Below are 56236 nucleotides of genomic sequence, written 5' to 3'. Positions count from 1 at the left end.
CGAGCAGGTCGCGGCGCCACAGCAACGTATCGGCATGCATGTCCGCGATGGCGAGCGTACGGTGCAGCGCGCGGGCCTGCGGTGTGACGCGGATCGGCACGGGTATGACGCGGTTCATCGATCGGTCGATCAATACCGGCGCGATGCCGAAAAAGCCGGCGAGTGCCAGTGCGAGGATCACACCGCCGCCGATCAGCCATTTGCGCATGCCGCCGTCTCCCGCGGGGATCGTCCGCCCCCTGGAGCCGATTATGGGCAATCGCCGGAGCATGAGCCACCCGAAATCGCACCGCGCCGATGGCGTCCCCATCCTCCAAACCGTCAGCCAATCGTAAGCCGGAGTGGCTACGGCTTGGGCGCCGTCGGCGGTACGCGTGCGTCCCCATCCGCCGCACCAGACGAGGATCGACCATGCGTTACCGGATAGTGCCTGCCGCCCTGATCGCCGTCGCCTGCGCCCAACCGGCCCTTGCCCGCCACCACGCCCGCCCACCACAGCCGGCAGAAGACCCGGCATCGTGGGTTGGCGCCATGGACTATCCCCCCGCCGCGATGCGCATGGGCGAGCAAGGCGATGTCGCCGTAACACTCGCCGTCGACGCGCAGGGCCGCGTCACCGGCTGCCGAATCGACCAGAGCAGCGGCTTCCCCGACCTCGACACCGGCACCTGCCAGCGCCTGTCCCGCCGCGCACACTTCCAGCCCGCAACGGACGCGCAGGGCCAGCCGACGGCCGGCGTTTACGCCCGCTCCGTCCACTGGCGCTTGCCGGGCTGACCGTCCGTCATACCGTTAGTGCCGAAGCAACGTCCCGGACCACAGCAGCACACCCACCGGAAACGTCAGACAGGCGACGGCGGATGCGGTTCGCCGCCAGTCCGGGGCGACCACGCTCGACAACGCGAGGACGCCGCCCGTCGCGACGAGCAGCGGTGCCGAGAAATACAGCACGGCCATCGCATAGGGAAAGCTGTGGGTCGTCGCGTCGGGTGCATCGAAGGCGAACAGGCCGACGAACGCGATCATCAGCGACGGCACAGCCGCCAAGCCCGCAGGATCACCAGCGCGGCTGCGACGCCGCGCTCGATCCAAGGCCGGAATGCCCTCCCCCGGCCATCCTCACGGCGTATCGAAGAGCGCCGCAAGCTGTTCGATGATCGTGCCGCCCAGCTGTTCGGCATCCATGATCGTGACGGCGCGTGCGTAATAGCGCGTGACGTCGTGCCCGATGCCGATGGCGACGAGTTCGACCGGACTCTTGCCCTCGATCCAGCCGATGACCTGGCGGAGGTGCCGTTCGAGGTAGCTGCCCGAATTGACCGAGAGCGTCGAATCATCGACCGGCGCGCCGTCGCTGATGACCATCAGAATGCGGCGATCCTCGGGCCGCGCGATCAGGCGGTTGTGCGCCCACAGCAGCGCCTCGCCGTCGATATTTTCCTTGAGCAGCCCCTCGCGCATCATCAGGCCGAGGTTGTTGCGCGCGCGCCGCCACGGCTCGTCGGCCTTTTTGTAGACGATGTGGCGGATGTCGTTGAGGCGGCCCGGCTGCGGCGGGCGCCCGGCGGCAAGCCACGTCTCGCGGCTCTGCCCGCCCTTCCAGGCGCGGGTGGTGAAGCCCAAGATCTCGGTCTTCACGCCGCAGCGCTCCAGCGTGCGGGCGAGGATGTCCGCACTGATCGCAGCGATGCCGATCGGGCGGCCGCGCATCGAGCCCGAATTGTCGATAAGCAGGGTGACGACGGTGTCGCGGAAGTCGGTCTCGCGCTCGATCTTGTAGCTCAGCGATTGCGTCGGGTTCACGACGACGCGGGCGAGCCGCGCGGCATCGAGCATCCCTTCGTCCTGGTCGAAGTCCCAGCTGCGCGATTGCTGCGCCATCAGCCGGCGCTGCAACCGGTTGGCGAGCTTCGACACCGCCGATTGCAGATGCGCCAGTTGCTGGTCGAGATAACCGCGCAGCCGCGCCAGTTCGTCCGCGTCGCACAGATCGGTTGCCGCGATGACTTCGTCGAACTGCGTCGTCCACGGCTTGTAATCGAACTGCGGCATATAGTCGCCGCTAGGCCGGTTGGGGCGGACGGGCTGCGTGCCGTCGTCACCATCCTCGCCCGCCTCGCCGTCGAGGTCGTCCATCGAGTCCTCGCCGAACTCTTCGCCCTCGCTATCGTCGCTGTCCGACTGCTGCTGTTCGCCGCGCGCGTCGACCTGGCCTTCGCCCTGGCCGGCGTCTTCGTCCTCGCTGTCCTCACCCTCGTCCTGCTGCTGGTCGTCGGTGCCCTCGTCCTCCGACCCGCCGTCGTCCGCTTCCTCGGGTTTCACCTCGCCCTCGATCAGCTCCAGCTCGGCGAGCATCTTCATCGCGAGGGACTGGAAGGCGCGCTGGTCATCAAGCGCGAGCGCGAGGCCGGACAGATCGGTGCGCTGCTCGATCCAGTCGCGCACCAGCGCCAGGCCGGGCGCGGCGGCGGCGGGTGCCTGCTGGCCGGTCAGCGCCTCGCGCACCATCAGCGACAGCGCGGTCGACAGCGGCACCTCTTCGCGCGTGCGGGCGCGGGTAATGGGATCGGCGCGCAGCCGCACGTCGAGCGCATGGCCCAGATTGTCGGCGATGCCCGCATAGCCGCGGCTGCCCAGCGCCTCGACGCGCGCACCCTCGACCGCGTCGAACACCGCCCGCGCCACCGCCTCGGCGGGGGCATGGCGCAGGTGCATCGCGCTGTCGTGGTGCTTCAGCCGCAGCGCGAACCCGTCGGCGAAGCCACGCGCCTCCGCCACCTGCTCCGCCGGCAGCGCGCGCGCGGGCATCGGAATCTTGATATGTTTGCCCGATTGTGACGGCGCATCCGCGGTAAAAGCGAGTTCTACCTCCGGCTCCTCCGCGATCGCCCGCGCCGTGCCGGACAGGACCGCCTTGAACTGGTCGAGAGGGGTTTCGTTCGACACGCCGGCCGTCAAGCCTTCCCCACCACGCTCTCCGGCAGGTCCTTGCCGAAGACGCGCTGGTAATATTCCGCCACCAGCGGCCGTTCGTTCTCGTCGCACTTGTTGAGGAACGACAGGCGGAACGCGAAGCCGACGTCGCCGAAGATCAGCGTGTTCTGCGCCCAGGTGATGACGGTGCGCGGGCTCATGACGGTCGAGATGTCGCCGTTGATGAAGCCCTTGCGCGTCATGTCGGCGACGCGGACCATGTTATCCACCTGCTTCTTGCCTTCGGGCTTGTCGTATTCGCCCGACTTGGCGAGCACGATCTGCGCCTCGGTCGCGGCAGGCAGATAGTTGAGCGTGACGACGATGTTCCAGCGGTCCATCTGGCCCTGGTTGATCTGCTGCGTGCCATGATACAGGCCGCTCGTGTCGCCGAGGCCGACCGTATTGGCGGTCGCGAACAGGCGGAACCATTTGTTCGGGCGGATGACGCGATTCTGGTCGAGCAGCGTCAGCTTGCCTTCGGTTTCCAGCACGCGCTGGATGACGAACATCACGTCGGGGCGGCCGGCGTCATATTCGTCGAACACCAATGCGGTCGGCGTCTGCAGCGCCCAAGGGAGCAGGCCTTCGCGGAATTCGGTGATCTGCTGGCCGTCCTTCAGCACGATCGCGTCGCGACCGATCAGGTCGATGCGGCTGATATGCGCGTCGAGGTTGATGCGGATGCACGGCCAGTTGAGGCGCGCCGCGACCTGTTCGATGTGGCTCGATTTGCCGGTACCGTGATAGCCCTGCACCATCACGCGGCGGTTGTGGGCGAAGCCCGCCAGCACCGCCAGCGTCGTGTCGGGATCGAAGACATAGGCGGGGTCGAGATCGGGGACGCGCTCGTCCGCCTCGCTGAACGCCGGCACTTCCATGTCGCTGTCGATGCCGAACAGGTCGCGGACGCCGACCATCTTGTCGGGGGCGTCGAGGATCGTGGTTTCGCGGCTGTCAGGCTGGGTGTTGGGAATGTCGGTCATCGGGTCGGGGCACCGTTTTCGAAGCGAGGCAAGAGGCAGCCACTCCCAACGCACGAAGCGCGTGAATGACCCACCGGCTACCAGTGGAAACGGATCGCCGCCGCGTCAAGCGATGGCGGTGCCTTCAGTGCGCCGCGTCGGGGCGGACGAGCGTCACGAAGCTGTACGCGGGGCGGTCGCCCTCGGCGGGGTGATCCTCGCGGACCACCTCTCGCCAGCCGACGAACGGGGGGACGGTGGCGTCGCCGGTGTAGTCGCCGTGGACTTCGGTGAGTTCGATGCGGTCGGCCTGGGGGAGAAACAGCGCGAAGACCTCTGCGCCGCCGATCATCGCGACGTCCTCGCCCGCCAGTGCCAGTGCGGCGGCGGGGGTGTGCGCCACTTCGGCGCCCTCGGCGGTCCAGGCGGGGTCGCGGGTCAGGACGATGTGGCGGCGGCCCGGCAAGGGCGACGGGAAGCTTTCGAACGTCTTGCGCCCCATCACCATCGCGCGGCCCATCGTCTGCGCCTTGAAGCGCTTCAGATCGGCGGGCAGCCGCCAGGGAAGCTGCCCGTCGCGGCCGATGACGCCGTTGTCGGCGCGCGCGAGGTGGAAGGTGATCATACGGAGACGGCCGCCTTGATATGCGGTTGCGCCGCGTAATCGTGCAGCACGAAGTCTTCGTATAAATATTGGTCGATCGCGGGGGGCGTGCGGCGGATTTCGAGGCGGGGCAGCGGGCCGGGCTGGCGGGTCAGCTGCAGGCGCGCCTGGTCGAGGTGGTTGGTGTAGAGGTGGCAATCGCCGCCGGTCCAGATGAACTCGCCGACCTCCAGCCCGCATTGCTGCGCGAGCATGTGGGTGAGCAGCGCATAGCTGGCGATGTTGAACGGCACGCCGAGGAAGATGTCGGCGGAGCGCTGATAGAGTTGCAGCGACAGCCGGCCGTTGGCGACATGCGTCTGGAACAGGCAATGGCACGGCGCGAGCGCCATGGCGTGCAGCTCGCCCGGATTCCACGCCGAGACGATCTGGCGGCGCGAGGCAGGCTGCGTCTTGATCTGCTGGATCAGCTCGGCGATCTGATCGATGTGGCGACCGTCGCCCGCTTCCCAATCGCGCCACTGCTTGCCGTAGACGGGGCCGAGCTCGCCCGCCTCGTCCGCCCATTCGTCCCAGATGCTCACCCGCTGGTCCTGCAACCAGCGCACGTTGGTGTCGCCGCGCAGGAACCACAGCAGTTCGATGATGATCGAGCGCAGGTGCAGCTTCTTGGTGGTGAGCACGGGGAAGCCCTGGCGCAGATCGAAGCGCATCTGCGCGCCGAAGACGGAGAGCGTGCCGGTGCCGGTCCGGTCCATCTGCTCGGCACCGCTGGTGAGCACGCGGTCCATGAGGTCGAGATATTGGCGCATCCCCGCTGGGTAGCGGAGGCGGGTGCGAGTCGCCACCCCGGCGGGACTTGCTCCGAAACGGATGCGCGGGACGCTGCACGGCATGGCGCGGCGTGACAGGACATAAGCGTGACGACGACGCCCCCCTTCCCGGTCATGGCCCCCGTGCCCGCCGCGGCCCGCGCCCCGGTGGTGACCGGCGTCGCGGCGGCGGCGCGGCTGTTCGCCGGGCTGGCGGAGGGCGCGGTGGAGGGCGCGGCGGTGCTGTATCTCGATCCGAAACGGAGGCTTCTGGGCCGCATCGATGTCGGCGGCGGGCGGGCGTCGGTCGCGCTGTCGCTGCGCATGGTGATCGCGGGCGCGCTGACGCATGACGCCGCCGCGCTGATCCTGGGCCACGGCCACCCGAGCGGCGACGCCACCCCCAGCCCCGCCGACCTCGCCTACACCCGCGCCCTTGCCCGTGTGTGCGCGGCGGTGGAGGTGGAGTTGCTCGACCATCTGATCCTGGCGGGCGACCGCATCACCAGCCTGCGCGCGCTCGGGATGGTGTGAGTCGGCCGCGGATTCGGACGCGGCGGGCCCGTACCGCGGGTTCCAAAGTGGACGATGTGGACGATACGTAACGTGCGGGATCGGGGACCCGCATTTTCGAACCGGAAACTGGAAGGGGGCGGCGGGGCAAAGCGCTCGCGGCATAAGGCGTATGTGGGGTGGGTGGGGTGGAATTGGAAGGGGCGGGATCGCTCTACTGCGCTCCCGCCCCAGACCTTTATCTCATGGCAGCCGTAGAATGAACAAAGGGCTATCCGGCTGCATATCGAGAAAATAGGTTTGGAAATTCTGCAGCTTGAACCTCATGCAATTGGGCACCACGCCGCTCGTAATAAGTGTTCCCATAAAGGCTTGGATTCTCTTGGCCACAGACCTCAAAAACGTAAACCGTTTTGTCATAGTAACGCACAGGTTTTATGTGAGACGTGATATAAGACCGCAGGGGTTCCGATATTGAGCTTGCGGTGACACGATCGACAATCATCTGAAAAAACTGATCTTGATTCTTTTTAAGGGCCAATGCCTCATGCTCGACTCCAACAACGTAAAAGTTGTCAAACGGACGGGCTTTAGCCCCGAATATGGCCTCGACCCTAGCCGCAGTTCCTGCGCCCTCGGCTACGCCGACTAAAACATAACCCTTATGCCCGCGGCCAATGTTCGATATTGCTACGCATGTCTTCATAATCTTCTCAAAAGAAGAAACGTCAAATGTGGGCGTAGCATCCAGAGCCATTAAACCTTACTTGAAATCATATGCGGCCTGCTCAGTGTACGACTGCCGCAATAGATTTTGAAACTGGTTTATCCAATGTATTTGCGCAGGATCGGTGGTATTTGATGGCGCAAAGGCTTTTTGGATCATACCAACTACCGAAGAAATTGCTTTCTCACGATTGTCGGCACCCCACCTACCGCCCTCCTGAACAACTACTTGTTCGCCACATCCGACCAGAGCTTTAACCAACATATCTCGGTCGCTGACATCAAGATTTTTCTCAATGATGAGATGATGGAAAGCTAGAAACACCAATTGAAAATACCGTGGAGATGCAGATTGCGGTTTATCAAAAATTAGCTGGGTAAACGTTTTTTGCGCGTACTCCAAAGTAATATTAATCTGATCAAGAACACGCTGGAAATCGATAACAACAAGGCTTTGACTGCGAGCACTTACCGCATTTTCTATAGCTGCATACCTCTCAGCCCCTGCACCCTCCAAATCCATTCCAAAGTAATCGTCTAGATGCTCCATCCTCGAAGCGACAGGCTCCGGACTTACCATGTAAGCTATCAGATCGGCGACAAGTTCCTCATCTCGGCTTTGACGCACCATATCTCGCGAAAGTATTCCTTGAGACACCCAAAAAACGGACTCAATATCAATTCCGTATTCGAGATCTTTGTTAGTTATACTTATCGCCTGCATATCGTTTAGTTTTAAAACGTCGGACGCTGAGTCATCGCCGCGAACTTTCGCTGATACCCTGCGAACAGCGGTGGCAAATTCACCGGCGGAGCCAGCAGAACGCAGCTCCTGACGAGACAGTTGCCGTCCGCCCGAATTAATCCGACGAAAGACGGTATCGACAGCGCCCTCATCGGTAAATTCATAAATCGAAAGCGGCAGAGGATATGATGCAATTCGAACGCAATCCGACCGCTTCATCACGGGCTGACGTTGAATTAAATCACCCCTGTCGAGCAAATCCTTAGTTACTGCTATAGTGTTCAAATCAAAAAACATGCCGTTCACTGGGTACTTATTTCCAATGAAAGACACGATCGCATCGAGGCGTTGCATACCGTCAATAATTTCTAAGGAGCCTCCTTCCTTCTGAGTACTTTCAGCAAGAAGAATGATCGGGACTGGATAACCCCTTACAACGGAATCTATGAATTTCTGCTTCTCGTCTAACGTCAAAATCAGTTTACGCTGATAACGCCTATTCACGACATAACGGCGGGCGGCATAATTTCCGTAGACCCGCTCTACTGGTTCGCCCTTTACATTAACCTCTGGCGCCGCGCTGGCCATACTCTCGCCTTTCAAATCAATTTTGAGGGAGTATAGAGCGCGCAACGCTTGGATCAATTAGTTTAGATCCAACGACAACCATCTTCACGAGTTCTTAGTGATCGAGGTGATTGGTCAGGAACGGCCGTCCATATCAATCCCGCATCACGCACGGCTTGATCGCTTCCGGCTCCGGCCGGGGGCCGACCGCCTTGAACGTCGCCATATAGCCGCCGGCGGACGGCATGTCGGTCATCGCGACCTGGCGGTAGCCGACCGCCTCGAACTCGCATTTCAGCAGCGCGGGCGGCGTGCCGTGGTTCTTGGTCTGGCGGTTGGCGTCGACGACGACGACCAGGCCTTCGGGCTTCAATGATGGCCGCAGGCGCCAGAGGAATTCGTAGGGTTGTTCGATCTCGTGGTACATGTGGACCATGAGGACGCGGTCGAAGCTGGCCGGGGGCAGCTTGGGGTCGGCGGGGGTGCCGAGGCGGACGGCGACGTTTTCGAGGTCTTCGCGGGCGACGCGTTCCGCCAGCGCATCGCGGACGCTGGCGACGATATCCTCGGCCAGCACGCGGCCGTGTTCGCCGACGCGCTGCGCGAGGCGGATGGTGTAATAGCCCTCCCCTGCGCCGATGTCGGCGACGGTCATGCCCTTGGCGATGCCGGCCTTGTCCATCACCTCCGACGCTTCGTTGAGGCGATCGCGCGCCTCTTCGTTCGACCAGCGGGCCGAGACGATATGCGCGACGGGGCGGTCGGCGACCGGGAACTGGCTGGGCGCGTCGTCGCGCTTCAGCAGCGGCTTGGACCCGTCGCACGCGGACGCGACGAGGCACAGCCCCGTGGCGGCGGCGATGGCGCGGGCCCGAGGCCGGATCAATCCACGTCCTCCACGTCGACCTTCTCACCCGTCACGCGCTGCGACAGCGCGGCGGCCATGAACGGATCGAGCGCGCCGTCGAGCACGTCGCCGGGCGCGGTGGAGGTGGTGCCGGTGCGCAGGTCCTTCACCAGCTGATACGGCTGGAGCACGTAGCTGCGAATCTGATGGCCCCAGCCGATGTCGGTCTTGGTGGCGTTTTCGGCATTGGCAGCCTGTTCGCGCTTTTGGAGTTCCAGTTCGTACAGGCGCGCGCGCAGCTGGTTATACGCCTCTGCCTTGTTCTTGTGCTGCGAGCGCTGGTTCTGGCACTGCACGACGATGCCGGTCGGGATGTGCGTGATGCGCACCGCCGAATCGGTGGTGTTGATGTGCTGGCCACCGGCGCCCGACGCGCGATAGGTGTCGATGCGCAGGTCGCTTTCGTTGTAGTCGACGACGATATTGTCGTCGATCACCGGATAAACCCAGACGCTGGAGAAGCTGGTGTGGCGGCGTGCGGCGCTGTCGTACGGGCTGATGCGGACGAGGCGGTGGACGCCGCTTTCGGTCTTGGCATAGCCATAAGCGTTCTCGCCCTTCACCAGCAGCGTCGCGGACTTGATGCCCGCCGCCTCGCCGGCGTGATAGTCGATCAGCTCGACCTTCATACCGCGGCGTTCGGCCCAGCGCGTGTACATGCGCTGGAGCATGCCCGCCCAGTCCTGGCTCTCGGTGCCGCCGGCGCCCGAGTTGATCTCGATATAGGTGTCGTTGGCGTCGGCCTCGCCCGCCAGCAGCGCCTGGATCTTGTCGTGGTCGGCGCGTTCCGCCAGCGCAGCGAGCGCCTCGACGCCCTCCTGCTCCATCGCGGTGTCGCCCTCGGCCTCGGCCATTTCGATCAGTTCGACGGTGTCGTCCATCTCGGACTGGATGGCGCGGGTGGCGGTGATCGCCTCGTCCAGGCGGCGGCGTTCGCGCATCACCTCCTGCGCGGCCTTGGGGTCGTTCCACAGCGCCTGGTCCTCGACGCGCGCGTTCAGCTCGTCGAGGCGGCGCAGCGCGCGGTCCCAATCGAGGAACCGGCGCAGCAGCGCCAGCGCGTCATTGATACGGTCGACGTGGGACTGCGCTTCGGCGCGCATGAAACTTCTCCAAAACCAAACGTCATGCCAGCGAAGGCTGACATCTCATGCGGCAAAGATGGTGCCCCACGAGGAAGATCCCAGCCTGCGCCGGGGTGACGAACAGAATGTTCGCTAGTAGATTCCGCCTTCCCTTTGCAAGAAATCGCTGTCGCGCTGCGTGTTGGTGGCGCGTTGCGGGGCGGCGGCGGTGGCGGTCGCGGCGGGGGTGGGCCCGCGATGGATCGCGCGGCGCGGCTCGCTCTGCGGCTTGAACGCTTCCCAGATCACCGCCGCCTTGGGATCGGTGTCGGTCGGGAAGGTGCCGTAGACCGGGCGGCCGGTGGCGCGATCGATGCGGACCATGCGGATGCCGGCGGGGGCGCGGAAGGGGATCTTGTCGAGCCCCTCATAGGCCTTGACCGCGAATTCCTTGAAGATCGGCGCGGCGAAGGTGCCGCCCTGCGCATAGCCGCCGAGGTTCGAGGGCGTGTCGTAGCCGACGTAGAGGCCGCCGATGAACTGCGGCGTGCCGCCGACGAACCAGACGTCGGTCGGCCCGGTCGTCGTGCCGGTCTTGCCCATCATCGGCCGGTCGAGGTCGCGCAGCACGACGGCGGTGCCGCGCTGGATGACGCCTTCGGTGATGTGGACCATCTGATAGGCGGTGAGCGGATCGATCGCCTGGCGCGTGCGGTCGCCGGGGCGCGGCATCGGCTTGCCATTATAGTCGGGCGCGTTGCAGCCGTCGCACCCGCGCCAGTTTTCCGGCCAGATGACCTTGCCGTGGCGGTCCTGCACGAAGTCGATCAGCGTGGGTGCATGCGCGCGGCCCTGGTTGATGAGCGTCGCATAGGCATTGACCATGCGGCTGACGGTGGTGACACCCGCGCCCAGCGCATTGGCGAGATAGGGCTGGTAATCACCGACGCCCATCCGCTTCATCACGTCGACGACGCGCGGCATGCCGGTGGTCGCGGCGGCGCGGACGGTCATCAGGTTGCGCGACTGTTCGATGCCCCAGCGCATCGTGTGCGGCCCCGCCCCGCGCGAATTGCCGAAGTTGCGGAAGCACTTCTGGCCCAGCCGCGCGCCCTGGTAGACGCAGAACGGGCCGTCGACGATGATGCTGGCGGGCGTCATGCCGTTTTCCAGCGCGGCGGAATAGACGATCGGCTTGATGGTCGATCCGGGCTGGCGCATCGCCTGCGTCGCGCGGTTGAACGCCTGCAAGCGGCTGTCGAACCCGCCCTGCATCGCGAGCACGCGGCCGGTCTGCGGCTCTTCGACGACGAAGCCGCCGCTGATCTTCGGCACCGAGCGGATGGCGTAGCTGCCGCCCTGCGGCGCGACGGCGATGATGTCGCCGGCCTTCAGCGCGGCGAAGGCGGTGCCGCCCTTGCCCCGGACGGGCATCTGCGCCGCGCCGCGCGGCAGCGTGCCGGTCTTCCCGTCCGCGAAGCCGATCTGCCACGCATCGCCCTCGCGCGCGATCACGATGGCCGCGCGCCAGTCCTTATAGTCGAGGCCGATGTTGGTGTTGAGCAACGGCTGCAACCAGCCGTCCGCATCGTCGAGGTCGACGTGGCGCAACGGGCCGGACCAGCCGCGCCCCGAATCGTAGCGCAGCAGGCCGTCGCGCAGCGCCTGCGCGGCGAGGTCCTGTAGCCGCGTGTCGAGGCTGGTGCGCACCCACAGGCCGCCGGCGTAGACGCTGAACGGGCCGTCGCGCTCGGTCTCGCCGAACTTGTCGATCAGCTGGCGGCGGACCTCCTCGACGAAATAGCCGCCGACGCGTTCGTATTTCGGCGTGCGGCGCAGGATGGTGCCGAGCGGTTCGGACACCGCCTGATCGTGCTGGGCCTGCGTGATGAAGCCGTTCTTCAGCATCTCGCCCAGCACGTAATTGCGGCGGGCGAGCGCGCGATCGGCGTGGCGGACGGGATCGTAGTTCGACGGCCCCTTGGGCAGGATCGCGAGATAGGCGAGCTGCGCGAGATCAAGCTCGTTCAGCTCCTTGTCGAAATAGGCATGGCTCGCCGCCTCGACGCCAAAGGCGTTTCGGCCAAGCGCGATCTGGTTGAGGTACAGCTCCAGGATCTGCGGCTTGGTGAGCGTGTCCTCGATCTTATAGGCGAGGATCGCTTCCTTGAACTTGCGCGTCGGCGAATATTCGTTGCCGATCAGCAGGTTCTTGGCGACCTGTTGCGTGATGGTCGATCCGCCCTTGGCACGGCGGCCGGTGCCGAACTTGCGCACGTAATCGATCACCGCGCCGCCGAGGCCCGGATAGTCGACGCCGTGATGTTCGAAGAAGGTCTTGTCCTCCGCCGCCAGGAAGGCGCGGACGAGCAGCGGCGGATATTCGGCGTAGCTCAACTCGACGCGGCGTTCGCGGGCGTAGGACTGGATCGGCGCGCCGTCGGCGCCGCGCACGTTGGTGGGCAATGGCGGTTCGTAGCTGCGCAGCTGGTCGACCGAGGGCAATTGCCGCAGCACCGTCACCCACAGCACACCGTATCCGGCGACCGCCAGCACGGCGAGGATGGCAAGCCCCTTCACCCAACAGCGCCCCCAGGAGCGGCTGACGAGGCCACGCACGCCGCCGGCGTCGCGGAAGGCGGTGAATCGGCTGGTGCGGGGGGGATCGGACGCCATAGACTGGAGCGCGCATCTACACGGCTTTGGCCGCGCTTGCCAGCCTGTGGGCGGGTGGACTGGTGCGAAGAAGCACGAACCGATAGGCGGCGGCGATGCTGGTCGCGATCCTCCTCGTCCTGACCTTGGGTTATCAGGCGCTAATCCTGTGGCGCGGGCAGCTGATGGCGGGGTGGCGGATCGGCTTTGCCGCGCGGCACCTGCGCTGGGCGTCGGGGCTGTGGCTGGGATATGGCCTGCCGGCGCTGGCGGGGCTGGCGGCGATCGGGGGTCTGGGGGCGATCGGCGGCATGCCGCTTGCCTTCCTGCCGCTGGCGCAGACGCTCGGCCTGCCGCCGGGCGCGATTGCGCCGACGACGATCGCGCTGGGGCTGGCAGGCGGCAGCGCGCTGGGGCTGGCGCTGACCTGGTGGCGGGCGCGGCGCGGGCGCGGGCCGTGGACGATCGGCGATGCCAGCTCGCTGCTGCCGCGGCGCGACGGCGATCTGTGGCCGGCGGCGGTGCTGGCGGTGTCGGCGGGGGTGACGGAGGAGCTGTTCTTCCGGCTGTGGCTGCCGCTGATCGTGACGCTGGCCTGCGGGTCGGGCGCGGTCGGGATGGGCGTGGGCACCGCCGCCTTTGCCGCGATGCACCGCTATCAGGGCTGGGCGGGGATGGCAGCGAACCTGATTGGCGGCGCCCTGCTCGCGGCGCTGTACATGGGAACCGGCAGCCTGTGGGTGGCGATCGCGGTGCATGCGCTGGTCGATCTCAACGCGCTGGTGCTGCGGCCGTGGGTGGCGTCGCGGGTGCGGGCGGCGGATTGAGGCCGAGCGGCGAGTCCCGAAATTAGATACATCCTCCCCCGCCAAGGGGAGGTGGCATGCCGCAGGCATCACGGAGGTGGAGGTAAGGGTAGCGCTTCGTCTCCGGAGACGTCCCTGTCCGCCCCTTCCGTCACCGCCTTCGGCGGCGCCACCTCCCCCTGGCGGGGGAGGACTGACCATGGGGCTTGGCAGGCATCGACGGGGTCAGTTCTTCAGGCGCCAGCCGCTTTTGAAGATCCAGGCGATAATCGCGAGGCAGACGATCAGGAAGCCCAAGGTGACGCCGAGGCTTACGGCGATGTCGACGTCGCCCTTGCCGAAGAAGCTCCAGCGGAAGCCGCTGACCAGATAGACGACCGGGTTGAACAGGCTGACCGTCCGCCACGGCTGGGGCAGCATGTCGATCGAATAGAAGCTGCCGCCCAGGAACGTCAGCGGGGTGATCAGCAGCATCGGCACGAAGTTCAATTGTTCGAAGCTCTTCGCCCAGATGCCGAGGATGAAGCCGAACAGGCTGAACGCGATCGCGGTGAGCAGCAGGAACGCGACCATCGCGGCGGGATGATCGACGCGGATCGGCACGAAGAAGGCCGACGTCGCGAGGATGATGATCCCCAGCACGACCGACTTGGTCGCCGCCGCGCCGACATAGCCCAAGACCATCTCCATCGCCGAGACGGGGGCGGAGAGCAGTTCGAAGATCGTGCCGGTGAATTTGGGGAAATAGATGCCGATCGAGGCATTGCCGACGCTCTGCGTGAGCAGGCTCAGCATGATGAGGCCCGGCACGATGAAGCTGCCGTAGCCGACGCCGTCCACCGTCTGCATCCGGCTGCCGATCGCGCCGCCGAAGACGATGAAATAGAGGCTGGTGGTGAGCACCGGCGCGACGAGGCTCTGCCAGAGCGTGCGCAATGCGCGGGCCATTTCGAAACGATAGATCGCCCAGACGCCGTGGAGATTCATGCGCGGCCCGCCTTTCGGAAAGTCACAAAAGTCGCGCCGACGACGGTGTTTTGCGCGCTCATGCCCGCTCGCCCACCAGGTCGACGAAGATGTCCTCGAGGCTCGATTTCGAGGTTTCGAGGTCCTTGAACGCGATGTCGCGTGCGGAGAGTTCGCGAAGCAGCGAGGGGATGCCGGTGTGTTCCTCGGTCGCGTCGAAGACGTAGCGCAGCGTCTTGCCGTCGTTTTCGAGGCTGAGGTGCCAGCGGTCGAGGCCGTCGGGCACCGCCGACAGCGGTTCGACCAGAGCGAGGTCGAGTTCGCGCTTGCCGAGCTTCTTCATCAGCGCCGATTTCTCGTCGACCAGCAGCAGCTGCCCCTTGTTGATGACGCCGACGCGGTCGGCCATTTCCTCGGCCTCTTCGATGTAATGCGTCGTCAGGATGATGGTGACGCCGCGTTCCCGCAGGCCGTGAACCAGCTTCCACATGTCGCGGCGCAGCGCGACGTCGACGCCGGCGGTGGGTTCGTCGAGGAACAGGATTTCGGGTTCGTGCGCCAGCGCCTTGGCGATCAGCACGCGGCGCTTCATGCCGCCCGATAGCTCCATGATCTTGGCATCGCGCTTGTCCCACAGCGACAGGTCGCGGAGAATCTGTTCGATATAAGCGCTGTGGCCCGACCGGCCGAACAGCCGCCGCGAGAAGGTGACGGTGGCGAGCACGGTTTCGAACATGTCGACCGACAGTTCCTGCGGCACGAGACCGATGCGGCGGCGCGCGGCCTTGTAGTCGGCAATGGCGTCATGCCCGGCGACGTGGATCGTGCCGGTCGACGGCGTGACGATGCCGCAGATGATGCTGATCAGCGTCGTCTTGCCGGCGCCGTTGGGGCCGAGCAGCGCGAAGATTTCGCCCTTGTTGATCGTCAGGTCGACGCTGTGGAGTGCGGTGAAGCCGCCCTTATAGGTCTTGGACACGCCGGACACGGCGAGGATCGGTTCCGGCATCGTTGCGCCCCCTTTGCGGGGCGGGAGATAGGGTGCTGACGCGGCTGGAAAAAGGGGGGGCACCGATGCGTCTGCGATCGGCGCCCGTTCGTCATTCCGCTGCGAGGGGGATGTCCGCCATCGCGTCGCGGGCGCGGTCGGCACTCATCACCCGGTTGCGGCCCGCAGATTTGGCGTCGTAGAGCGCGGCGTCGGCGGCGGCCATCAGCGCCGGGATCGTGCGGCCGTGCCGTTCCGACGTGGCGACGCCGAGCGATGCCGAAATCGGGAAATTATAGGCGCTCGACAGTTCGGCGATCCGGCTGCGGATCACCTCGGCACGGGCGACGGCGTGGTCGTGATCGCAATTGGGCAGGACGACGACGAGTTCCTCGCCGCCATAGCGACAGGCGACGTCGGTCTTGCGCAGGCCGACCAGCAGCAGCGGGCCAACGTCGCGCAAAATGTTGTCGCCGACCGCGTGCCCGTGTTCGTCGTTGATGCTCTTGAAGTGATCGAGATCGATCATGATGATCGACGAAGCGGGCGCGGCAGGGCCGTTTCCGTCGAACAGCCGTTCGAGCGCGTCCTCCATGTAGCGACGATTGTACAGGCCGGTCAGCCCGTCGCGCAGCGCCTGGGTGCGCAGGCGTTCGCGCAGCGCGATGTTCGACAGCGCGAGCGACATGCCATCGGCGAGCGCGGTGGCGACGAGGCGCAGTTCGCCGGTGTCGGCGGACTCGCCTTCCGGGGCGACCATCACCAGCATGCCGAGGATGTTGCCGCGCGCGATCATCGGCACCTCGATCGAGGCCGACGCGCCGTGGTGCGCATGCATGCAGCGCAGCGACTGGTCGCCATCGCCGTTGACGTGCGGCTTGCCCCGCTTCAGCGCCCAGCATTCGTTGGGCGTGATCGTCATCGGCAATAGCTGGTCGGCGCGCGCATCGCCCCATTGGGTGGACAAATGCAGCCGGTCGCCCGAATTGTTGAAGACGTACAGCGCGCCCAGCACGCTCGGCGCGAGCTGCGACGCGGTCGCCGACAGGATCAGGTTCGCATCGCGATGATCCTCCGCCGCCTGTAGCATGTCGTGCATGCCGAACAGCAGCTCCAGCCGACGCCGGGTCGCCGCTTCGCTGGTCATCGCATCCAGGCGGCCGCGCGATTCGGCGATCACGCGGCGGTAGGACCGGCCGATCGCCAGCGCGAGCAGGATCACCGACGCGATCTGAAACCAGAACAACAGGTTGAAGATCGTCCAGATGCGCTGCGATGCGGCCGCGGCATCCGCCCGGCTGCGATCGATCGCACGCCCGACCGATGCCTGCACTTCCTCCATCGCCCGTTCGGCGGCGGGCAGCGTGAGGATGCCGACCGCGCGCGCGTCATCGTGCGTTTCATAAGCGGCGACGGTGCGGCGCCACCCCTGCACCAGCGTCTGGATTTCGCCGTGGATGCCCGGGTCCAGCGCATAGCTGCGCTGGTCGATGCGCAGGCGCGGCACGATCATTTCGACGTCGCGGAGCGAGGTGTAGAATTGCGCGATCGCCTTGCCGTCGTGGCGGACGCCCGCGACGTTGTGGAGCGCATCCTCGGCGTTGGACAGGGCACGCGACAGATCGGCGAGCGCGGCGGCATGCGCGTCAAACCGGGTCCGCTGTTCGCGACTGGCGTGGATCAGGGCGTAGGCGGTCAGCTGCGCAAGGACGATCGCGAGCGTCGCCAGCAGGATCGTTCGCGGTGCCGTGAACCGCTGTGATAGCGACCGGTCGAAATGCAAGCGCTTGAAGACCGTCATGAAATGTCCTTTCGACAGGACTAGCATTCCGGACTTTGACAAAGTGCTAATACGACGGCCGGTCCGCCTACCGCGCCCGCGCCGCCGCAATCGCCTTTTCGATCTCCTCGATCGGCAGCGCGCCCGACAGGATGCGGTCGCCGACGACCCAGCTGGGGGTGCCGTTCATGCCGAGCTTGACCGCGGTCTGCATGTTCTTGGCGATTTCGGCGGTGATGACCGGGCTTTGCAGGCCGGACAGGCTGACGCCCGCCTTCGCTGCCGCCGTCTGGATCGAAGCGTCGCTGACCGGGCCGCCGGCATAGAGCGCGTCGTGGAAGGCCTGGAACTTGCCCTGCTGCGCCGCGAGCAGGCTGGCGCGGGCGGCGACGCGGCTTTCGTCGGACAGGATCGGCAGGTCGCGGTAGACGACGCGCAGCTTGGGGTCGCGCTTGATGAGGTCGGCGATCATCGGCAGCGAGGCGCGGCAATAGCCGCAATTATAGTCGAAATATTCGACCAGCGTGACGTCGCCCTTGGGATTGCCCGCCCAGGCGCTGCCGAACGGGGTTTCGATGTCGCGGCGGTTGGCGGCGACGGCCTGGCCCGATTGCTGATCCTGCAGCTTCTGCATCGCCTGCGGGATGATCTCGGGATGGCTGAGGACGTAATCGTGGACGACGCGCTCGATCCGCGCCTGGTCGGGGCCGCCCGGCGAGGCGAAGCGATCGTAGCTCCAAACGGCTCCGGCGCCGATCACGGCACCGAGAGCCGCGATCAGCGGGAAAGTGTATCGGGTCATCTCTTCTTATATTTCTTGGGGTTGTCGTCCATGTCGTTCTGTGCGGCCATGGCGATGTCCTGCGCCCGAATCCAGTCGGGCGTGTTTTTCGGGATATTGGCGAGCGCGTAGCGCGCGCTCTGCGCGGCGGTGCGCATGTCGCCGTCCATGCTCGCGCGCTCCGCGGTGGCGAGCGCGGCGCGCGCGGTGTCGCCGGTCAGTTCGTAGGCGGTGCCGAGCTGATACCAGGCGAAGGGGTTCTGATCGTCGCGGCCCGTGGCGACGCGCAGCACGCGGATCGCCTCGGGATAATGCGTCTTGTCCTCGGTCGCGATCAGCGCGTGGCCGAAGGTGGTGGCGATCAGCGGGTTGTTGCGCGAGCCTTCGGTCGCGGCGCGCAGGGGCGCGATGGCGTCGGCGGGCTTGCCGGCTTCGAGCAGGATCTGGCCGCGGATTTCCTGGAAATAGGGATCGTCGGGCTTGGCCTTGATCAGCGCCAGCGATTCGGCGTCGGCTTTGTCGGGATAGCCGGCCTTATGATAGGCATAGGCGCGGGCGTAATGCGCGTAGATGCTGGTGTCGGTGTCGGGGAAGTCGCGCAGCGTGCGTTCGGGCGGCATGACATAGCCTTCGAGCTTCGCCTTCACGCGGCGGAAGCGTTCCTCGAGCGCCGGATCGGACGGCGTGTTCCACGACGGCGCGGCGGTGAGCACCGCGGTCAGATTGGCGATACGCTCGCCCGACAGCGGGTGGGTCTGCATGAACGGATCGATATTCTCGACGCCGTAGCGATATTCCTGCTGCTGCAACGTCTTGAAGAAGGTGAGCATCCCCTTCCCCGTGATCCCGGCGGTGGTGAGGAAGCGCGCGCCGGCGGCGTCGGCGGAGGATTCCTGCGTCCGGCTGAACGAGAGATACTTGCCCATGCCGGCCTGCTGGCCGAGCGCCATCAGCCCCGCCCCCGCCTCGCCCGCGCCGGCCGCGACGGCGGCGAGGCCGAGGACCATCGACAGAAGCGTGATGTGCATGGCGGGCTTGATGCCGGCATCGGCGAGGACGACGTGCCCGTCGGCAATATGCCCCAGTTCGTGCGCGATGACGCCCTGCACCTGGTTGGCGCTGGTCGCCGCCTGGAGCAGGCCCGAATGGACGTAGACGGTCTGGCCGCCGGCGACGAAGGCGTTGATCGAATCGTCGTTGATCAGGACGACCTTGACGTCGCGCGGCGACAGGCCCGCCGCCTTGACCAGCGGCGTGGACATGTCGGCGAACATCGCCTCCGTCTCGGCATCGCGCAGGATCGACTGGGCATAGGCCGGCTGGGCGGCCAGCAGCACGCTGGCGGCGGCGGCGATGACGAGGCGCTTCAGGGCAGGCACGCGAGCGATCATAGGCGGGCCGGGCGGCGGGGTCACGGGCAAACGACGGACGCTGGCAGGCATGCGACGGGTGGTTAGCGGCGCGCGGGTGAACGGGGGGTGAGCGGGGTTTCGGTTCGCGCGACGACACGGGGGCGCGAAGACGCGAAGAGAAGAGGGGTGCGCGCAGAGGCGCGGAGGACGCGGAGGGGGCGCGGGTGCGGCGGCGTTGGTCGCGATGCTTTGGGAGGGTGTAGGCGCGCTGTCGCGCGATATCGGCTCTGCGTCCTCTGCGCCTTTGCGCGCGAAAGCCGTGGGCCAGTTGGCGCGCGCGGGGAGCCGTCCCGATGCGCGCCGTTCGCCCTGAGCCTGTCGAAGGGCGGCTGTCCACACGCATGGGCGGTGCTCGGGGCGATCCGCCCTTCGACAGGCTCAGGGCGAACGGAGGAGGGAGACGGGTCCCTCCCCCCTGCCCTTTTATGCCGTGCGGTGCTCGCCCTTGACCCAGCGGACGGTGCCGGTGGAGGCGCGCATGACGACGCTTTCGGTGGTCATCTTGCCCTTGCGGCGCTTGACGCCCTCGAGCAGCGAACCGTCGGTGACGCCGGTCGCGGCGAAGATGCAGTCGCCCTTGGCCAGTTCCTCGAGGTCGTATTGCTTGTCGAGGTCGGCGATGCCCCATTTGCGGGCGCGGGCGCGTTCGTCGTCGTTGCGGAACAGCAGCCGGCCCTTGAACTGGCCACCGACGCAGCGCAGCGCGGCGCAGGCCAGGACGCCTTCCGGCGCGCCGCCCGAGCCCATGTAGACGTCGATGGTCGTGTCGGGATCGGCGGTCGCGATGACGCCGGCGACGTCGCCGTCGCCGATCAGCATCACGCCGACGCCAAGGCTGCGCAGCTCGGCGATCAGCGCTTCGTGGCGCGGGCGGTCGAGGACGCAGGCGATGATCTCATTGGGGGCGACGCCCTTGGCCGCGGCGATCGCCTTGATATTCTCGGTCGGCGACTTGTCGAGGTCGATGACGCCGGCGGGGAGGCCCGGGCCGACTGCGATCTTGTCCATATAGACGTCGGGCGCGTTGAGCAGGCCGCCGGCTTCGGCGATGGCGAGCACCGCGAGGCTGTTGGGGCCGGCCTTGGCGCAGATCGTCGTGCCTTCCAGCGGATCGAGCGCGATGTCGATCGCCGGGCCGTTGCCGCTGCCGACCTTTTCCCCGATGAACAGCATCGGCGCCTCGTCGCGCTCGCCCTCGCCGATCACGACGGTGCCGTCGATGTCGAGTTCGTTGAGCGCGGCGCGCATCGCTTCGACCGCCGCGGCATCCGCCGCCTTTTCATCGCCGCGCCCGGTCAACGTCGAGGCGGCGATCGCCGCCGCTTCGGTGACACGCACCATTTCGAGGACGAGAACCCGGTCGAGGAGCGTGCTGGCGTCGGACATGGGAGCCTTCCGTTTAACGTGTATAACGGGCCTGATAGACGCTGGCGGGGCGGGGTACAACGCTGATTCGACCGGGCGGCGGCGGTGCGCCCCATTCGTCATCCCCGCGAAGGCGGGGATCCATAACCTCTGACGTCAGCGATAGAATCGAGACGATAGCGCGTCTGGATTCCCGCCTTCGCGGGAATGACGGAGTGGGTTGGGTGGAGACTCAGTCCCTCAGCAGGTCGTTGATGCTGGTCTTGCTGCGCGTCTGGGCGTCGACGCGCTTGACGATGACGGCGCAGTAGAGGGACGGTTTGCCGTCACCGCCGCCCATCGAGCCCGGCACGACGACGGCATAGGGCGGCACTTCGCCCTTGAAGACTTCGCCCGTCTCGCGGTCGACGATCTTGGTCGAGGCGCCGAGATAGACGCCCATCGACAGCACCGCACCTTCGCCGACGCGGACGCCCTCGGCGACCTCGGCGCGGGCGCCGATGAAGGCGCCGTCGCCGATGATGACGGGATCGGCCTGGAGCGGTTCGAGCACGCCGCCGATGCCGGCGCCGCCCGACAGGTGGACGTTCTTGCCGATCTGCGCGCAGCTGCCGACGGTCGCCCAAGTGTCGACCATCGTGCCTTCGCCGACATAGGCGCCGATGTTGACGAAGCTCGGCATCAGGATCGCGCCGGGCGCGACATAGGCGCCACGGCGCACGACGCTGCCGGGGACGGCGCGGAAGCCGGCGGCGCGGAATTCCGCCTCGCTCCAGCCCGAGAACTTCGAGGGCACCTTGTCGAACCAATGGCCGGCGCCGGGGCCGTTATCGATCAGGCTGTTGTCGTTGAGGCGGAACGAGAGCAGCACCGCCTTCTTGAGCCACTGGTTGACGCGCCAGCCGCCATTGCCGTCCGGTTCGGCGACGCGCGCCGTGCCGGCGTCGAGCAGTGCGAGCGCGCTATCGACCGCATTACGCACCTCGCCCATCGTGCCGAAGCCCAGATCGGCGCGAGCCTCCCACGCGGAATCGATGATGGGCTGAAGATCCTGGCTCATGATGCCTCCATGACATGTTGCAGCCACGGCGCGAGGTCGTGGACGGTGAAATCGATATGGTCGCGCGCGTCCTCCGGCCCCTGTTCGGAGCCGTTGTCGATCCAGACCGTGGTCATGCCGATCGCCTTGGCGGGCGTGAGGTTGCGCGCCATGTCTTCGAAGAAGATTGCGCGGGTGGGGTCGATGCCGAAGGCGGCGCAGAGGCCGGCATAGGCCGAGGCGTGCGGTTTCGGCACCAGATCCATCGCATGAATGTCATGCACCGCCTCGAACGCGTCGCCCAGGCCGAGGCGGTCGAGGACGCGCAGCGCATAGGGCTTGTCGCCGTTGGTGAAGACGAGCTTGCGGCCCGGAAGTTGCGCGATCGCGGCGGCGAGCGGGGCGTCGGCCTCCAGCACGTCCATCTCGATCGCATGCACATCGGCCAGGAAATCGTGCGGATCGACGTGATGTTCCGCCATCAGCCCGGTCAGGGTCGTGCCGTGGCGGTGGAAATAGTCCTTCTGCAACCGGCGCGCCTCGTCCCACGGCAGCTCAAGCAGGCGCGCGACATAATCGGTCATCCGTTGGTCGATCTGCGCGAACAGGTTCGCGCGCGCCGGATAGAGCGTGTTGTCCAGATCGAAGATCCAGGTGTCGATATGGGCGAGCGCAGGCAGCATCGCCGCGCGTCTAGGCGGGGCGGCGGCCCTGCACAAGCAAGGGCGGCGTGCTTTGGCTTGGGACGGGACAAGCCACTCTATGATTGCGAGCGATCACTCGCATAACCATATTCGTGACATGACACGCTTTTCCCTGCTCGATCTGGTGCCCGTCGTCGAAGGCGGCACCGTCTCGCAATCGCTCAGCCGTGCCGCCGACCTGGCGCGCCACGCCGAGATGCTGGGCTTCCAGCGCTATTGGGTCGCCGAACACCACGGCATGCGCGGCATCGCAAGCGCGGCGACCGCCGTGGTTATCGGCCATGTCGCCGCGGCGACCAATACGATCCGCGTCGGTGCGGGCGGGATCATGCTGCCCAACCATGCGCCGCTGATCATCGCCGAACAGTTCGGGACGCTCGACGCGCTGTTCCCTGGGCGGATCGACCTGGGCCTGGGCCGCGCGCCGGGATCGGACCAGCGCGTCGCGCAGGCGATGCGGCGGACGCTGGACAGCGACCCCAATGCCTTCCCGCGCGACGTGATGGAATTGCAGAGCTATCTCGCGGACGACGGGCGCACCGGCATTGCTGCGACGCCGGGCGCGGGCGCGAACGTGCCGCTGTGGATTTTGGGGTCGAGCACCTTCGGGGCGCAGCTCGCGGCGGCGCTGGGGCTGCCCTATGCCTTCGCCTCGCACTTCGCGCCCGATGCGCTGGATGCGGCGCTGGCGATCTATCGGCGCGATTTCCGCCCCTCGGCGCAGCTCGACCGGCCGTATGCGATGGCGGGGTTCAACGTCTTCGCCGCCGACACCGATGGGGAAGCCGAGCTGCTGGCGAGTTCGCAGCAGCAGTCGTTCGTCGCGCTGCGCACCGGCAATCCGCGCCAGCTGCCGCCGCCGGTCGCGGGCTATCGCGCGTCGCTGGGGCCGCAGGGGTCGGGGATCCTCGACCATGTGCTGCAATGTTCGGCGGTGGGATCGCCCGAGACGGTGGCGCGCCAGACCGCGGCGTTCCTCGAGCGGACAGGCGTCGATGAGGTGATGGTGGCGAGCGCGATCTACGATCACGAGGCGCGCAAGCGGAGCCTCGCGATCACCGCCGAGGTGTTGAGCGGGCTGGCGGTGCCTGCCTGACCCGCGCGTGGTGCGCGGCGCGGGCGAGCAGCGCGTCGAGGTCTTCGCGCGCGATGTCGAACGTCTCGTGCATGTCGGCGAGCGCGGCGTCGATGTCGCCATCGGTGAAGGGTGACGCCGGCACCGGCGCGACGCGGTGCGGATAGGCATGGCCGGACACGCGATGGAAGGCGAGGCCCGCGAGCACGAGCAGCGCCGAATCGAGCGCGACCGGCGAGAGTGGAAACCACAGGCTGGCCGGCGTGTGCGCGGCGGTCAGCAGCACGACGCTCAGGGCCACCGCGCCGCCGGGCGGATGCAGGCAGCGCGCCAGCGACATGACGACGATCGCGCCGCCGACCGCGATTGCGGCGGCGAGCGCCGTGTGCGGCACGAGCGCGACCACCAGCAGCGCCCACAGGCCCGAGACGGTGTTGCCGCCGATCACCGACCAGGGCTGCGCGAGCGGGCTGGCGGGGACGGCGAACACGAGCACCGCGCTCGCGCCGATCGGGGCGACGAGCAGGGGCGATACGCCCGCATGGGTGGCGAGCGCGGCGATCAGGCCGGTGATCAGGATGCCGCAGGCGGCGCCAAGGCCGGCGCGGAGGCGGTCGCCGAACTGGGCACCGGCGAGGATCGGGCGGAAGGCGGGCATTGGGCGCGCGTTAGCGGTGGAGGTGTGGGGGCGGCAATCCTTTCCCCCTTCCCGCCGTCACCCCGGACTCGTTCCGGGGTCCACTCTGCGGCGAGGGGAAAGGCTAACGCCTCTCGCCTTCCCCTTGTGGCCCGGTGGACCCCGGAACGAGTCCGGGGTGACGGATCGAGCGGGGCGGCGGTGCCGCGCTTCAGTTGGCGGCGGGCAGTCGCAGGCGGACGAGGAGGCCGCCGAGGTCCTCGCTCTCCTCCAGCGCGACGGTGCCGCCGTTAATCTCGGCGACGTCGCGGACGATGGCGAGGCCCAGTCCGGTGCCGGCAATCCTTTCCCCTTCCCTTCCGTCACCCCGGACTTGTTCCGGGGTCCACTGGGCCGCTGGGGGAAGCAAGAGGCTCGAGCGCCCCCCTCGCCGCAGAGTGGACCCCGGAACGAGTCCGGGGTGACGGGGGGATTGGGGCGGCGGTGCCGTGACTTAGTTGGCGGCGGGCAGTCGCAGGCGGACGAGCAGGCCGCCGAGGTCCTCGCTTTCCTCCAGCGCGACGGTGCCGCCGTAGATTTCGGCGACGTCGCGGACGATGGCGAGGCCCAGCCCGGTGCCGGGCTTGCCCGTATCCAGGCGCACGCCGCGGTCGAAGATGCGGATGCGGTCTTCTTCGGGGATGCCGACGCCGTCGTCCTCGATCATCAGTTCGACGAAGCCCGCCTGCCCCGTCACCGTCACGAAGACGCTGCCGCCGCCGTACTTCGCCGCGTTCTCGACGAGGTTGCCGAGCATTTCGTCGAGGTCCTGCCGTTCGACATGGACCTGCAGATCCTTAGGGCCGGTGATGTCGATGCGGACGTGACGGTACAGCCGTGCCACCGCGCGCTCGACTGATTCGAGGCTGGGCCAGACGTCCGCACGGCTGTGCGCGGAACCGCGGCGGCCGACCGCGCGGGCGCGGGCGAGATGGTGGTCGACCTGGCGCCGCATCGTGCGCGCTTCGCGGATCACCGTGTCGGCGAGGTCTTCCGATTGGGCGGTCGCGGCGTTCATGATGACCGTCAGCGGCGTCTTGAGCGCATGGGCGAGGTTGCCCGCGTGGCGGCGCGCTTCCTCGGCCTGGCGTTCGTTATGTTCGATGAGCGCGTTCAGCTCCTCGACCATCGGCGCGACCTCGTCGGGCATGGCGGTATCGATGCGGTTCGACTGGCCGGCGCGCATCCGGGCGATCTCTTCGCGCACGCGGCGCAGCGGCCACAGTCCGTAGGAGGTCTGGAGCCACGCCAGCACGACAAGGCCCAGCCCGAGCAGCGCGAAGCTGCGCACCAACGTCCGCCGCAGCACGGTGATCTGCGCATCGAGCGCCGCACGGCTTTGTGCGACCTGGAAGCGCCAATGGATCGGAGAGCCGGGCAGCTGTGCGTCGCGCTCGACGATCCGCAGCTTTTCGTCACGGAACTGACGGCTGTCGTAGATATGGACGTTGCGGTCATCATGGGTGGCGCCAAATTGCAGTCGGCGATCCCACAGCGAGCGCGAGGGGAAGACCGTGTCGCTGCTGCCCCGCGCCCCTGGCGCAGACACCTGCCAGTACAGGCCTGAATAGGGCTCGACGAATCGCGGATCGGTCGCGGCGTCGCGGCCGAACAGCACCTCGCCATCGGGTCCGATCTCCGACGAGGCGAGCAGCGAGCGCAGCACATATTGCAGTTGGTCGTCGAAGTTGCGCGTGACGGCGGAGACCAGCACGCGATCGAGCGCGAAACCGCCGCCGACCAGCAGCAACCCGATCCACGCCGCCGCGATCAGGATCATGCGGCGCGACAGCGATCCGGTGGTCTTCGCCCGCTTGCTGGGCGGCGATTCGGCGAGCGGGGGGGTGTCCATAGACGTCTTCACGAAACCGTTCGCCCTGAGCCTGTCGAAGGGCAGTGAGACTCACCGTGCTTCGACAGGCTCAGCACGAACGGGGTGTAAGCGGCGCCGGTCAGGCGTCGGGGTCTTCGAGGCTGTAGCCGAGACCGCGGATCGTGGTGATGACGTCCTGGCCCAGCTTCTTGCGGATGCGCGTCACGAACACTTCGATCGTGTTCGAATCGCGATCGAAATCCTGGTCGTAGATATGTTCGATCAGCTCGGTGCGGCTGACCACCTTGCCCTTGTGATGGAGCAGGTAGCTGAGCAGCTTATACTCCTGCGCGGTCAGCTTCACCGGCTCACCGGCCTTGGTCACCTTGCCCGAACGCGTGTCGAGACGGACGTCGCCGGCGGTGAGCTCGCTCGACGCATTGCCCGACGCGCGGCGGATCAGCGCGCGAAGCCTCGCGATCAGTTCCTCGGTCTGGAACGGCTTGGCGACGTAATCGTCGGCGCCGGCATCGAGCCCCGCCACCTTGTCCGACCAGCTGTCACGCGCGGTGAGGACGAGGACGGGCATCGTCTTGCCTTCCTTGCGCCAGCGGTCGAGCACGGTCAGGCCGTCGATTTCGGGCAGGCCTAGGTCGAGGACGATCGCGTCGTAATTCTCGGTGGAGCCTAGGAAATGCCCCTCTTCGCCATCGGTGGCGAGATCGATGGCATAGCCCGCGCCTTCGAGCGTATTCTTGAGCTGTGTCCCGAGATTCGGCTCGTCCTCGACGATCAGAACGCGCATGTCAGTCCCTCTTTATCTTCCGGTCCGGCCGATGATCTGGCCCGAGCGGCCATCGACATCGACCCATACCACGACGCCATCGCGCATGAACTTGAGCGTGTAAACCGAGCTGCCGAAATCGAGGTCGAAGCCCAGATATTCATAGCCCTTCATCGTCGGGATCACCCTCGCCTCGATCGCGCGGGGCGACAGCATCTCGCCCTTGCGGCGGGCGTCATAGGCGCGTTCCTGGTCGCTGCGACGCTGGTCGGGCGCCTGCGCGAACGCGGGCACCGGCGCGGCCAGGGCAAGGAGCAACACGGGCAGAACCATCTTCATGACGCCTTGCATAAGCGGGAGGCATTGAACACCCTGTGAATGACACGGTTGCATACCATTCAGACGAAGCCCGTCGCCACGCTTGCCGGGACACTCGCCGCCGCCTACCTGCGGGCGCATCATGGCTGCCCCCATTCTCGCTTACGAAGACCTTGGCGTTATCCAGGGCCACGGCTGGCTGTTCCGCCACCTCGACATCCATATCGGCGCACGCGACCGGCTGGCGCTGATCGGGCGCAACGGCGCTGGCAAGACGACGCTGCTGAAGCTGATCGCGGGCGCGATCGACGCCGACGAGGGGCGGCGCGTGATCGTACCGGGCACGCGCGTGGTGCTGCTGGAGCAGGAGCCGAGCCTGGCGGGCTGCGCCACCCTGGCCGATTACGTGCTGCGCGGCGACGATGCGCCCTTACGCCATGAAGCGGAGGCGATCGCCGACCAATTGGGCATCGACCTTGGCCGCGAGGCGGCGTCCGCGTCGGGCGGCGAGCGGCGGCGCGCGGCGATCGTGCGCGCACTGGCGCAGGACCCCGACGTGCTGCTGCTCGACGAGCCGACCAACCACCTCGACATCGCCGCGATCGACTGGCTGGAGGACTGGCTGGGCCGGTTCAAGGGCGCGTTCGTCGTCATCAGCCACGACCGCACCTTCCTGACGCGCCTGACTAGGCAGACGCTGTGGATGGATCGCGGGTCGATCCGCCGCGCCGAAATCGGCTTCGGCGGGTTCGAGGCGTGGACCGAGCAGGTCTATGCCGAGGAAGAGCGCAACGCGCAGCGGCTCGATGCCAAGCTGAAGATCGAGGAGCATTGGCTGCAACGCGGCGTCACCGGGCGGCGGCGACGCAACCAGGGGCGGCTTGCGAAGCTGAAAGAGATGCGTGCCGAACGCGCGGCGATGATCGGGCCGCAGGGGGCGGCGAACCTCGCGACCGCGGCGGACGACAGCAAGACCAAGGTCGTGATCGACGTGAAGCATGCGTCGAAGAGCTTCGGTGAGCGTGCGATAATCAAGGACCTCACCCTGCGCGTCACGCGCGGCGACCGGATCGGCATCGTCGGCCGCAACGGGGCGGGCAAGACGACGCTGCTGAAGCTGCTGACCGGCGAAATGGCGCCCGACGAGGGCGAGGTGAAGCTCGCCAAGACGCTGGACGGCATCGTCATCGACCAGCAGCGCAGCCTGATGGCGCCGACCAAGACGGTGCGCGAGGTGCTGGCCGACGGTGGCGACTGGATCGACGTGCTGGGGGTGAGGAAGCACATCCACGGCTATCTGAAGGAGTTCCTGTTCGATCCGTCGCTGGCCGAGGCGAAGGTGGGGACGCTGTCGGGCGGCGAGCGGTCACGCCTGCTGCTGGCGCGCGAGTTTGCGCGCGAATCGAACCTGTTGGTGCTCGACGAGCCGACTAACGACCTCGACCTCGAGACGCTCGACCTGTTGCAGGAGGTGATCGCCGATTATGCGGGGACGGTGCTGATCGTCAGCCACGATCGCGACTTCCTGGATCGCACGGTGACGGTCACGCTTGGCCTCGACGGATCGGGGACGGTCGACGTGGTCGCGGGGGGCTACGAGGATTGGGAGCGGCAGCGGAAGAGCCCGGTCCCGGCGGCGAAGAAGGCCGCGCCCAAGCCGGTCGCGGCGGCGCCGGTGCAGGCGAAGACGAAGCTCAGCTACAAGGACCAGCGCGATTACGATCAGCTGCCCAGCCGGATCGAGGCGCTCGATGCGGCGATCGCACGCGACGAGGCGGCGATGGCGGACCCGGCGCTCTACACGCGCGATCCGAAACGCTTCGCGGCGCTGAGCGCGGCGATCGAGGCGGCGCTGGCCGAGAAGGACGCGGCGGAGATGCGCTGGCTGGAGCTGGCGGAGCAGGTCGAGGGGATGGGGTAAAGTCCTCTCCCGGCGGGAGAGGAAGAGACGGCGCAGCCGGCGACAGGTGAGGGCGGGTGCGGGACGGCTGGTGGCCGTCGCTGACCGTCCCGCACCCACCCTCACCCTTCCCACCGCTAAAGCGGCGGGCCCCTTCCCTCTCCCGGAGGGAGAGGGAGCTGTAGGCGGGAATGACGGGGCTTGTGTGTGGCGGGCGGACGGTTCGCCTACCCCCTTCGTCATCCCGGCGGAGGCCGGGATCCATGGTTGCGGGCGATTCATAGGTCGCGGGCCCTCGCCTGCTTCACCGTGTCCATGGATCCCGGCGTTCGCCGGGATGACGAAGGAGGGGGGCGTCGGTCTTCGGATTAGGGCAGGCTGCGCCCCAAGCGGCCGGCGACTTCGGTGACATATTGCCATGCCACGCGGCCCGAGCGACTGCCGCGGCGGGTGGCCCAGTTGATCGCCTCGGCCGCGTCGAAGGGCAGGTCGTAGCGGGCGGCATAGCCGGCGACGATCGCGCAATAGCCGTCCTGGTCGAGCGCGTGGAAGCCGAGGCTGAGGCCAAAGCGGTCTGCGAGCGCGAGCTGGTCGTCGATGCTGTCGCGCGGGTTGATCGCGCTGCTCTGCTCCTCGATGTCGCGCGGCATCAGGTGGCGGCGGTTGGCGGTGACGAGCAGGCGGACGTTGGCCGGGCGCGCCTCTGCGCCGCCTTCGAGCAGCGAGCGCAGGATGCGGCCCTCCGCAGGCGCTTCGACGCCGAGGTCGTCGAGGAACAGCGCGAAGGCGCGCGGCACGGCGGCCAGCCTCGCGAACAGCTGCGGCAGCGTGTCGAGCGCCGCGACCTCGACCAACGCGATGGCGCCGCCCTCGGCCTGCACCGCGCCGACCGCGGCCTTGACCAACGCCGACTTGCCCGTGCCGCGCGCGCCCCACAGCAGCACGTCCTGCGCCGCGGCGCCGGCCGCGAGGCGGCGTAAATTCTCGATCAGCGCGGTCTTCTGCTTGTCGATACCGACCAGCAATTCGGGCAGCAGCGGCGCGAAGGCGCGGGCGGCGACCAGCACGTCCCCCCGCCAGACATACGCGGGATGCGCGGCCGGGTCGGCGCCCGGCGGCGGCGGCGGCGACAGGCGGTCGAGGGCCGCGGCGATACGCAGCAGCGGGTCGGTGGCGGGATCGGCCATGGCGTGCGTCATGGCTTGGCCGTCCGCCGCGCGCAAGCGGTCAGCGGGCGAGCGATCAGCGCGCAAGCGATCAGCGTGTGAGCGCTCGGGCATGCGCGGCGATGCGCGGGTCGCCGGGGGCGAGCGCCAACGCCTTGGTCGCGAGCTGGCGCGCGCCGGCAAGGTCGCCGTCCGCGGCAAGGGCGAGCGCATAGGCGTCGCACACGCCGGGGTTCATCGGCGACAGCGCATAGGCCGCGCGGGCGTAGCGGCGGGCGATGGCGCCGTCGTCGGTGGCGGCATAGCCGCGCGCGAGATCGGCGAGCAGCGCGGCGTCGCGGTTGCCGGCGATACGGCGCACCGCCTCCAGCGTCTCGATACCGGCATCGGCTTCGCCATTTTCGATCTGGAGGCGGCCGCGCAGGCCTTGCGCGGTCAGGTTTTGCGGATTCTGTTCGAGGAACAGCGACAGCGCCGCCGCCGCCTGTTCGGGGCGGCCCGCGCGACCCCAGGCGTCGACCAGTCGCAGCATCGTCGCCTCGTCGAACGACAGGCTGGCGGCGCGGGCATAAACGGGCGCGGCTTCTGCATAGCGGCCCGCGGCGGCGAGCGTATCGCCGAGCGCGAGCTGAGCGGGCGGCGCGCCGGGGCTTTGCGCGACCAGCACGCGCGCCTGGGCGATGGCGCCCGCGGTGTCGCCCGCGGAGAGCTGGCCGCGGATCACCTCGATCAGCGCATGCGGGTCGCCGGGATCGCCTGCCGCCGCGGCGCGCAGCGTGCCGACAGTGTCGTCGCTGGCGAAGCCGCCGGCGCTGTCGGTGGCGCCGCGCGCCGCACGGTCGAGCAATTGCCCTGCGGTCAGGCGGTCGCCGCGCGCTTCATAGGCGCGGGCGGCGAGCGTCAGCGTATAGGCGTCGGCGTCGCGGCGCTGGATCGCGGGGCCCAGCCAGTCGAGTGCGCCAGCGGGATCGCCCGCGCGCAGCATCGCGTCGCCGAGCAGGCGGCGGACGACCAGATTGGCAGGCTGTGCCTCGGCGAGCCGGCGCCAGGTGCCGGTCGCGCCCTCGTACCGGCCGGCCTGGAGATCGGCGCCGCCGTCGAGCAGCATCGCCCCCGGCGTGGCGGCGAGCGCGCCGCCGGCATGGTAGAGCATCGCGCGGGCGAGGCCCGGTTTGCCCGCGCGCGCGGCGAGGGCCGCTTGCAGATACAGCGCCTGCGGATGGCCCGGCCGGGCGGCGAGCGCCGCGCGGGCGGCGTCGAGCAGGTCGGCGTTGCGCCCCAGCTCGCCCAGCGTCGCGGCATAGCCGATCAGCGCGGGCGTGTAATAGGCATCACGCTGCAACGCCGCTTCGAACCAGGGCAATGCGGCGGTGAGGCCATAGCGGGTGCGCACCACCTCCGCCTGCAAGGTCAGCGGGCCGGGATCGCCGGGGGCGAGCCGCACCGCGCGCGCCGCCGCCTGCGTGGCGCCGGTGAGTTCGCCGGCATCGAGGCGGATGTGGCCGAAGTCCATCATCGCCAGCGCGTCATCGGGGTGCGCGGCGATCCAGTCGGTCAGCAGGCGCGCGCCCTCACCGGCATCGCCGCCGAGCGCGGTGGCGCGTGCGCGGGCGCGGACCGCATCGCCATCGTTCGCCGCGGCCTGATCGGCGCGGTCGAGCGCGCCCTGTGGATCGCCCTGCAACAGCCGCGCCTGCGCCTGCAGGCCGGCGAGCGCCGCGGTCGGTTCGCCGAGCTTGCCGGCGCGCGCCAGCGTGCCCTCCGCCGCGGCGCCCTCGCCCAGCCGCAGATAGCTGCGGGCGAGCAGCAGCATTGCGGGGCGAGACGCGGGGTCGCCGGCCAGCGCGGCGAGCGCGTGGTTGCGTGCGGCGCTGAAATTGCCGAGCCCGAAGGCGGTGCGTGCATCGGCGAGCGCCTGGGCCGGTGCGGGGCGGGCATGCGGGCGCAGCGCGAATGCGGCGGCGGCGATCAGCACGAGGAGGAGGACCCCGAGCGCGACTGCGCGGGCGCGGGTGAACGCCGGCAGCCTGAGCCGCATCCCGCGCCGCCGCCGGCGACGGCGCAGCATCGGATAGCGCGGATCAGCCATGCAGGTCGTAGCTCTTCAGAAGGTCGTACAGCGTCGGGCGACTGATGCCGAGCAACCGCGACGCGCCGGAGATGTTGCCGCCCGCCTGCGCCAGCGCCTGGCGGATCGCCTGCCGGTCGGCCGCTTCGCGCGCGGTGCGCAGGTTGAGCGGCAGGCCGTCGTCGGACGTGGCGACGAGATCGAGGTCGGCGGCAGTGACGAGCTTGCCGTCCGCCATGATGACCGCGCGCTTGATGCGGTTTTCGAGCTCGCGAACGTTGCCGGGCCAGCCCCATGCCTCGATCGCGGCGAGTGCATCGGGGGCGAGGCCGGTGACCGGCAGCTTCATCGCCGCGGCATGGCGGTGGACGAGCGCGCGGGCGAGCAGCGCGGCATCGCCCGGCCGTTCGGCGAGCGCCGGGATGCGCACGACGATCTCGGCGAGGCGGTAATAGAGGTCGTCGCGGAAGCTGCCGTCGGCGACCATCGCATCGACGTCGCGATGCGTCGCGCAGACGATGCGCGTATCGACGGGGATCGGTTTGCGTCCGCCGATACGTTCGATGACACGCTCTTGCAGAAACCGAAGCAACTTGACCTGGAGCGGCAGCGGCACGTCGCCGATTTCGTCGAGGAACAGGGTGCCGCCGGCGGCCTGTTCGATCTTGCCGGGCGTCGTCTTCACCGCGCCGGTGAACGCGCCCTTTTCGTGGCCGAACAATTCGCTTTCGAGCAGGGTTTCGGGGATGGCGGCGCAATTGATCGCGACGAAGGCTCCGGCGCGCCGCGGCGAGGCCTGATGCAGCCCGCGCGCCAGCAATTCCTTGCCGGTGCCGCTGGCGCCGAGCAGCATGACCGAGACGTCGGCCGGCGCGACGCGTTCGACGGTGCGCACCACCTTCGCCATCGCATCCGAGGCGTAGATCAGGCCGCCGAATCCTGCGTGACCGCTATCCCGCGCGGCGAGGCGGCGGTTTTCCGCCTCGAGCCCGTGGACGTGAAAGGCGCGCGCGACGATCAGGCCCAGCGCGTCGATGTCGATCGGCTTGGCGTAAAAATCCCAGGCCCCCAGCGCGATGGCGTCCAGCGCACTCGCGCGCGCGCCATGGCCGGAGGCGACGATGATCTTGGTGTCGGGCTTCAGCGCCAGCATCTCCGCCAGCGTCGCAAAGCCTTCGCTGGTGCCGTCGGGATCGGGCGGCAGGCCGAGGTCGAGCGTGACGACGGCGGGTTCGTGCAGGCGCAGCGCGTCGATCGCCTCGGCCCGGGTGGCGGCGGTGACGATCTCATAGCCTTCATAGGCCCAGCGCAACTGGCGTTGCAGCGCGAGGTCGTCCTCGACGACGAGCAGGACGGGCCGCTCCTCGCTCATGCCGCTGCCTCCAGCGCCGTCGCAGCCGGCAGCGTGACGCGGAAGCGGGTGCCGGCGCCTTCGCGGCTGGTGACGGTAAGCGTGCCGCCCATCGCGCTCGCCAGTTCGCGCGCCTCATAGGCGCCGAGGCCGAAGCCGTCGGGCTTGGACGATGAAAAGGCGCGGAACAAATGGTCGCGGATGAAGGCAGCGCTCATGCCGCAGCCCTGGTCGACCACGTCGATCTCGACGCGCGCGCCCTCCGTCGCGATTGCGATCGTGATGGGTGCCTCGGCGGGCGAGGCCTCGACCGCGTTCTGGAGCAGGTGACCGAGCAATTGTTCGAGCCGCCCGGGCTGCGCGAGCGCCGTCCCCTGCCCTGCGACTTCGATGACATGCTGCGCGCGGCGGGCGCCGGCCAGGCGTGCGGCAAGCGCGGCGACATCGACCGGCTGTAGCGGTTCGGGCAGGCTGCGATGATGCTGCGACAGGCGGGCGAGCAACGCGTTCATGCGGGCGGCGGAATCCTTGAGGGTTTCGACCATGTCGGCGCGGAAGGCGGGATTGTCGGCATGCCGCTCCGCATTGCGCGCGACGAGACTGAGGCCGCTGACCATGTTCTTGATATCGTGGAGGATGAAGGCGAAGCGCCGGTTGAATTCGTCGAAGCGCGCGGCATCGGCGAGCGCGGCATGCGCGCGATCCTCGGCAAGGTAGCTCGCCGCCTGCCGCCCGGCGACGCGCAACAGATCGAGGTCCTCCCAGTCGAGCGCGCGGTCCACCGCCGGGCGGGCCAGCAGGATCGCCCCGATCAGGCTGGTGCCGTGCAACAGGGGCACGAGCGCCCAGGCCTCGTCCTGCGTACCCATCCATGCCGGCACCGCCGCGCCCTCACCCTCCGGTGCGTCGCCGCGGCGAACCTGGTCGAGCGCGACGATGCGGCCGGTCGCGGCCAGATAGGCGAAGAGCGCAGTGTCGCCCGCTGCCACTTCGGGCGGATGTTCGGGCCAGTGCCAGGCTGCGCCTGCCTCAAGGGCCATGCCGGCGGGGATCAGCAGCAGGCCGGCAGGCGATCCGGTCAGCTCCGCCATCGCACGGACGATGCGGCGGTCGAGCGGGTCGGCGCCCTCGCCCGGCGACCCCAAAGTCGCGGTGAAGCGCTGCCATTCGGCGCGATAGTCATAGCGGTGGTCGAAGAAATGCTTGGCGACCTTCACCTTGGTCCAGGCGCGCAGCCAGGGGGTCGACAGCAAGGTCATCAGCGCGGTGGTCGCGCCGAGCACGATGGCAGTCTGCGCCACGCGCGCGGCATCGCCCGCATAGCGGCCGGCGACCTGCGTCGCGAGCAATGTCGCGCCGACATAGGCGGCGATCGCGGTCGCGACGAACAGCCGCATCGCGACGTCGTGCGACAGCGACAGGCCGCGCCGGTCGGCCTGCAACGGCACGGCGAGGAACACGGTGGCGACGGTCAGCGCGAAGCCGCGGATCACCACCACGGCGGGCGACGCGCCCCAGCCCCAGTCTGCCGCCGCGACGAGCAGGTCGAGGCCCCAGATGGTGGCGATCGCCGCCGCGATCAGCACGATCCGCCCGCGTTCCCGCTCGCGCCCCACGAAGGCGAGCTGGTGGACGAGGATCAGCCCGCCGACCGCCGCCAGCATGCGCGCGATCAGCCGCAGGTCGGCGAGCGTCGCCAGCGTCGTCGCCGCGAACGGCAGCGTTTCGAGCAACGCGCACCCGATCGCCAGCGCGCTGACCGTCGCGGTCGCCGCGTAGAGCGCATACACCGCCGCCACGCCGGCGCCGGTCCGCCGGACCAGCACCAGCATCGCCGCGAGCCAGATGAGGTTGCGCAACGACTGTACGACGCGCGTGACGAGGTCGGCTTCGCCGATCCCCGCCACCGCCAGCGCCCACAACGCCGTCACCGCCAGCGCCGCGACCAGCATGCGACTGTGCAGGCCGACCGCCGTCGCCCGACGCGACCAGGCGAGCGTCAATGCCGCAAAACCAAGCGCGGCGAGCGCATGCCCCCAGAGGATCAGCATCACCATGACGCTAGCGCGCGCCCGACGGCCACAGGATCACGCGCAACGTCTGCAACAGGATCAACAGGTCAAGGAACGGCGAATAATTCTTGGCATAATAGAGATCGTATTCGAGCTTGTGGCGCGCATCCTCGATCGACGCACCATAGGGATAGTTGATCTGCGCCCAGCCGGTGATGCCGGGCTTCACCATGTGTCGCTCGGCATAATAAGGCAGCTGCTGTTCCAGCTGCGCGACGAACTGCGGGCGTTCGGGGCGCGGGCCGACGAAGCTCATCTCGCCCTTCAGCACCGACCAGGCCTGCGGCAATTCGTCGATCCGCACCTTGCGAATGATGCGGCCGATGCGGGTGATGCGGGGATCGTCCTTCTCCGCCCAGACCGCGTGCCCCGGCACCTCGGCATCCTGACGCATCGAGCGCAACTTCAGAATGTCGAAGCCCTGGTTGTACAGGCCGACGCGGCGCTGGCGGTAGAAGGCGGGCCCCTTCGATTCGAGGCGGATCGCCACCGCGGTCAGCAGGATGATCGGCAGCGTGAAGGCGAGCAGCACCAAACTGGCGATGACGTCGAAGGCGCGTTTGAAGGCACTCGACACCATGCGGCCCGAGGCAAAACCGTCCGAAAAGATCAGCCACGACGGATTGACCGAGCGGAGATCGATCCGCCCCGTCTCGCGCTCGAGGAAGCTGGAGATATTGGTAACGGCGACGCCCGTGGTGCGGACGCGCAGCAGGTCCTGCAACGGCAGCGCGTTGCGGCGTTCCTCCAGCGCCAGCACCACCTCGGCGACCTGATGGTCGAGGACGTGCGCGGCGAGATTGGGAATGGCGCCGCGCGGAATCGCGTCGGGCACCACCGTCTCGCCATCGCGCATCGCGATGAAGCCGGCGACGATGACGTTGGCGCCGGGCTGCTGCGCCAGTTCGCGGATCCGGTTCGCCTGCGCGCCCGCGCCGAGCACGAGGATGCGCCGCTTGAGCAGGTCTCCCCCCACGAGACGCCCGACGACGCCGCGTACGATTACGAGCAACACCGCCGCGATCAGCGTCGCATAGGCGAGGTTCGATCGCCACAGCGCGAGCGGCGGGATCAGGAAGAACAGAATCGACAGGCACGATACGCCGATGAGCAGCGCCACCGCCAGCCGTGCCGCCGCGAAGCGGAGCGACAGGAGCGAGGCGACGCCATAGGCGCCGACCGCGATCAGTGCGACCTGCAAGGCGAAGGCGAAGGACAGCAATTGCGGCAGGCGCGTCGTGATCGGATCGACATGCATGCCGATCTGATAGGCCCGCAGCACCCAGCCCAGTTCGCCGGCCAGCACCAGCAACAGCGCGTCGACCAGGCCGAGCAGCAGCACGACATGCGGCACGTAATGCTTGAACAGGCGGATCATGCCCGGCTCCTCCGACGCCGTCCTGTAAGCTTTTCCGACAGGCTGTCAGCGGGGTCGCAGAAAAATACGAAGAAAGCTTGAACAAGCGGCGAGGATTATCGTTACGTTTCCGGTCCCTTCCTAATTCAGGAAGGAGACGGCTGGGAGCTTCCTGACCTTTATGACGATCGTCCCTGTGATCCTCTCCGGAGGATCGGGCACCCGGCTGTGGCCCATGTCGAGCCCAGAAACGCCCAAGCAGCTGCTGCCGCTGACGGCGGACGAGACGATGCTACAGCTGACCGCACGACGGGCGCATGGCGAGGCGTTTGCGGCGCCGATCGTCGTGGCCAATGCGCGGCATGCCGATGCGATCGACGAACAGCTCGCCGCCGCCGACGCTAAGCCGCAGGCGGTGATCCTGGAACCGGTCGGCCGCAACACCGCGCCCGCGATCGCGCTGGCGGCGCTGGCGGCGGGGGCAGAGGACGCGCTGCTCGTCATGCCGTCCGATCACGTCATCGCCGATGTCGAGGCATTCCGTGCCGCGGTGGACGCCGCGATGCCGATGGTCGCGGATGGCTGGCTGGTGACGTTCGGGATCGCGCCCGATGCGCCCGAAACCGGCTATGGCTGGATCCAGGTGGGCGACCCACTGGCCGAAGGCGTGCATCGCGTCGCGCGCTTCGTCGAAAAGCCGCCGCGCGACCGTGCCGAGGCGATGCTGGCGGCGGGCGACCATGTGTGGAACGGCGGCATCTTCCTGTTCCGCGCCGACATGTTCCTGGGCGCGCTGGCGGCGCATGCCCCGGCGATCCTGACCGCCGCGCAGACGGCGATGCGGCAGGCCCGACGCGAGGGCGTGCGGATTTATCCGGATGCGGAGGCGTTCGGGGCGTCGCCGTCGGATTCGATCGACTATGCGGTGATGGAACGCGCCGATCGCGTCGCGGTGGTGCCGGTGGCGATGGGTTGGAGCGACGTCGGTAGCTGGGACGCGCTGCTCGCGATCAGCCCGTGCGACGAGCGGGGCAACCACCACCGCGGCGAGGTGCTGGCGATCGACACGAACAATTGCCTGATCCGATCAGACGGCGTCCGCATCTCGGCGGTGGGCGTCAGCGATCTGATCGTGGTGGCGTGCGGCAACGACGTGATGATCGTGCCGCGCGGTCGCAGCCAGGACGTCAAGAAACTGATCGAGGCGATGCAGAAGTAAGCGGCGCGCCGGGCCGTCAGGCGATGACGGCCCGGGCGAACAGCGCAGCGATCCCCGCCGCGCCGATCAGCAACTGGCGCAGCCGCAGCGCTGCGAAATAAGCGGGTGCGTTGCCGGCGATCGCGGCGCGGCGATCGAGAAAGCCCGCGGCGACATAGCCGACGAACAGCAGGAGCAGCGCCGTCGACGCCTGTTCGACGACCAGCGCCAGACCGGCGAGCGTAAAATAGGCGATGCAGGTCGCGATCTCGACCGGCTTCGACGCCCCCGGATTGCCGAAGCCGAAGCCGCGCCGCACCCCGGCGATGAAGGCGAGGATCAAAGCGCCCCAGATGATCCCGAGATGCGTCGCCCAGAAGGGCCAGGGCGGCGGCAGCAGCCATGCGCCGATCCCGGCAGCGACCAGCGGCAGCATCGGGCCGTAGCCGAGGATGGCACCGTCAGCGGGAATGTCGGTGCGGGTCGCGTCGTGGTTCATGGCCGGCGTAACGAGCGGGCGGCGATGGGGTTGCGGTGTCAGTCCCGGGCGAAGATTTCGGTGTGCGGGATGGTCAGGTCGAGCGCCGGCAGCATGACGTCGTGGGGCTGGGCGAACAGGTCGTCACGCCATGACTGGGGGCCGAGGCGCTGGACGACGCGGGCCGTTTCCGCTTCGGGATCGACGAAGACGATCGTGTCGAGCGACGGCAGGTGGCGATACTGGCCGAGTTTCGCGGTTTCGTCGAAGCGGCCGGTCGAGCCTGAACAGACTTCGATTATAACGATCGGGTTAGTGAGGACGCGCGGCACCTCACGACAGTGAGTAGCGGAGCTGTCGTAACAGACGCTGACATCCGGGTAGCGGACGTCGGTATCCGTGACACGGACGCCTGTGTCGAAACCGTAAGGCCGACGGTCGGTCCCACGAAGCTTGCTGTGCAAGTACGTCAGGACGTTGCTGCTGATCTTCGCTTGGGCGGGAGTGCGGTCGTTACGTCTGCGGATGATGCCGTGGACCAATTCGCATTTGAGGTGTTCGGGGAAGCCGAACTGGGCAAACGCCCCGGCCGTGATCGGATCATAGGAGGATGCGTACTCCATAGCCCGAGCGTACCACCACTATGGGATCAAACAAAGGGCCGGGGGATTGCGCCCCCGGCCCCTGTTTTGCTTGGCGGACAGCGGCGGAGCCGCTGTCGTGACGTCGGACGGGATCGGCGTGGCCGACCCGCCGGCCGTTCTGATTTGGTCTTCGGGGCAGGACAGTGCCTGCCCCGATGCCAAATCAGAAGTCCATGCCGCCCATGCCGCCCATGCCGCCGCCGCCGGGCATGGCCGGAGCCTTGTCCTCGGGCAGTTCCGAGACGGTCGCCTCGGTGGTGATGAGCAGGCCGGCGACCGAGGCCGCGTTCTGCAGCGCGGTGCGGACGACCTTGGTCGGGTCGATCACGCCGGCGGCGACCAGGTTTTCATACTGGTCGGTCGCCGCGTTGAAGCCGAACGACGTGTCGGTCTGGTCGAGCAGCTTGCCCGAGACGACAGCGCCGTCATGGCCAGCGTTCTGCGCGATCTGACGCACCAGCGCGGTCAGCGACTTGCGGACGATGTCCACGCCGCGGGTCTGGTCTTCGTTGGCGCCGGTGACACCTTCGAGCACCTTCGTCGCGTACAGCAGCGCCGTACCACCGCCGGGGACGATGCCCTCTTCGACGGCCGCGCGGGTCGCGTGCAGCGCGTCGTCGACGCGGTCCTTGCGCTCCTTCACCTCGACTTCGGTCGCGCCGCCGACCTTGATCACGGCCACGCCGCCGGCGAGCTTGGCAAGACGCTCCTGGAGCTTCTCGCGGTCATAGTCGCTGGTGGTGTTCTCGATCTGCGCACGGATCGCCTCGGTGCGGCCCTTGATCGCATCGGCTTCACCCGCACCGTCGACGATGGTGGTGTTGTCCTTGTCGATCGTGACGCGCTTGGCGGTGCCGAGCATGCCGACGGTGACGCTCTCGAGCTTGATGCCGAGGTCTTCCGAGATCATCTCGCCCTTGGTCAGGATCGCGATGTCTTCCAGCATCGCCTTGCGACGATCGCCGAAGCCCGGTGCCTTGACCGCTGCGACCTTCAGGCCGCCACGCAGCTTGTTGACGACGAGCGTGGCCAGCGCCTCACCCTCGATGTCCTCGGCGATGATCAGGAGCGGACGACCCGACTGGACGACGGCTTCCAGGATCGGGAGCATCGCCTGCAGGTTCGACAGCTTCTTCTCGTGGATCAGGATGTACGGGTCGTTCAGTTCGACCGTCATCTTTTCCGGGTTGGTGATGAAGTAGGGCGACAGATAGCCGCGGTCGAACTGCATGCCTTCGACGACGTCCAGCTCGAATTCGAGGCCCTTGGCCTCTTCGACGGTGATGACGCCTTCCTTGCCGACCTTCTCCATCGCTTCCGCGATCTTCTCGCCGACTTCCTTGTCGCCATTGGCCGAGATGATGCCGACCTGCGCGACTTCCGACGAGCCCGAGACGGGCTTCGAGCGCGACTTCACGTCCTCTACCACCTTGGCGACGGCGATGTCGATGCCGCGCTTCAGGTCCATCGGGTTCATGCCGGCGGCCACCGACTTCATGCCTTCGCGCACGATCGCCTGGGCGAGCACGGTCGCGGTGGTGGTGCCGTCACCGGCGATGTCGTTGGTCTTCGAGGCCACTTCGCGCACCATCTGCGCGCCCATGTTCTCGAACTTGTCCTTGAGCTCGATTTCCTTAGCGACCGACACACCGTCCTTGGTGATGCGGGGCGCGCCGAAGCTCTTGTCGATCACGACGTTGCGGCCCTTCGGCCCCAGCGTGACCTTCACCGCGTCGGCGAGGATGTCGACGCCGCGCAGAATGCGTTCACGCGCGTCGCGGCCGAATTTTACGTCCTTGGCTGCCATGGTGGCTACCCTTTCGAAAATTGGAAGTTGTGGAAGTGGACAGTACGTCAGGGCCAAAAACGGCCCTGCACGTCACAATCAGCCGACAATCCCGAGGATGTCGCTTTCCTTCATGATCAGCAGGTCTTCGCCGTTGACCTTCACCTCGGTGCCCGACCACTTGCCGAACAGGATGCGGTCGCCAGCCTTGACGTCGAGCGGCGTGACCTTGCCGTCTTCGGCCTTCAGCCCGGTGCCGGCGGCGACGACCTCGCCCTCCTGCGGCTTTTCCTTGGCGGTGTCGGGGATGATGATCCCGCCAGCCGTCTTCTCTTCCGCCTCGACACGGCGGACGAGGACGCGGTCATGCAACGGACGAAAGTTCATTGCGAAGTCCCTCTTTTCAGTCAGTGTTACAAAAATCTGGCACTCACGATGCGCGAGTGCCAACGGCCGGGATATGTGTCGCGGGCCGGGGACCGTCAAGAGATCGGCGGGGCGGGAACCGAAGAAAGTCGTCGACGTTTTGGCGCGGCTCGTCGCGCTGGCCCCAAAAGCGGCGCTACAGTAACGCGGTTTGCACTGCTCTCCGGGCTTCGTGCCCGTTGGATGTTCGATCCTGACCTGACGGCTTCGCTACCGCTTCCAGCGGGCAGGACAGCAACAAAAAGTGATCGATCCGCGGCGGCCGGACAACATGCAGCGATGCGGGGTCATGACGGATCTTGTCGCGTAATTGCATAAGCAATCGGCCGAGCACATTGCGCCCCTCCAGCGCCTCGGACGTCCGGGGTTTCGCACCCCAGAACTCGTCCTTGCGCGAATCCTCGACAATCGGGCGATCCCCCGTGTCCAGCAGCAACGTGGAGAACGTCCGCCAGTTCGACGCCAGTTTGACCCGCAAGCACCATTTCATGATGGGCACCCGCACCTCGTCCCAGTCGGTACGCGACTGGGCACGAAAAGGCTTGGCTTTCATCTTCGCCGTCATCGGGCTGTGCTCGTTGATGATCATCCGCTGCACCTCCGGCAGATGGGGAAAACGACAGGCCTGATACAGCGCCTCCGCGGTGCGGATGCGATGCCCCATCAGGACGATCGGATAGCCCGGCGCCATGTTTGACAGGCCGCCGAAAGCGTCGCCCGTGCGGCGAAAAGCGACCACCTCCGATCGTCGATAGATTCGCGACTCCGGTTCGCCCATCACCCTCAATTCGTCTTGCGTGGGAACAGGGGATACCATGGATTGCCCGCCCACAAAACAAGCGGCGCATTGTTCGCAATGTTGCGATAGGTGACGAACATCGTTCCGAACCCGGGAGTGTGGAGCCATGTACTGCCCAGAGGGCGCATCTGCGGCCCCAAGAGAGGGCAACGCCGCCTAACGGCGATGCCCGATTTCAAAAACTCCTGCTCGATCACATCGCGCGCATCGGCGGAGGAAAAAAGCCCGAGCGAGCCGACGTGATTGCCTGAGCGTAGAACCGGAGGATAATCCAAGTCGGCGATGTAGGCCTCCGCCTCTGTCGGGATCGCCTTCGGCCGCAATACGTCCGACGTATCCGTGTATGCCCTCCTGTCCTCGATCCGCATGGAATGCCACCACGTCACATTGATCGTCTTGCCGACCTGCTTTGCGGTCTCGCCAATTTGCGTATCGGCATAATAGCTTCCGCCAGTGTGGCTTGCCATAACGACGATGGCGACCTCGGCCTTTTGGGGGGCGTGCTCCTCGACCCACCGCTTCAGATCGCTTTTGATCCGCCCACCGGAAAAGACGCCGTCGTCCAGGTATAGGTATAGTTGCGGATCGGCCCCACATTGCGCCGTTTTGAAGCCAAATGCCTGATGAAGGACGTCGTCCATCAACGACAGCATATCCCGTTGACTGTTGCCAGATCGTTGGAGGCGCAGGAAACTCACGCCTTTCCAAAACGACGCCGGATCGTCGCCGGCCAGCTTATCGCTTGTGGCGACCTGCGTTAGAAAGCCCTGCACATCAGCCTTGCTGACATACGCCTTGCCTAGGATATGAACCATTTCGCGCAGGACGTGTTCGCGGTTCGCCTCACTAAGCTGCCGCGCCCAGCGATCCACATGATCCGCCGTCGGCCTTGGCACTTCGCCCTGACGGTAATCCGCGATGATCGTGGCGATGTCGTCTCTCGGATCGTTCGGCATCTGTAACCCTTCATGTCTCGATGGGTTACAGTGTCGTACGATCGCGACACTGGCATCGCGATCTGCATCCGATTTGGCGGGAATGCCCTGCTAACCTTCCCTTCGCCCCCGCCCCGTCCGAAACGATCCGAATCCGATGGCGGTGCAGTCTGCGCGCGGCGTGCGACGGCATGATGACACGCTACGACAATCCGGCCGCAATCCGCGCCTGCGAGCGATTTCAGCGACTTGCTAGTGGGGCAACATGACAAGGATGATATGTTGTCTCTCATTCAGCTTTTAGACAGGTTCGCTCGTGTCGGGACGGGGCGGGATGAGACACACGCGACCCTGCCAGCGCCGGCCGCAGCCGGGCGTGCTGATGCTTGCGCTGCTGGCGTTGTGCGCGCTGCTGGGCGGCGGGGGCATCGCGCAGGCGCACGTGCATCCGCTGCATCCCACCGCCCGCGACGGCACGGACCGGTCGACGACGCTGGCGACCGCGGACGCGGATTGCGCGCTCTGTTATGCGCGCGCGGCGTTCGAACCGCTGCTGCCCGATGCGGTGCCGACGGCGATCGCGGCGGTGCCCGCGGCGGCGATCCGGCCCGTCCACGCCGTCGCCGCTTATCCCCTGCCCGCGCCGCGCGGCCATGGCTGGCGTAGTCGCGCGCCCCCGATCGACTCTCCGCTCTGATCCCTCCCCCCTCGCGCGTCGCCGATTGCGGCCGATGCGCGCCTGTGCCCGATTTCCCGGAGACGTTGATGCGTTCTTTCCTGTTCCTCGGCGCGGCCAGCGCCGCGCTGTTCCCCGCCTGCGCGCTCGCCCAGACCGCCGCGCCCGCCACTCAGACGGCCGACACCGGCCGCGACATCATCGTGACCGCCAGCCCGATCCAGCACGATCGCGACGATACGCCCGCCATCTCTGCCAAGGTGGATGCCGAGGACATCCTGAAGGCCGGCGGCGCGAGCATTTCCGATGCGCTGGCCAAGGTGCCCGGCATCGCCGCGACAGGCTTCGCGACCGGCGCCAGCCGCCCGATCATCCGCGGCATGGATGCGACGCGCGTGCGCATCCTGGAAGATGGCCTCAGCTCCTCCGACGTGTCCGACATCGGCCCCGACCATGGCATGCCGATCGATCCGCTCTCCGCGCGCAGCATCGAGGTGGTGCGTGGTGCGGGCACGCTGCGCTATGGCAGCCAGGCGATCGGCGGCGTCGTCAACGTGCTGAACGATCGTGTGCCAATGCACCTGTCCGACCGGCCGTTCTCGGGTGAGGTCAACGGCACCTATGGCACCGTGTCCAACCTGTATCAGGGCGCCGCGCTGGTCGATGCGACGGTCGGCGACCTGGCGCTGCACGCCGATGGCTTCGGCCGGCACGAGGGCAATTACGACACCCCGCTCGGCGTCCAGCAGAACAGCTTCTTCAAGGGCTTCGGCGGATCGGTCGGCGGGTCGTATTTCTTCGGGAGCAACAAGGACAGCCACGTCGGCGCGGCGATCACGCAATATGACGCGCAATACGGCATCCCCAGCGACACCACCTATATCGACATGCGCCAGACCAAGGTGATGACGCGATCGTCGTTCGCGCTGGGATCGGGCCTGCTCAAGTCGCTGAGCCTGGATGGCAGCTACGCCAATTACAGCCACGACGAAAAGGAACCGGACGGCACGATCGACACGACGTTCCGCAACAAGGAATACAATGCGCGCGCCGAGCTGCTGACCAACCGGATCGGCTTCATCGACAACACCGCGCTGGGCGTCGAATATCAGCACCGCAACTTCTCGGCGGTGGGCGACGACAGCTCGTACCTGTTCCCCGCGACGATGGAGAGCATCGCGGGATATGTCTTTACCGACACGAAGATCGCCGGGCCGCTGCATGTCGAGGCATCGGGCCGGATCGAGCAGGTGCATCTGACCGGCACGCCCGCGTCGAACGTCGCCGCCGCGCCGCGCTACACGCCGCTGAGCGGTGCGATCGGCGCGCTGTACACGGTCAGTCCCGCGGTGAAGCTGGGCGTCACCTTCTCCAGCACCGGCCGCGCACCGGCGCTGACCGAATTGTTCGCGCGCGGCGGGCATGACGGGCCGAACACGTTCGAGACGGGCGATCCGCGGCTGAAGATCGAGCGCGCCAATTCGCTGGAGGGCACGCTGCGCATCCGGTCGGGCAAGTTCCGCTTCGACGGCAGCGTCTACAGTTCGTGGTTCAAGAACTATATCTACGGCGACCTGACCGGCCTGTACTGCACCGACGACGGCGCGTGCCAGGCGACGCAGGACGACGACCACGACCTGCGCGAGCTGAACTACCGCCAGCAGGGCGCGCATTTCCGCGGGTTCGAGGGCGAGGCGAGCTACGACCTCGTCCACACGTCGCACGGCGTATACCGGTTCAACGTGCTCGCGGACTATACGCGCGCGACGCTGGACGATGGCAACAACGTGCCGCGCATCCCGCCCTATCGCATCGGCGGCGGGCTGAACTGGACCGGCGACCGGCTGGATGCGGGGTTCAACCTGATCTACGCCGGCAAACAGGACAAGGCGGGCCTGTTCGATACGCCGACGCCGGGTTACGTGGCGCTCGACGGCCAGCTGGCGGTGCGGCCGTTCGCCTCGCATCCCAATATGGAGATCGCGCTGGTCGGCCAGAACCTGACCAACGACACGCAGCGGCTGAGCACCGCGCTGAACAAGGACCTGGTGGTGATGCCGGGCCGCCGCCTGATGGCGACGCTGCGCATCGCGACCAACTAAAGGCAAAGGGGGAGCCGGCCGCAGGGGCTGGCTCCCAAAGCCCTTATCCGTCGATATGCAGCGCGGTGCGCAGGAAGGCGTCGCTCTTGCCGAGCATGTCGGTGCGCACGTCGCTATCGTCGAGCTGGTGGGTGAGGCCCTTATATTCGACGAAGGTCACGGGCTTGCCCGCCCCGCGCAGCTTGCTGGCCATCAGGCGCGATTCGCCGATGCCGACATTCTGGTCGAGGTCGCCGTGGAACAGCAGCACCGGCGCGGCGATACGATCGACGTTCTGCGCGGGCGAGCCGTCACGGATATGGGCGCCATGGCCGATGAAGCCGTCGACCAGTTCGAAATTGGTGAAGTTGCGATGTTCGCCGCGCAAGGTTTCGAGGTCGGTGACCGGCGCGATCGCGACGATCGCCTTGAACAATGCCGGGTCGAGCACCGCCGATTGCAGCGCCGCATAGCCGCCGTAGGACCAGCCGACGATCGCGAGCTTGTCGGGCGCGGCGATGCCCTGCGACACCAGATACCGGCCGGCATCGTTGACGTCGCCGATCGCGGTGCGCCACGACTGGAAGCCGTTCTTCTGAAACCACGCCGCGCCATAGCCGGTCGAGCCGCGGAAATTGGGCTGAAGCACCGCATAGCCGCGCGCCGCGAAGAACTGCGGCAACCAGTCGAAGCCCCATTCGTCGCGATCGCCGGGGCCGCCGTGCGGCAGGACGATCGCGGGCAGCCCCTTGCCACTGCTGCCGGCGGGCAGCGTGAGATAGGCGGGGATCATCGTGCCGTCCGCGGCCTTGAAGCTGATCGGCTTGACGCTGGCGAGCGTACGACCGCCAAGCGGCGGGCGCACCGACAGGATCGGCGACAGCTTCTTCGCAGTCCGATCGAACAGATAGAAGCTGCCGGGATCGACATCGCTGCCGGCGAACAGCACCAGCTTCTGTTCGTCGGCGCTGGCATCGACGATGCTGACGATCGGCTGTTTTGGCAAGGCACGGCCGAGCGAGGCGGCAAGCGCCTTCAGCGCGGGATCGAAGATCACGCGTTCGCGCCGGTCGGTCGCGAAGCTGGCGCCCACGACGCGCTGCTGGCGGCCGATACGGATCAGCGAATCGACGTCGACATCGGGGCGATCGAGCACCAGTTCACGCTTCAGGCTGCCGTCGAGCGCGACCCGGTACAGTGCCTGCCGTCCGCCGTGATCGTCGAAGCCATAGGCGACATTGGCGTCGCGATCGACGGCATAGGGATCGAAGCCGTGCGATACCCCGCCATCGTCGCTGACCACGGACAGCGGCTGCCAGCTGCGATCGCCCGCCTTGCGGTACATATAGGTCGTGCGGCCGCGCAGCATGCCGCTGTCGCTGGCGGCAGTGATGCCCATGATGCGGACGGTGCCGTGGCCGTCGGTGATATATTCACTGGCGCGGCCGCTGGGCCGTTCGACCTGCTGACGGCGCAGCGTCGTCGTATCGACGCGCTCGACGCCCAGGCCCGACGCGGTGGACGCGGTGATCGAGCCGGTGGTCATCTGCGCACCATAATCGCGCGTCATCAGCACCGAACCGCCCTTCGCATCACTGCCCGCCGCGTCATCGGCGAGGAAATCGATGATGCCGCCGCCGAACTGGCCGAAGCCGTCGATGCGGTCGCGCGTCTCGCCCGACAGGGGCTTCATGTCGCTGCCGTCGGCGTTGAGCGTCAGCACGCGGCTGTAGCCCAGACGCATGCCGTTGGTCGTCATCAGCGTCGAGATGTTGCAGACGAGCCGCGTCGCGGTCGACCAGCTGCACCCCGTCAGCTGATCGGGCCGGCCGCTGGAGGTGAGGATCGGTCGGGGCGTTGCGTCGCCGGTAAGATCGGCGACGTACAGCGCGGTGCCCGCCCCCGCCGCGGCGCGAACCATCGCGAGCCGCTTGCCGTCGGGGGAAATGCTGACCTGCCGGACGTCCTCACGCGCACCAAAGGCGCGCGCATCGACGGCACCGGCCCCGGTCTGCGCGCGCAAGGCGCCCGCCCCGCCGATCGCCAACGCCAACACCGCCACGCCGCCCAGCACGATACGCATACATCTTCCCCCCAATACTTGCGCCCGACGCCGTTTTCGCGGTGCGCGGCGGCAGGTTAGGCGAGACGCGATCGTTCTGCCAGTGGCATCCCGTTGCAGCGGCGCGCCGCAATGCTAGGCTCGCAAAAAATATCGGGGGATAAGTATGATGATCGGACTGGTCGCGCTGGCGTTACAGGCCGCCGCACCTTCGGGCGGCAGTATAGATGCGGCAGGCAAGTGGGGCGTGGACTATAGCCCCGAACAGTGCATCATCAACCGGCAGTTCGGGTCCGGCCCGGTCAAGTCGTTCCTTGCCGTCGATGCAGATCCGATGACCGGCACCGGCTATCTCGTCCTGCTCATTCCCGGCGTTGCGACGAAGGGGACTTTCGGCACTGCCACAATGACCGTCGCCCCGGGCGGCGCGACGCTGCGGCCGATATGGTTCGCCCGCAGATCGAAGGACGCGCGGGCGGCGATCGAGATCTGGGTCGGCCAGGACGGCTGGGCCGCGATTACGGCGGGCGACACGCTGACGATCAAGGGGCCGTTCGCGTCGCCCGTATCCGTGCCGATCCATGGGATCGACAAGGCGATCGCGGCTGCCAAGACGTGCGGCCGGACGCTGCTGCAATCCTGGGGCGCGGACCCCGATGCGATGATCGACACCTCCGGTCCGAATAACGCCGGTAGCTGGGTCAGCTATTCGGACTATCCGGCTGAAGCGCTGCGCAATGGCGAATCGGGCACGGTGAAGATCCTGCTGACGATCGATCCCAAGGGGCGGCCACGCGACTGCAAGGTGGTGGTCAGTTCGCGTTCGCCGTTGCTCGATGCGACGACGTGCCGGATCATGACGGCGCGCGCGAAGTTCGAACCCTCGTCGCGAGAGACGCGCTACGTGTTTAAGCGCACCGACTGGAGGGTGCCATGATGACGGCGGGGGCCCCGGCTGGCGCGATCATCGCCCTCGCCTTGCAAGCCGCGACTCCGGCGGCGCATGTCGATCGATCGGCGGCGAAATGGGGCGTCGAATATGCACCGAACCAGTGCATCATCAACCGGGCGTTCGGGGATGGGCCGAAGCCTGCGATTTTGGCGATCGACGTCGATCCCGTGTACGGCGGCGGTGACCTCGTCCTGTTGACGGCGACACCCGTGTATCGGGGTAAGTCCGGCGTCGCTACCATCACGCTTGCGCCGACGGGACCGTCGCTGCGAGCGTCGTGGATCGCTGCGCCGACGCAGCAGGGCGGCTATGCGCTGCGCCTGTTGCTGGAGCCGGAAAAATGGCAGCAGATCAGGACGGCCAAGCAGCTGTCGATCGACGCTGGAGCAATTTTTCCGGTGTCCGTGCCGGTCGAGGGTATCGACAAAGCCTTCGCCGCCGCGAAGGCGTGCGGCCGCGACCTGCTCAAGTCCTGGGGGGCCGATCCCGATGCCATGATCGACACGGGAGGTCAGCTCAACCGCGACTGGATACAGGTTGCCGATTACCCGGCAGACGCCTTCCGTAGCGGTCAGCAGGGCATTGTGCGCATTCTGGTGACGGTCGATGCGACCGGCAGGCCGACCGCCTGCAAGGTCGCAAGAAGCTCTGGTGTGCCGTCGTTGGACGCAGCGACATGCACCGCCATGATGACCCGTGGCCGGTTTTCGCCATCGGACAGGAAAGTCCGCTATTTTTATCAGAAGACGAACTGGATCAATCCGAACTGACGAACCAGATCCCACATCCGTATTACCAGCCCAATACGCCCCGTTGCGCGGCGCCTTCGCCTGCTCTAGCGCTAGAGGCAACGATAAGGAGCATCGCGTGAAGCTGGTTCGGGGCGCATGGAAGCTGCTGGTGGCGATCAAGGACGGGTTGGTCCTGATCGCGATGCTGTTGTTCTTCGGTCTGCTGTTCGCGGCGCTGAGCGCACGGCCGGGAATGAAGGCGATCAGCCCGGGGGCGCTGGTGCTCGACCTCAACGGCACGATTGTCGAACAGCCCGAGGAACAGGCGCCGTTCGCGATGCTGTCGGGCCAGCAGGGGCCGCGCCAGTATCGCGCGCGCGACGTGCTGCGCGCGATCGATGAGGCGCGGACTGACGACCGGGTGAAGGCGCTGGTGCTCGACCTCGATCGCTTCGGCGGCGGCTATCCGGCGACGCTGAACGAGGTGGCCGACGCGATCCGCAAGTTCCGCGACACGAAGAAGCCGGTGCTGGCCTATGCCACCGCCTATACCGATGCGGGCTATCGCCTTGCCGCCAACGCCAGCGAAATCTGGGTCAACCCGCTGGGCGGCACGATCTTCATGGGTCCGGGCGGCAACCAGCTGTATTACAAGGGACTGATCGACAAGCTGGGCGTCACCACGCACGTCTATCGCGTCGGCAAGTTCAAGAGCTTCGTCGAGCCCTATACGCGCACCGACCAGAGCCCGGAGGCGCGCGAGGCGAGCCAGGCGCTGCTGGGGTCGATCTTTAGCCAGTGGAAGGAGGCGATCGCCAAGGCCCGGCCGAAGGCGCAGGTGGCGCAGTTCCTCGCCAGCCCGGACACATTGATCGTCGCGGCGGGCGGTGACATCGCGCAGGCGAACAAGGCGGCGGGCATCGTCGACACGCTGGGCGATCGCACCGCCTTCGGTGCGCGCGTCGCGGCCATCGTCGGCGGCGATGCCAAGAAGGCGGCGGGCTATTACAACCGCATCGGCTATGACAGCTGGGTCGCGGCGCATCCGCTGTCCAAGACCGGCGATGCGATCGGCGTCATCACGATCGCGGGCGATATCGTCGACGGCGAAGGCGGCCCGGGCAGCGCGCATGGCGACACGATCGCCAAGCTGATCCTGAACGGCCTCGCCAAGAAGGACCTGAAGGCGCTGGTGGTGCGCGTCGATTCGCCGGGCGGATCGGTGATGGCGTCGGAACGCATCCGCCTCGCGATCCTACAGGCCAAGCAGAAGGGGCTGCCGATCGTCGTGTCGATGGGCGGGCTGGCGGCATCGGGCGGCTATTGGGTGTCGACGCCGGGTGACGTGATCTTCGCCGAACCGTCGACGATCACCGGATCGATCGGCATCTTCGGCATCATCCCGACGTTCGAAAAGACGCTGGCCAAGATCGGCGTCACGACCGATGGCGTGAAGACGACGCCGCTGTCGGGCCAGCCCGACGTGTTTGCCGGCACCACACCTGAGCTCGACACGATCCTGCAGGCGGGGATCGAGAACGGCTATCGCCAGTTCCTGACCCGCGTCGCGCAGTCGCGCCACATGACCGTCGATCAGGTCAATGCGATCGCGCAGGGACGCGTGTGGGACGGCGGCACCGCGCGGCAAATCAAGCTGGTCGATCGCTTCGGCGGGCTGGACGATGCGGTGGCGGAAGCCGCCAAGCGCGCGAAGCTGGACCCGGCCAAGGTCCACGCCGAATATCTGGAGAAGGAACCGAGCGCCGCCGCACAATTCGCCGCCGCGCTGGCCAGCCGCAAGGACGACGACGATGCGGCGAGCCCGTCGGCGGACGTGTTCGGGCGGATCGCGGCCGAACGCCGCGGCCTCGTCGCGCAGGCGGTGGGCGACGTCAGCCGCCTCGCGCGCAGCGGATCGGTGCAGGCGCGCTGCCTGGAATGCGGCGGCATCGGGCCGAGCGCGACCGCCGACAGCGACGCCAGGCTGTTCGACCTGGTGCTGGCGAAGCTGGGCTTCGGCGCATGATCGGGGTGCGCGCCGCGACGCCGGAGGATGCCGGCGCGATCGCCGCCATCTATGCGCCGCACGTGCTCGCGGGGACGGTGTCGTTCGAGACGGAGGCGCCGGACGCGCGCGCGATGCGGACGCGGATGGCGTCGTCGCAGGGGCTCTACCCCTGGATGGTCGCGACCAACGGCGCGGAGACGGGCGGCGTGCTCGGCTATGCCTATGCGACGCGCTTTTCGGAGCGCGAGGCGTATCGCTGGGCGGTGGAGACGACGATCTACGTCGCCGATGTCGCGCAGCGGCAGGGCGTCGGGCGGCTGCTGTACGAAGCGTTGATCGACACGCTGCGCGCGCAGGGCTTTACCCAGGCGATCGGGCGGATCGCATTGCCCAACAATGAGTCGATCAAGCTGCACGAGACGGTCGGCTTTCGCCGCGCTGGCGTGTTCCGCGAGATCGGCTACAAACAGGGCCAGTGGATCGACGTGGGCTATTGGCAATGCGAGCTGGCCGACCCCGCCAGCCCGCCTGCCGAGCCGAAGCGGTTCGCGGATGTGGGTGTCGTAAGGGTCTGAGGCGATGCGTCGGTATGCTGCGGTCGTGCTTGTGTTGGGCGTGGCGGCGGCACCGGCCGCGGCACAGGATCGACGAACCGTGGTGGAGCCGCAGCTGCCCACCGCCGCCTGCGCCACACTGTCCCCCACCTCCGGCGATCGGAGCCGCGAGATCGAGGTGGCGTTGCGGCGGTGTCCCGGAGCCGCGGTGCGGCTCGGCCCCGGTCTGTACGAGAGCGGGCCGATCGAGATGCCGTCGCGCGTGACCCTGTGGCTGGACCCCGGTGCGACGCTGCGCGCCATCCCCGATCCGCGGCGCTTCGATGCCGGACAGGGATTGTGCGGGACGATCGATGCCAAGGGCCATGGCTGTCGCCCGCTGATCCACTTCTCCGATGCCACGGATGCGGCGATCATGGGGGCGGGCACGATCGACGGCGCGGGCGGTGCGGCGATGGCGGGCGGCACCGAGACGTGGTGGCAGCTCGCACGCCGGGCGCAGCGCGAGGGCGGCAAGCAGAACGTGCCGCGGCTGGTGACGGTGGATGGCGGACGCAATTTGGTGCTCTACGCCACGCACTTCGCCAATGCGGCGAATTTCCACGTCGCGGTCAATCACGTGCGGGGCTTCACCGCTTGGGGCGTGACGATCGATGCGCCGGCCGATGCGCGCAACACCGACGGAATCGATCCGGGCGCGAGCGAGGACGTGACGATCGCACACAGCCGCTTCAGCACCGGCGACGACGATATCGCGATCAAGGCCGGCAACGGCGGCGGCGTGCGCTACGTCTCGATCCTCGACAGCCACGTCCACGCCGGGCACGGCGTGTCGATCGGCAGCGAGACGGTGAGCGGCGTGTCCGACGTGCTGGTGCGCGGGCTGACCTTCGACGGCACGACATCGGGCCTGCGGATCAAGAGCGACCCAAGCCGCGGCGGGCTGGTGCAGCGCATACGCTATCAGGACATCTGCCTGCGCGGCGTGGCGCGGCCGATCGATTTCGACACGCGCTACGATCCCAAGGCGCAGGGCGGATCGATCCCCGTCTATCGCGACATCGTGCTGGCGAATGTGCAGGGCGACGGCGGGCAGTTGATCGCGCGCGGCTATGACGCGCGGCACGCGTTGGACGTGACGCTGGATGGCGTGCGCTTTCCCGCCGGCACGCCGTGGCAGGTCGCCAATGCGACGCTGCATATCGGACCGGGCGGCGCGACGCCGCTACCGCCGGGCGTAACCGGCCCCGCCGCCACGGTCGGAACAGCGTGCGCGGGGGCGGAGCAATGATACTGGCCATGCTGCTGGGTGCGGCGCAAGCGGCCGCGCCGCAGCCGTTGCTCGATTGCGGGCAGATCGAGCGGGCCGCCATGACGTCCCGCGAGGAAGGCGTTCCCGAACCCAAGCATGCCACCGATGTTCAGTTGATGGCGAGCCATTCGCTCTGCCATGGATGGGAGATCATCGACATGTGGCGGAGCGGGTACGCCGCATCAGGTGTGTGGCGGGCACGGCGCAAGGTGATGGACCCGCTGGGTCGTCTGACCGTAACGACGACCGATGCCGCCGCCTGTCCGGCGTTGATCAGCGTGCTGAAAAATTTGAACGACGTACCCACCGCCCTTTCGGTGATTCCGGCCACCGCTCCTGCCCATTCACTATGGCCGCCGGTCGTCTGGACAGACGGGACGGGGTACACTCTAAAGCTCTTCTCCAGCGATCAGCCCGACGGGTCGAGTGCAAGCATCACTGTGTCCAGTAACGACGGCGCGCTGGCGCACTGGGCCGAGGCCAGCATGAAGCAGCTGGAGCCCTGCTGGCGCCCCGCCGCCTGACCGTACGTCAGGATGCCCCGTCCAGATAGTCGCGCAGCGCCAGCCAGTGGTTGGCGCCTGCTTCCACCAGCACCACCGCGCTCGGCCTGGCATTCGCATCGATCAGGCGGGCGAGATTGCGGGTGCGCGCAATGCTTTCGAACTTGACGATCGCGCTCGCCGGGCCGGTGCCGCAGGGCGTGCCGGCCATCGGGTCGAGGCGGGCGCCATAAGCACCGCGATACCAGGCGGCGAAATCGAAGTCCGTGGGTTGGCGCAGGTGCGGGATCGACCGTATTTCGTCGGCAAGGCGATTGGCGGGGACCGGGCCGAAGGGATCGACATGCGCGCGCAGCAGATGCGCGCCGAGCGCGTCGCGCATGTCGTAGCCGGCGTCGATATCGGCCCGATATTCGTCGCGGGGGCTCATATCCCAGCCGGAAAACGCCGTCTTCGCGTCGGTCGCGAGCTTCACCGCGTAGAGATTCTCCTGGATATGGCCGTGCGCAAACTGGTCGGCGGCGCGCTGCGACAGAAAGGCGCGATAGGCGGGGTCGGCGCTCTTGTCCGCCGAGGCGCCCTCGACCAGCACGATCGTCGGGTGGGCGCGATCGAATGCCGCTTTGATCGCCTGCGCGGAGGGCGATTGCGCGTCATGTTCATGCGCGACCGCGACGAAGACGATCGTGGCGCCGTTGCGGCGATGATAGACCTGCGTGGCGGGCACGGCGATATCGGCGCGCGCGGCGCACAGGTCGCCAACCGGATCGCGCGACGTCTGGCCGGTCGCCGGAGATGCCGCGAGCGTGAGAAGGGCGAGAAAACTACCGATCGTCGTACGCATGACCGTCTCCAGCCGCCGTATGCGGGTGGCGTCAGGATGCGCGCGGTTGGTGGCGGATTCGTGTCGGATCGACGGCAGACCGCCCTTACCCCCGCCCGCGATAGGCGGGGAGCGCGAGGTGGTAGCGGATCGCGAAGGCGCGCAGCGTGAAGCCGGCGGCGGCGGCGATGATCGCGGCGGGGGCGCCGGCGAGGCCGACGAGGCCCAGCGCGACGTAGAGGCCCGAGGCCAGCGCCGCGGCGGTGACGTACAGTTCAGGGCGCATCAGGATCGACGGTTCGCCCGCCAGCACGTCGCGGATGATGCCACCGACACAGGCGGTTACCACGCCCATCAGCGCGGCGGGCAGCGGCGGGATGCCATAGCCCAGCGCCTTGGCCGCGCCGTAGACCGCATAGGCCGCAAGCCCGATCGCGTCGAACCAGGCAAGCGCCTCGTCCCGCCACCAGCGTTCGGGCGTCACCCAGATCGCCGCGGCCATCGCGAGGCATACGGTCGCCGCGCGCGGATCGTGGACCCAGAAGACCGGCGCACCGATCAGCAGGTCGCGCACCGTCCCCCCGCCGACGCCGGTGATCAGCGCGAAGAAGGCCAGCGTCACCGCGGTCTGCCCGCGCTTCGCCGCGGCAAGCGCGCCCGAGGCGGCGAACACGGCGAGGCCTGCGACATCGAACCAGGGTGCGAAGGCAGGCAGGATCAGGTCGGCGGACAATTCGCCATGGGGCAAGGGCGGCAGCATCGTCGGCGACCCTAGGCGAAGCGGCGGCGCGATTGAACGGGTTGCGTGACGCGATCGCTGGATGGGGTCAGAAGCGCCGGCCGAACGAGACGTTGACCACGGGGTTGATCGGGCCATTGCCCACGCCGCCGCGCTCGCCCGCGGTCGGGCGGGTCAGGCGACCGCCGATCTCATAGGCGCGGCCCTTCATGGCGCCGACCTCCAGCCCGATCGTGGTGTCGGCGAGCATCGTGCCGGTATAGCCGAAGGTCAGCGCCGGGGTGCGGCGCAGGCCGATGCGGCCGCCACCGGCGCCCAGCGTCGGGCGCTGCGACAGCATCAGCGGGCGGTTGCCGACCTGCTCGCCGGCCCGCACGTCGTACAGACGGCCCCCGGCGGACAGGTGGAAGCCACTGTCGGCGAAGGGATAATATTCGACCATCGAACTCGCGAGACGCTGATGCACGCGCTCATTGGGGCCCGCGCTGGTCGTCATCGTCGCGACCCGTAGCCGCAGCCGCGCGGTGAGCGGCGTCGTGCGATCGAGCGTACCGCCGAGCGCGATCGGCGCGAGCAG

General features: G+C 67.5%; 53 protein-coding genes (2 of these 53 only partly in view). 14 read left to right on the top strand and 39 right to left on the bottom strand.

Annotated features, from left to right (window positions below):
• On the bottom strand, window positions 1–208 hold the start of the coding sequence (locus A7E77_RS09740) for a dipeptidase (protein ID WP_063687579.1). Its footprint begins 1010 nt before the window's first position; only the first 208 of its 1218 coding nucleotides appear in the window; its start codon is at window positions 206–208; the stop codon falls past the left edge of the window.
• A 323-nt stretch (window positions 209–531) separates the two neighbouring features.
• Between A7E77_RS09740 and A7E77_RS17950 the strand changes: the two genes are divergently transcribed.
• Window positions 532–777 carry an energy transducer TonB gene (locus A7E77_RS17950; protein ID WP_018250520.1) on the top strand — a complete coding sequence of 82 codons (246 nt, stop codon included), beginning with the start codon at window positions 532–534 and terminating at the stop codon, window positions 775–777.
• Between the two features lie 15 nt (window positions 778–792).
• Here A7E77_RS17950 and A7E77_RS17945 read toward each other — a convergent pair whose 3' ends face one another.
• The 5 genes from A7E77_RS17945 to A7E77_RS09715 all read right to left on the bottom strand — a co-directional run bounded on the left by A7E77_RS17945 (window position 793) and on the right by A7E77_RS09715 (window position 5354).
• Complete coding sequence (locus A7E77_RS17945) at window positions 793–1026, bottom strand: hypothetical protein (RefSeq protein WP_192930047.1); 234 nt, start codon at window positions 1024–1026, stop codon at window positions 793–795.
• 93 nt (window positions 1027–1119) lie between these two features.
• On the bottom strand, window positions 1120–2946 hold the full coding sequence (gene cobT, locus A7E77_RS09730; RefSeq protein ID WP_063687577.1) for a cobaltochelatase subunit CobT: 1827 nt from the start codon (window positions 2944–2946) through the stop codon (window positions 1120–1122).
• 8 nt (window positions 2947–2954) lie between these two features.
• The gene (gene cobS / locus A7E77_RS09725) at window positions 2955–3959 is read right to left on the bottom strand and encodes a cobaltochelatase subunit CobS (protein WP_017977566.1); all 1005 of its coding nucleotides are present in this window, start codon (window positions 3957–3959) and stop codon (window positions 2955–2957) included.
• A gap of 124 nt (window positions 3960–4083) precedes the next feature.
• On the bottom strand, window positions 4084–4563 hold the full coding sequence (locus A7E77_RS09720) for a dihydrofolate reductase (protein ID WP_063687575.1): 480 nt from the start codon (window positions 4561–4563) through the stop codon (window positions 4084–4086).
• The gene (locus A7E77_RS09715; protein ID WP_063687573.1) at window positions 4560–5354 is read right to left on the bottom strand and encodes a thymidylate synthase; all 795 of its coding nucleotides are present in this window, start codon (window positions 5352–5354) and stop codon (window positions 4560–4562) included. The genes A7E77_RS09720 and A7E77_RS09715 overlap by 4 nt, the downstream gene beginning before the upstream one ends.
• Before the next feature lie 108 nt (window positions 5355–5462).
• On the opposite strand from A7E77_RS09715, the gene A7E77_RS09710 reads away from it, so the two are divergent.
• Window positions 5463–5888 carry a JAB domain-containing protein gene (locus tag A7E77_RS09710; RefSeq protein ID WP_226341708.1) on the top strand — a complete coding sequence of 142 codons (426 nt, stop codon included), beginning with the start codon at window positions 5463–5465 and terminating at the stop codon, window positions 5886–5888.
• 250 nt (window positions 5889–6138) lie between these two features.
• Here A7E77_RS09710 and A7E77_RS18245 read toward each other — a convergent pair whose 3' ends face one another.
• The 5 genes from A7E77_RS18245 to A7E77_RS09695 all read right to left on the bottom strand — a co-directional run bounded on the left by A7E77_RS18245 (window position 6139) and on the right by A7E77_RS09695 (window position 12552).
• Window positions 6139–6624, bottom strand: coding sequence for a hypothetical protein (locus A7E77_RS18245; RefSeq protein ID WP_226341707.1), 486 nt, complete (start codon window positions 6622–6624; stop codon window positions 6139–6141).
• A gap of 6 nt (window positions 6625–6630) precedes the next feature.
• Entirely contained in the window at window positions 6631–7926 is a 1296-nt protein-coding gene (locus A7E77_RS17350; RefSeq protein ID WP_226341706.1) for a DUF262 domain-containing protein, read from the bottom strand.
• Between the two features lie 133 nt (window positions 7927–8059).
• Entirely contained in the window at window positions 8060–8791 is a 732-nt protein-coding gene (locus A7E77_RS09705; protein ID WP_063687569.1) for a class I SAM-dependent methyltransferase, read from the bottom strand.
• Window positions 8788–9915, bottom strand: a complete 1128-nt coding sequence (prfB, locus tag A7E77_RS09700; RefSeq protein ID WP_063687567.1) for a peptide chain release factor 2 — start codon at window positions 9913–9915, stop codon at window positions 8788–8790. The genes A7E77_RS09705 and prfB overlap by 4 nt, the downstream gene beginning before the upstream one ends.
• A 114-nt stretch (window positions 9916–10029) precedes the next feature.
• Window positions 10030–12552: a penicillin-binding protein 1A gene (locus A7E77_RS09695; protein WP_063687565.1), complete on the bottom strand. Its 2523-nt coding sequence runs from the start codon at window positions 12550–12552 to the stop codon at window positions 10030–10032.
• 95 nt (window positions 12553–12647) lie between these two features.
• Here A7E77_RS09695 and A7E77_RS09690 point away from each other — a divergent pair, with 95 nt between their 5' ends.
• Complete coding sequence (locus tag A7E77_RS09690; RefSeq protein WP_063687563.1) at window positions 12648–13358, top strand: CPBP family intramembrane glutamic endopeptidase; 711 nt, start codon at window positions 12648–12650, stop codon at window positions 13356–13358.
• 204 nt (window positions 13359–13562) lie between these two features.
• Here A7E77_RS09690 and A7E77_RS09685 read toward each other — a convergent pair whose 3' ends face one another.
• The 8 genes from A7E77_RS09685 to A7E77_RS09650 all read right to left on the bottom strand — a co-directional run bounded on the left by A7E77_RS09685 (window position 13563) and on the right by A7E77_RS09650 (window position 22351).
• Window positions 13563–14324 carry an ABC transporter permease gene (locus A7E77_RS09685; protein ID WP_063687561.1) on the bottom strand — a complete coding sequence of 254 codons (762 nt, stop codon included), beginning with the start codon at window positions 14322–14324 and terminating at the stop codon, window positions 13563–13565.
• A 58-nt stretch (window positions 14325–14382) separates the two neighbouring features.
• Window positions 14383–15312, bottom strand: a complete 930-nt coding sequence (locus A7E77_RS09680; RefSeq protein ID WP_063687559.1) for an ABC transporter ATP-binding protein — start codon at window positions 15310–15312, stop codon at window positions 14383–14385.
• Between the two features lie 91 nt (window positions 15313–15403).
• Window positions 15404–17092: a sensor domain-containing diguanylate cyclase gene (locus tag A7E77_RS09675; protein ID WP_226341705.1), complete on the bottom strand. Its 1689-nt coding sequence runs from the start codon at window positions 17090–17092 to the stop codon at window positions 15404–15406.
• Window positions 17093–17159: 67 nt separating this feature from the next.
• On the bottom strand, window positions 17160–17873 hold the full coding sequence (locus A7E77_RS09670) for a DsbA family protein (RefSeq protein WP_063687555.1): 714 nt from the start codon (window positions 17871–17873) through the stop codon (window positions 17160–17162).
• Window positions 17870–19243, bottom strand: coding sequence for a M48 family metalloprotease (locus A7E77_RS09665; protein ID WP_063687553.1), 1374 nt, complete (start codon window positions 19241–19243; stop codon window positions 17870–17872). The genes A7E77_RS09670 and A7E77_RS09665 overlap by 4 nt, the downstream gene beginning before the upstream one ends.
• 444 nt (window positions 19244–19687) lie before the next feature.
• Window positions 19688–20650 (bottom strand): class II fructose-bisphosphatase, encoded by a 963-nt coding sequence (glpX, locus tag A7E77_RS09660; RefSeq protein WP_043059882.1) that lies wholly within the window; start codon window positions 20648–20650, stop codon window positions 19688–19690.
• A 211-nt stretch (window positions 20651–20861) separates the two neighbouring features.
• On the bottom strand, window positions 20862–21689 hold the full coding sequence (gene dapD, locus A7E77_RS09655; protein WP_043059883.1) for a 2,3,4,5-tetrahydropyridine-2,6-dicarboxylate N-succinyltransferase: 828 nt from the start codon (window positions 21687–21689) through the stop codon (window positions 20862–20864).
• Window positions 21686–22351, bottom strand: a complete 666-nt coding sequence (locus tag A7E77_RS09650; RefSeq protein WP_063687551.1) for a pyrimidine 5'-nucleotidase — start codon at window positions 22349–22351, stop codon at window positions 21686–21688. The genes dapD and A7E77_RS09650 overlap by 4 nt, the downstream gene beginning before the upstream one ends.
• Before the next feature lie 118 nt (window positions 22352–22469).
• On the opposite strand from A7E77_RS09650, the gene A7E77_RS09645 reads away from it, so the two are divergent.
• Window positions 22470–23468 (top strand): LLM class flavin-dependent oxidoreductase, encoded by a 999-nt coding sequence (locus A7E77_RS09645; RefSeq protein WP_063687549.1) that lies wholly within the window; start codon window positions 22470–22472, stop codon window positions 23466–23468.
• Here the strand turns inward: A7E77_RS09645 and A7E77_RS09640 are convergent.
• The 5 genes from A7E77_RS09640 to A7E77_RS09620 form a co-directional block, all read right to left on the bottom strand.
• Window positions 23428–24105 carry an HPP family protein gene (locus A7E77_RS09640; protein WP_063687548.1) on the bottom strand — a complete coding sequence of 226 codons (678 nt, stop codon included), beginning with the start codon at window positions 24103–24105 and terminating at the stop codon, window positions 23428–23430. The genes A7E77_RS09645 and A7E77_RS09640 overlap by 41 nt on opposite strands.
• A gap of 190 nt (window positions 24106–24295) precedes the next feature.
• Window positions 24296–24493, bottom strand: coding sequence for an ATP-binding protein (locus A7E77_RS09635; RefSeq protein ID WP_063687547.1), 198 nt, complete (start codon window positions 24491–24493; stop codon window positions 24296–24298).
• An 84-nt stretch (window positions 24494–24577) separates the two neighbouring features.
• On the bottom strand, window positions 24578–25975 hold the full coding sequence (locus A7E77_RS09630) for an ATP-binding protein (protein ID WP_063687545.1): 1398 nt from the start codon (window positions 25973–25975) through the stop codon (window positions 24578–24580).
• 100 nt (window positions 25976–26075) lie between these two features.
• Complete coding sequence (locus A7E77_RS09625) at window positions 26076–26741, bottom strand: response regulator transcription factor (protein WP_017977544.1); 666 nt, start codon at window positions 26739–26741, stop codon at window positions 26076–26078.
• Between the two features lie 12 nt (window positions 26742–26753).
• Window positions 26754–27059, bottom strand: coding sequence for a hypothetical protein (locus A7E77_RS09620; protein WP_286165152.1), 306 nt, complete (start codon window positions 27057–27059; stop codon window positions 26754–26756).
• A 121-nt stretch (window positions 27060–27180) separates the two neighbouring features.
• On the opposite strand from A7E77_RS09620, the gene A7E77_RS09615 reads away from it, so the two are divergent.
• A complete protein-coding gene (locus tag A7E77_RS09615; protein ID WP_063687543.1) occupies window positions 27181–28959 on the top strand; it encodes an ABC-F family ATP-binding cassette domain-containing protein in 1779 nt (592 codons plus the stop codon).
• A gap of 347 nt (window positions 28960–29306) precedes the next feature.
• On the opposite strand, the gene A7E77_RS09610 is transcribed toward A7E77_RS09615, so the two are convergent.
• The 5 genes from A7E77_RS09610 to A7E77_RS09590 all read right to left on the bottom strand — a co-directional run bounded on the left by A7E77_RS09610 (window position 29307) and on the right by A7E77_RS09590 (window position 36973).
• Window positions 29307–30125 (bottom strand): DUF815 domain-containing protein, encoded by an 819-nt coding sequence (locus A7E77_RS09610; RefSeq protein ID WP_063689853.1) that lies wholly within the window; start codon window positions 30123–30125, stop codon window positions 29307–29309.
• A gap of 70 nt (window positions 30126–30195) precedes the next feature.
• Window positions 30196–32193, bottom strand: a complete 1998-nt coding sequence (locus A7E77_RS09605) for a tetratricopeptide repeat protein (RefSeq protein ID WP_063687542.1) — start codon at window positions 32191–32193, stop codon at window positions 30196–30198.
• The gene (gene prsR / locus A7E77_RS09600; RefSeq protein WP_063687540.1) at window positions 32186–33544 is read right to left on the bottom strand and encodes a PEP-CTERM-box response regulator transcription factor; all 1359 of its coding nucleotides are present in this window, start codon (window positions 33542–33544) and stop codon (window positions 32186–32188) included. The genes A7E77_RS09605 and prsR overlap by 8 nt, the downstream gene beginning before the upstream one ends.
• Window positions 33541–35574 carry an XrtA/PEP-CTERM system histidine kinase PrsK gene (gene prsK, locus A7E77_RS09595; protein WP_226341704.1) on the bottom strand — a complete coding sequence of 678 codons (2034 nt, stop codon included), beginning with the start codon at window positions 35572–35574 and terminating at the stop codon, window positions 33541–33543. Before prsK ends, prsR begins: the two co-directional genes overlap by 4 nt.
• A gap of 10 nt (window positions 35575–35584) precedes the next feature.
• A complete protein-coding gene (locus A7E77_RS09590; RefSeq protein WP_063687536.1) occupies window positions 35585–36973 on the bottom strand; it encodes a TIGR03013 family XrtA/PEP-CTERM system glycosyltransferase in 1389 nt (462 codons plus the stop codon).
• A gap of 214 nt (window positions 36974–37187) precedes the next feature.
• Here A7E77_RS09590 and A7E77_RS09585 point away from each other — a divergent pair, with 214 nt between their 5' ends.
• Window positions 37188–38171, top strand: a complete 984-nt coding sequence (locus tag A7E77_RS09585) for a mannose-1-phosphate guanylyltransferase (protein ID WP_063687534.1) — start codon at window positions 37188–37190, stop codon at window positions 38169–38171.
• Between the two features lie 16 nt (window positions 38172–38187).
• On the opposite strand, the gene A7E77_RS09580 is transcribed toward A7E77_RS09585, so the two are convergent.
• From A7E77_RS09580 to A7E77_RS09555, 6 genes are all read right to left on the bottom strand, one after another.
• Window positions 38188–38649, bottom strand: coding sequence for a DUF3429 domain-containing protein (locus tag A7E77_RS09580; RefSeq protein WP_063687532.1), 462 nt, complete (start codon window positions 38647–38649; stop codon window positions 38188–38190).
• Between the two features lie 38 nt (window positions 38650–38687).
• Window positions 38688–39251, bottom strand: a complete 564-nt coding sequence (locus A7E77_RS09575; protein ID WP_063687530.1) for a Uma2 family endonuclease — start codon at window positions 39249–39251, stop codon at window positions 38688–38690.
• 184 nt (window positions 39252–39435) lie between these two features.
• Window positions 39436–41079: a chaperonin GroEL gene (gene groL, locus A7E77_RS09570; protein ID WP_043060274.1), complete on the bottom strand. Its 1644-nt coding sequence runs from the start codon at window positions 41077–41079 to the stop codon at window positions 39436–39438.
• A gap of 78 nt (window positions 41080–41157) precedes the next feature.
• The gene (gene groES / locus A7E77_RS09565) at window positions 41158–41445 is read right to left on the bottom strand and encodes a co-chaperone GroES (protein WP_017977532.1); all 288 of its coding nucleotides are present in this window, start codon (window positions 41443–41445) and stop codon (window positions 41158–41160) included.
• A gap of 175 nt (window positions 41446–41620) precedes the next feature.
• The gene (locus tag A7E77_RS09560; protein WP_063687528.1) at window positions 41621–42262 is read right to left on the bottom strand and encodes an NADAR family protein; all 642 of its coding nucleotides are present in this window, start codon (window positions 42260–42262) and stop codon (window positions 41621–41623) included.
• A gap of 5 nt (window positions 42263–42267) precedes the next feature.
• Window positions 42268–43239, bottom strand: coding sequence for a hypothetical protein (locus A7E77_RS09555; RefSeq protein ID WP_063687526.1), 972 nt, complete (start codon window positions 43237–43239; stop codon window positions 42268–42270).
• Window positions 43240–43552: 313 nt separating this feature from the next.
• Between A7E77_RS09555 and A7E77_RS09550 the strand changes: the two genes are divergently transcribed.
• Window positions 43553–43915 carry a hypothetical protein gene (locus A7E77_RS09550; protein ID WP_063687524.1) on the top strand — a complete coding sequence of 121 codons (363 nt, stop codon included), beginning with the start codon at window positions 43553–43555 and terminating at the stop codon, window positions 43913–43915.
• Between the two features lie 68 nt (window positions 43916–43983).
• Window positions 43984–45996: a TonB-dependent receptor gene (locus tag A7E77_RS09545; protein WP_063689850.1), complete on the top strand. Its 2013-nt coding sequence runs from the start codon at window positions 43984–43986 to the stop codon at window positions 45994–45996.
• A 43-nt stretch (window positions 45997–46039) separates the two neighbouring features.
• On the opposite strand, the gene A7E77_RS09540 is transcribed toward A7E77_RS09545, so the two are convergent.
• Window positions 46040–48058, bottom strand: coding sequence for an alpha/beta hydrolase family protein (locus A7E77_RS09540; protein ID WP_063687522.1), 2019 nt, complete (start codon window positions 48056–48058; stop codon window positions 46040–46042).
• A gap of 145 nt (window positions 48059–48203) precedes the next feature.
• On the opposite strand from A7E77_RS09540, the gene A7E77_RS09535 reads away from it, so the two are divergent.
• From A7E77_RS09535 to A7E77_RS09510, 6 genes are all read left to right on the top strand, one after another.
• The gene (locus A7E77_RS09535; RefSeq protein WP_063687520.1) at window positions 48204–48974 is read left to right on the top strand and encodes an energy transducer TonB; all 771 of its coding nucleotides are present in this window, start codon (window positions 48204–48206) and stop codon (window positions 48972–48974) included.
• Window positions 48971–49759 carry an energy transducer TonB gene (locus A7E77_RS09530; RefSeq protein ID WP_226341703.1) on the top strand — a complete coding sequence of 263 codons (789 nt, stop codon included), beginning with the start codon at window positions 48971–48973 and terminating at the stop codon, window positions 49757–49759. Before A7E77_RS09535 ends, A7E77_RS09530 begins: the two co-directional genes overlap by 4 nt.
• 97 nt (window positions 49760–49856) lie before the next feature.
• Window positions 49857–51746 carry a signal peptide peptidase SppA gene (gene sppA / locus A7E77_RS09525; protein ID WP_063687516.1) on the top strand — a complete coding sequence of 630 codons (1890 nt, stop codon included), beginning with the start codon at window positions 49857–49859 and terminating at the stop codon, window positions 51744–51746.
• Entirely contained in the window at window positions 51743–52303 is a 561-nt protein-coding gene (locus A7E77_RS09520; RefSeq protein WP_063687514.1) for a GNAT family N-acetyltransferase, read from the top strand. Before sppA ends, A7E77_RS09520 begins: the two co-directional genes overlap by 4 nt.
• 4 nt (window positions 52304–52307) lie before the next feature.
• Window positions 52308–53573, top strand: coding sequence for a glycoside hydrolase family 28 protein (locus tag A7E77_RS09515; RefSeq protein WP_063687512.1), 1266 nt, complete (start codon window positions 52308–52310; stop codon window positions 53571–53573).
• An 8-nt stretch (window positions 53574–53581) separates the two neighbouring features.
• Entirely contained in the window at window positions 53582–54118 is a 537-nt protein-coding gene (locus A7E77_RS09510) for a hypothetical protein (RefSeq protein ID WP_226341702.1), read from the top strand.
• Between the two features lie 7 nt (window positions 54119–54125).
• Here A7E77_RS09510 and A7E77_RS09505 read toward each other — a convergent pair whose 3' ends face one another.
• The 3 genes from A7E77_RS09505 to A7E77_RS09495 form a co-directional block, all read right to left on the bottom strand.
• Window positions 54126–54941, bottom strand: a complete 816-nt coding sequence (locus A7E77_RS09505) for a hypothetical protein (protein WP_063687508.1) — start codon at window positions 54939–54941, stop codon at window positions 54126–54128.
• A gap of 85 nt (window positions 54942–55026) precedes the next feature.
• Window positions 55027–55680, bottom strand: a complete 654-nt coding sequence (locus A7E77_RS09500) for a trimeric intracellular cation channel family protein (RefSeq protein WP_017977522.1) — start codon at window positions 55678–55680, stop codon at window positions 55027–55029.
• 67 nt (window positions 55681–55747) lie between these two features.
• Window positions 55748–56236, bottom strand: partial view of a hypothetical protein gene (locus A7E77_RS09495; protein ID WP_226341701.1) — the 3' portion only. The gene runs 105 nt beyond the window's last position; 489 of the gene's 594 nt are visible here — the last part of the coding sequence; its start codon lies beyond the right edge, outside the window; its stop codon occupies window positions 55748–55750.

The organism is Sphingomonas sp. NIC1 (genome assembly GCF_001638925.1).
GTDB lineage: Bacteria > Pseudomonadota > Alphaproteobacteria > Sphingomonadales > Sphingomonadaceae > Sphingomonas > Sphingomonas aquatilis.
The sequence above is the reverse complement of the archived record's forward strand: the minus strand, read 5'-3'. Positions and strand labels throughout refer to the sequence as shown.

Excerpts from the sequence above, each read along its gene's own strand:
- A7E77_RS17945 (WP_192930047.1), bottom strand. The coding sequence starts at position 1,026 with ATGATCGCGTTCGTCGGCCTGTTCGCCTTCGATGCACCCGACGCGACG.
- A7E77_RS09605 (WP_063687542.1), bottom strand. The coding sequence starts at position 32,193 with ATGGCTGATCCGCGCTATCCGATGCTGCGCCGTCGCCGGCGGCGGCGC.
- A7E77_RS09555 (WP_063687526.1), bottom strand. The coding sequence starts at position 43,239 with ATGCCGAACGATCCGAGAGACGACATCGCCACGATCATCGCGGATTAC.
- A7E77_RS09625 (WP_017977544.1), bottom strand. The coding sequence starts at position 26,741 with ATGCGCGTTCTGATCGTCGAGGACGAGCCGAATCTCGGGACACAGCTC.
- A7E77_RS09620 (WP_286165152.1), bottom strand. The coding sequence starts at position 27,059 with ATGAAGATGGTTCTGCCCGTGTTGCTCCTTGCCCTGGCCGCGCCGGTG.
- A7E77_RS09530 (WP_226341703.1), top strand. The coding sequence starts at position 48,971 with ATGATGACGGCGGGGGCCCCGGCTGGCGCGATCATCGCCCTCGCCTTG.
- A7E77_RS09515 (WP_063687512.1), top strand. The coding sequence starts at position 52,308 with ATGCGTCGGTATGCTGCGGTCGTGCTTGTGTTGGGCGTGGCGGCGGCA.
- A7E77_RS09590 (WP_063687536.1), bottom strand. The coding sequence starts at position 36,973 with ATGATCCGCCTGTTCAAGCATTACGTGCCGCATGTCGTGCTGCTGCTC.
- cobS (WP_017977566.1), bottom strand. The coding sequence starts at position 3,959 with ATGACCGACATTCCCAACACCCAGCCTGACAGCCGCGAAACCACGATC.
- A7E77_RS09580 (WP_063687532.1), bottom strand. The coding sequence starts at position 38,649 with ATGAACCACGACGCGACCCGCACCGACATTCCCGCTGACGGTGCCATC.
- A7E77_RS18245 (WP_226341707.1), bottom strand. The coding sequence starts at position 6,624 with ATGGCTCTGGATGCTACGCCCACATTTGACGTTTCTTCTTTTGAGAAG.
- A7E77_RS09540 (WP_063687522.1), bottom strand. The coding sequence starts at position 48,058 with ATGCGTATCGTGCTGGGCGGCGTGGCGGTGTTGGCGTTGGCGATCGGC.
- A7E77_RS09575 (WP_063687530.1), bottom strand. The coding sequence starts at position 39,251 with ATGGAGTACGCATCCTCCTATGATCCGATCACGGCCGGGGCGTTTGCC.
- dapD (WP_043059883.1), bottom strand. The coding sequence starts at position 21,689 with ATGAGCCAGGATCTTCAGCCCATCATCGATTCCGCGTGGGAGGCTCGC.
- A7E77_RS09650 (WP_063687551.1), bottom strand. The coding sequence starts at position 22,351 with ATGCTGCCTGCGCTCGCCCATATCGACACCTGGATCTTCGATCTGGAC.
- A7E77_RS09535 (WP_063687520.1), top strand. The coding sequence starts at position 48,204 with ATGATGATCGGACTGGTCGCGCTGGCGTTACAGGCCGCCGCACCTTCG.
- A7E77_RS09685 (WP_063687561.1), bottom strand. The coding sequence starts at position 14,324 with ATGAATCTCCACGGCGTCTGGGCGATCTATCGTTTCGAAATGGCCCGC.
- A7E77_RS09690 (WP_063687563.1), top strand. The coding sequence starts at position 12,648 with ATGCTGGTCGCGATCCTCCTCGTCCTGACCTTGGGTTATCAGGCGCTA.
- A7E77_RS09715 (WP_063687573.1), bottom strand. The coding sequence starts at position 5,354 with ATGCGCCAATATCTCGACCTCATGGACCGCGTGCTCACCAGCGGTGCC.
- A7E77_RS09585 (WP_063687534.1), top strand. The coding sequence starts at position 37,188 with ATGTCGAGCCCAGAAACGCCCAAGCAGCTGCTGCCGCTGACGGCGGAC.
- A7E77_RS09665 (WP_063687553.1), bottom strand. The coding sequence starts at position 19,243 with ATGATCGCTCGCGTGCCTGCCCTGAAGCGCCTCGTCATCGCCGCCGCC.
- glpX (WP_043059882.1), bottom strand. The coding sequence starts at position 20,650 with ATGTCCGACGCCAGCACGCTCCTCGACCGGGTTCTCGTCCTCGAAATG.
- A7E77_RS09510 (WP_226341702.1), top strand. The coding sequence starts at position 53,582 with ATGCTGCTGGGTGCGGCGCAAGCGGCCGCGCCGCAGCCGTTGCTCGAT.
- groES (WP_017977532.1), bottom strand. The coding sequence starts at position 41,445 with ATGAACTTTCGTCCGTTGCATGACCGCGTCCTCGTCCGCCGTGTCGAG.
- groL (WP_043060274.1), bottom strand. The coding sequence starts at position 41,079 with ATGGCAGCCAAGGACGTAAAATTCGGCCGCGACGCGCGTGAACGCATT.
- A7E77_RS09610 (WP_063689853.1), bottom strand. The coding sequence starts at position 30,125 with ATGGCCGATCCCGCCACCGACCCGCTGCTGCGTATCGCCGCGGCCCTC.
- A7E77_RS09615 (WP_063687543.1), top strand. The coding sequence starts at position 27,181 with ATGGCTGCCCCCATTCTCGCTTACGAAGACCTTGGCGTTATCCAGGGC.
- A7E77_RS09560 (WP_063687528.1), bottom strand. The coding sequence starts at position 42,262 with ATGGGCGAACCGGAGTCGCGAATCTATCGACGATCGGAGGTGGTCGCT.
- A7E77_RS09720 (WP_063687575.1), bottom strand. The coding sequence starts at position 4,563 with ATGATCACCTTCCACCTCGCGCGCGCCGACAACGGCGTCATCGGCCGC.
- A7E77_RS09680 (WP_063687559.1), bottom strand. The coding sequence starts at position 15,312 with ATGCCGGAACCGATCCTCGCCGTGTCCGGCGTGTCCAAGACCTATAAG.
- A7E77_RS09505 (WP_063687508.1), bottom strand. The coding sequence starts at position 54,941 with ATGCGTACGACGATCGGTAGTTTTCTCGCCCTTCTCACGCTCGCGGCA.
- A7E77_RS09695 (WP_063687565.1), bottom strand. The coding sequence starts at position 12,552 with ATGGCGTCCGATCCCCCCCGCACCAGCCGATTCACCGCCTTCCGCGAC.
- A7E77_RS09675 (WP_226341705.1), bottom strand. The coding sequence starts at position 17,092 with ATGACGGTCTTCAAGCGCTTGCATTTCGACCGGTCGCTATCACAGCGG.
- A7E77_RS09545 (WP_063689850.1), top strand. The coding sequence starts at position 43,984 with ATGCGTTCTTTCCTGTTCCTCGGCGCGGCCAGCGCCGCGCTGTTCCCC.
- A7E77_RS17950 (WP_018250520.1), top strand. The coding sequence starts at position 532 with ATGGACTATCCCCCCGCCGCGATGCGCATGGGCGAGCAAGGCGATGTC.
- prsR (WP_063687540.1), bottom strand. The coding sequence starts at position 33,544 with ATGAGCGAGGAGCGGCCCGTCCTGCTCGTCGTCGAGGACGACCTCGCG.
- A7E77_RS17350 (WP_226341706.1), bottom strand. The coding sequence starts at position 7,926 with ATGGCCAGCGCGGCGCCAGAGGTTAATGTAAAGGGCGAACCAGTAGAG.
- prfB (WP_063687567.1), bottom strand. The coding sequence starts at position 9,915 with ATGCGCGCCGAAGCGCAGTCCCACGTCGACCGTATCAATGACGCGCTG.
- prsK (WP_226341704.1), bottom strand. The coding sequence starts at position 35,574 with ATGCTGATCCTCTGGGGGCATGCGCTCGCCGCGCTTGGTTTTGCGGCA.
- A7E77_RS09645 (WP_063687549.1), top strand. The coding sequence starts at position 22,470 with ATGACACGCTTTTCCCTGCTCGATCTGGTGCCCGTCGTCGAAGGCGGC.
- A7E77_RS09500 (WP_017977522.1), bottom strand. The coding sequence starts at position 55,680 with ATGCTGCCGCCCTTGCCCCATGGCGAATTGTCCGCCGACCTGATCCTG.
- A7E77_RS09640 (WP_063687548.1), bottom strand. The coding sequence starts at position 24,105 with ATGCCCGCCTTCCGCCCGATCCTCGCCGGTGCCCAGTTCGGCGACCGC.
- A7E77_RS09630 (WP_063687545.1), bottom strand. The coding sequence starts at position 25,975 with ATGGACACCCCCCCGCTCGCCGAATCGCCGCCCAGCAAGCGGGCGAAG.
- A7E77_RS09520 (WP_063687514.1), top strand. The coding sequence starts at position 51,743 with ATGATCGGGGTGCGCGCCGCGACGCCGGAGGATGCCGGCGCGATCGCC.
- A7E77_RS09550 (WP_063687524.1), top strand. The coding sequence starts at position 43,553 with ATGAGACACACGCGACCCTGCCAGCGCCGGCCGCAGCCGGGCGTGCTG.
- A7E77_RS09670 (WP_063687555.1), bottom strand. The coding sequence starts at position 17,873 with ATGACCCGATACACTTTCCCGCTGATCGCGGCTCTCGGTGCCGTGATC.